The 41063-nt window shown below is 53.5% G+C and carries 36 protein-coding genes (1 of these 36 cut by a window edge); 13 read left to right on the top strand and 23 right to left on the bottom strand.

Annotated features, from left to right (window positions below; genetic code table 11):
* From AD948_RS16425 to trpS, 8 genes are all read left to right on the top strand, one after another.
* Positions 1 to 324 (top strand): transketolase C-terminal domain-containing protein (locus tag AD948_RS16425; RefSeq protein ID WP_276325363.1); only part of this gene is annotated, 324 nt, incomplete at its 5' end.
* 4 nt (positions 325 to 328) lie between these two features.
* Complete coding sequence (locus AD948_RS16420; protein WP_061472720.1) at positions 329 to 1066, top strand: TlyA family RNA methyltransferase; 738 nt, start codon at positions 329 to 331, stop codon at positions 1064 to 1066.
* A gap of 125 nt (positions 1067 to 1191) precedes the next feature.
* On the top strand, positions 1192 to 1791 hold the full coding sequence (locus tag AD948_RS16415; protein WP_061472719.1) for a hypothetical protein: 600 nt from the start codon (positions 1192 to 1194) through the stop codon (positions 1789 to 1791).
* A 136-nt stretch (positions 1792 to 1927) separates the two neighbouring features.
* Positions 1928 to 3142 (top strand): 23S rRNA (adenine(2503)-C(2))-methyltransferase RlmN, encoded by a 1215-nt coding sequence (gene rlmN, locus AD948_RS16410; RefSeq protein ID WP_061472718.1) that lies wholly within the window; start codon positions 1928 to 1930, stop codon positions 3140 to 3142.
* A gap of 113 nt (positions 3143 to 3255) precedes the next feature.
* Positions 3256 to 4497 (top strand): argininosuccinate synthase, encoded by a 1242-nt coding sequence (locus AD948_RS16405; RefSeq protein WP_061472717.1) that lies wholly within the window; start codon positions 3256 to 3258, stop codon positions 4495 to 4497.
* 44 nt (positions 4498 to 4541) lie between these two features.
* Complete coding sequence (locus AD948_RS16400) at positions 4542 to 5033, top strand: FKBP-type peptidyl-prolyl cis-trans isomerase (RefSeq protein ID WP_035378641.1); 492 nt, start codon at positions 4542 to 4544, stop codon at positions 5031 to 5033.
* A 60-nt stretch (positions 5034 to 5093) separates the two neighbouring features.
* Positions 5094 to 5564, top strand: coding sequence for a c-type cytochrome (locus AD948_RS16395; RefSeq protein ID WP_061472716.1), 471 nt, complete (start codon positions 5094 to 5096; stop codon positions 5562 to 5564).
* A gap of 34 nt (positions 5565 to 5598) precedes the next feature.
* Positions 5599 to 6594 carry a tryptophan--tRNA ligase gene (gene trpS / locus AD948_RS16390; RefSeq protein ID WP_058988748.1) on the top strand — a complete coding sequence of 332 codons (996 nt, stop codon included), beginning with the start codon at positions 5599 to 5601 and terminating at the stop codon, positions 6592 to 6594.
* A gap of 448 nt (positions 6595 to 7042) precedes the next feature.
* Here the strand turns inward: trpS and AD948_RS16385 are convergent, their stop codons facing one another.
* Together AD948_RS16385 and AD948_RS16380 are read right to left on the bottom strand one after the other, a co-directional pair.
* The gene (locus AD948_RS16385; RefSeq protein WP_061472715.1) at positions 7043 to 7795 is read right to left on the bottom strand and encodes a YoaK family protein; all 753 of its coding nucleotides are present in this window, start codon (positions 7793 to 7795) and stop codon (positions 7043 to 7045) included.
* Between the two features lie 38 nt (positions 7796 to 7833).
* Positions 7834 to 8229 (bottom strand): MliC family protein, encoded by a 396-nt coding sequence (locus AD948_RS16380; protein ID WP_082782496.1) that lies wholly within the window; start codon positions 8227 to 8229, stop codon positions 7834 to 7836.
* 290 nt (positions 8230 to 8519) lie between these two features.
* Here AD948_RS16380 and AD948_RS16375 point away from each other — a divergent pair, with 290 nt between their 5' ends.
* Positions 8520 to 9095 carry a DUF1826 domain-containing protein gene (locus AD948_RS16375; protein ID WP_061472713.1) on the top strand — a complete coding sequence of 192 codons (576 nt, stop codon included), beginning with the start codon at positions 8520 to 8522 and terminating at the stop codon, positions 9093 to 9095.
* 23 nt (positions 9096 to 9118) lie between these two features.
* On the opposite strand, the gene AD948_RS16370 is transcribed toward AD948_RS16375, so the two are convergent.
* From AD948_RS16370 to AD948_RS16355, 4 genes are all read right to left on the bottom strand, one after another.
* Positions 9119 to 11062, bottom strand: a complete 1944-nt coding sequence (locus tag AD948_RS16370; protein WP_082782491.1) for an FUSC family protein — start codon at positions 11060 to 11062, stop codon at positions 9119 to 9121.
* Between the two features lie 108 nt (positions 11063 to 11170).
* Positions 11171 to 12073, bottom strand: coding sequence for a LysR family transcriptional regulator (locus AD948_RS16365; RefSeq protein WP_061472712.1), 903 nt, complete (start codon positions 12071 to 12073; stop codon positions 11171 to 11173).
* 34 nt (positions 12074 to 12107) lie between these two features.
* On the bottom strand, positions 12108 to 13049 hold the full coding sequence (locus AD948_RS18255; RefSeq protein ID WP_061472711.1) for a DUF4232 domain-containing protein: 942 nt from the start codon (positions 13047 to 13049) through the stop codon (positions 12108 to 12110).
* A gap of 170 nt (positions 13050 to 13219) precedes the next feature.
* On the bottom strand, positions 13220 to 13552 hold the full coding sequence (locus AD948_RS16355; RefSeq protein WP_045543692.1) for an acyl-CoA thioesterase: 333 nt from the start codon (positions 13550 to 13552) through the stop codon (positions 13220 to 13222).
* Positions 13553 to 14312: 760 nt separating this feature from the next.
* Here AD948_RS16355 and AD948_RS16345 point away from each other — a divergent pair.
* From AD948_RS16345 to AD948_RS16330, 4 genes are read left to right on the top strand one after another with little or no spacing between them, the layout of a single operon-like run.
* On the top strand, positions 14313 to 15359 hold the full coding sequence (locus AD948_RS16345; protein WP_061472709.1) for an HlyD family secretion protein: 1047 nt from the start codon (positions 14313 to 14315) through the stop codon (positions 15357 to 15359).
* A complete protein-coding gene (rbbA, locus tag AD948_RS16340) occupies positions 15359 to 18124 on the top strand; it encodes a ribosome-associated ATPase/putative transporter RbbA (protein ID WP_061472708.1) in 2766 nt (921 codons plus the stop codon). Before AD948_RS16345 ends, rbbA begins: the two co-directional genes overlap by 1 nt.
* 3 nt (positions 18125 to 18127) lie before the next feature.
* Positions 18128 to 19255 (top strand): ABC transporter permease, encoded by a 1128-nt coding sequence (locus tag AD948_RS16335; RefSeq protein WP_061472707.1) that lies wholly within the window; start codon positions 18128 to 18130, stop codon positions 19253 to 19255.
* Positions 19255 to 20667 carry a TolC family protein gene (locus AD948_RS16330; RefSeq protein WP_156479074.1) on the top strand — a complete coding sequence of 471 codons (1413 nt, stop codon included), beginning with the start codon at positions 19255 to 19257 and terminating at the stop codon, positions 20665 to 20667. Before AD948_RS16335 ends, AD948_RS16330 begins: the two co-directional genes overlap by 1 nt.
* Positions 20668 to 20786: 119 nt before the next feature.
* On the opposite strand, the gene AD948_RS16325 is transcribed toward AD948_RS16330, so the two are convergent.
* The 17 genes from AD948_RS16325 to AD948_RS16245 all read right to left on the bottom strand — a co-directional run.
* Complete coding sequence (locus tag AD948_RS16325; protein WP_061472706.1) at positions 20787 to 21989, bottom strand: MFS transporter; 1203 nt, start codon at positions 21987 to 21989, stop codon at positions 20787 to 20789.
* Between the two features lie 136 nt (positions 21990 to 22125).
* The gene (locus AD948_RS16320) at positions 22126 to 23433 is read right to left on the bottom strand and encodes a c-type cytochrome (protein WP_058988734.1); all 1308 of its coding nucleotides are present in this window, start codon (positions 23431 to 23433) and stop codon (positions 22126 to 22128) included.
* Positions 23426 to 25063, bottom strand: a complete 1638-nt coding sequence (locus tag AD948_RS16315) for a GMC family oxidoreductase (RefSeq protein WP_006558483.1) — start codon at positions 25061 to 25063, stop codon at positions 23426 to 23428. The genes AD948_RS16320 and AD948_RS16315 overlap by 8 nt, the downstream gene beginning before the upstream one ends.
* Before the next feature lie 18 nt (positions 25064 to 25081).
* Positions 25082 to 25645: a sorbitol dehydrogenase family protein gene (locus tag AD948_RS16310; RefSeq protein WP_082782490.1), complete on the bottom strand. Its 564-nt coding sequence runs from the start codon at positions 25643 to 25645 to the stop codon at positions 25082 to 25084.
* Between the two features lie 287 nt (positions 25646 to 25932).
* On the bottom strand, positions 25933 to 26619 hold the full coding sequence (locus tag AD948_RS16305; RefSeq protein WP_211264499.1) for a TetR family transcriptional regulator: 687 nt from the start codon (positions 26617 to 26619) through the stop codon (positions 25933 to 25935).
* Between the two features lie 241 nt (positions 26620 to 26860).
* On the bottom strand, positions 26861 to 28450 hold the full coding sequence (locus AD948_RS16300; protein ID WP_006558486.1) for an acyl CoA:acetate/3-ketoacid CoA transferase: 1590 nt from the start codon (positions 28448 to 28450) through the stop codon (positions 26861 to 26863).
* A 124-nt stretch (positions 28451 to 28574) separates the two neighbouring features.
* Positions 28575 to 29501 carry an electron transfer flavoprotein subunit alpha/FixB family protein gene (locus AD948_RS16295; RefSeq protein ID WP_061472704.1) on the bottom strand — a complete coding sequence of 309 codons (927 nt, stop codon included), beginning with the start codon at positions 29499 to 29501 and terminating at the stop codon, positions 28575 to 28577.
* On the bottom strand, positions 29501 to 30262 hold the full coding sequence (locus tag AD948_RS16290) for an electron transfer flavoprotein subunit beta/FixA family protein (RefSeq protein ID WP_061472735.1): 762 nt from the start codon (positions 30260 to 30262) through the stop codon (positions 29501 to 29503). Before AD948_RS16290 ends, AD948_RS16295 begins: the two co-directional genes overlap by 1 nt.
* A 14-nt stretch (positions 30263 to 30276) precedes the next feature.
* Positions 30277 to 31134: a sugar phosphate isomerase/epimerase family protein gene (locus tag AD948_RS16285; RefSeq protein WP_061472703.1), complete on the bottom strand. Its 858-nt coding sequence runs from the start codon at positions 31132 to 31134 to the stop codon at positions 30277 to 30279.
* 1 nt (position 31135) lies between these two features.
* Positions 31136 to 32290, bottom strand: coding sequence for a dihydrodipicolinate synthase family protein (locus tag AD948_RS16280; RefSeq protein ID WP_006558490.1), 1155 nt, complete (start codon positions 32288 to 32290; stop codon positions 31136 to 31138).
* A gap of 2 nt (positions 32291 to 32292) precedes the next feature.
* Positions 32293 to 33060, bottom strand: coding sequence for a 3-ketoacyl-ACP reductase (locus AD948_RS16275; RefSeq protein ID WP_061472702.1), 768 nt, complete (start codon positions 33058 to 33060; stop codon positions 32293 to 32295).
* Positions 33057 to 34199 carry an acyl-CoA dehydrogenase family protein gene (locus AD948_RS16270; RefSeq protein ID WP_061472701.1) on the bottom strand — a complete coding sequence of 381 codons (1143 nt, stop codon included), beginning with the start codon at positions 34197 to 34199 and terminating at the stop codon, positions 33057 to 33059. The genes AD948_RS16275 and AD948_RS16270 overlap by 4 nt, the downstream gene beginning before the upstream one ends.
* A gap of 122 nt (positions 34200 to 34321) precedes the next feature.
* Positions 34322 to 35860: a carbohydrate porin gene (locus AD948_RS16265; protein WP_248846073.1), complete on the bottom strand. Its 1539-nt coding sequence runs from the start codon at positions 35858 to 35860 to the stop codon at positions 34322 to 34324.
* A gap of 37 nt (positions 35861 to 35897) precedes the next feature.
* Entirely contained in the window at positions 35898 to 37175 is a 1278-nt protein-coding gene (gluP, locus tag AD948_RS16260; protein WP_039904410.1) for a glucose/galactose MFS transporter, read from the bottom strand.
* Between the two features lie 91 nt (positions 37176 to 37266).
* A complete protein-coding gene (locus AD948_RS16255) occupies positions 37267 to 38862 on the bottom strand; it encodes a GMC family oxidoreductase (RefSeq protein WP_061472734.1) in 1596 nt (531 codons plus the stop codon).
* Positions 38862 to 40361, bottom strand: a complete 1500-nt coding sequence (locus AD948_RS16250; RefSeq protein ID WP_061472700.1) for an aldehyde dehydrogenase family protein — start codon at positions 40359 to 40361, stop codon at positions 38862 to 38864. The genes AD948_RS16255 and AD948_RS16250 overlap by 1 nt, the downstream gene beginning before the upstream one ends.
* A 443-nt stretch (positions 40362 to 40804) precedes the next feature.
* On the bottom strand, positions 40805 to 41063 hold the 3' portion of the coding sequence (locus AD948_RS16245; protein WP_061472699.1) for a glucose 1-dehydrogenase. 506 nt of this gene lie beyond the right edge of the window; only the last 259 of its 765 coding nucleotides appear in the window; its start codon lies off the right edge, out of view; the stop codon is at positions 40805 to 40807.

Below are 41063 nucleotides of genomic sequence, written 5' to 3'. Positions count from 1 at the left end.
CATGGCCTGCCGCCCACGGTGGCCGATGCGCGCTTTGCCAAACCGATTGATGTGGAACTGGTGGAAAACCTGGCCCGCAACCATGCCGTGCTGATCACGCTGGAAGAAGGTTCGATTGGCGGATTCGGCACGCAGGTCGGCCACCATCTGGCCCGCACCGGTCTGCTCGATAACGTCCGCTTCCGCCCCCTCACCCTGCCCGATATCTTCATCGACCATAATTCGCAGGACGCTCAATACGAGCAGGCTGGACTCACAGCGCCACACATCACAAAAACCGCTCTCAGCGCATTGGGCGTCTCTCTGACGGAGCAAACGGCCTAATCAGATGGCACGCCGTCGCGTTGACCAGATGCTTGTTGACCGAGGGCTGGTTGAAAGCAGAACAAAAGCTCAGGCCCTTATTATGGCCGGGCTTGTGTTCACAGGTGAGAAGCGGGTCGCCAAAGCCGGAGACCAGCTACAGGAAGAAGCTCCCCTTGAGGTCCGCGGGCAACAACACCCCTGGGTCTCACGCGGGGGCTGCAAGCTGGCGCATGCGTTGGACCATTTCGGGCTTTCTCCGCAAGATTGCGTCTGCCTTGATGTTGGCGCGTCAACCGGCGGGTTTACAGATGTTCTGCTGACCCACGGTGCAAAATCTGTTTACGCTGTGGATGTGGGACACGGGCAGATTGCGTGGAAACTCCGCTCAGATCCGCGCGTAACGGTGCTCGAAAAATGTAACGCACGGTATCTGGACAGCACCATTATTCCCATCGCGCCATCAGTTGTTGTGTGCGATGCCAGTTTTATCGGCCTCCGCACGGTGCTTCCCGCCGCGCTATCTCTTGCTGCAGAGGGTGCATGGGCCGTTGCGTTGATCAAACCGCAGTTTGAAGCGGGGCGAGACCAGATTGGTGCAAAAGGCGTCGTGCGCGACCCTGCTGTACATGAAAGCGTCTGTGCGACCATTCAGGAGTGGTGGAGCAATCTGCCCGGCTGGACAGTAATCGGGATAGAACCCAGTCCGATTACTGGCCCGGAAGGAAATAAAGAGTTTCTGATCGCTGCACGTAAATCTTAAATTTCATTTTACATAAAACCGATTTTATATCGCCTCATGCTCTTTCTGCATGGCTATTCTTCTCCTTTTTTGCCACAATTTTATGAGAGCTTGGCTTTCTCAGCAAAAAAGGATCTGTTTTATTTATGCGTAAATTCATCATGATGCTCGGTGTCACAACCAGCCTGTTCGGCATCACTGATGTTGTTCAGGCTGCGCCCGTTCCCTATCACGCAGCAGTTGCGCACAATGACAGCATTCTGGCCACAAGCAGCCCCCTTCTGCGCGATTACGAGCAGGATGGTTTAATCCTTCAAGATGAGCCTGAGGCAGAAACCCTCGTTATTACGGCGGACCCGGCTACCCTGCGCGCGCGGGCGCTCCCATCTGATGGCACCAACCGGTATCGGATCGCTATGCGAGATGTGCTTTCGGCAGCGGCCTCCTACGCTTATCTCTTCTTCGGCCAGCATCCAGACGCCGACAGACTGTCGGTGGTCGCCAACATTCAGTCAGACAGCCCTGCGCCTGCCAGTTCGGAAGGAGACGCACCGGAGCCTGCGCTGACTTTTGATATTCCGCGCCCGACTTTTCCAATTTCTCCTGATAGCAAGCCGGATGCGTACTCCGCGCAGACCATCAGCCTGATCATGGATGAAATTGATCCTGCCAAAACGCACGTAGCTTCGTGGCTGCGCGCTGATCTGCAGGACCAACCTCACGCAGCAAACAGCGCTCAGAACTGACTGACCTTTGCCATAGAGAAGCAGCAAGCCTTTGCTGTTTCCGTTAAAAACAGTCTATAATATAGAGAAGGTCCGGTGCCCGCCGGGCCTTTTTCTGTTATAAGCTCATCATCCCCCTCCCATTACGGCGTTATGTATGTCCCTCGTTTCTTCAGGTTCTCATCCCAAAACTCATGATGCCGAAGCCGCGGCTTCTCTGAATGCGGAGGAACGGGCACGCATTCTGGCCAAGGCTGCGTTATTCAGCCCTCCAGAAGCTAGACTGGCAGACGGACGCCGAGACCTCGTTGGCCTCTCACGCGACGAAATTACGGAAATTCTTCTGGAAATTGGGGAAAAGCCGTTCCGGACCAAGCAGCTCTGGCACTGGATCTATCATCAGGGAGTGACAGATTTTTCCCGCATGAGCAGCATCGCCAAGCCTTTGCAGCAAAAGCTGGCGGAGCAGTTCATTATTGGTCGGCCAGACGCGGCCATGGTCCAGACGTCCACCGATGAAACACGAAAATTCCTCTTCCGCTTTCGGGACGGGCAGGAAGCGGAAACCGTTTACATTCCTGACCGTAGGGAAGATCGTGGTGCTGTCTGCATCTCCTCACAGGTAGGGTGCACCCTCTCCTGCACGTTCTGCCATACCGGCACCCAGAAACTGGTGCGTAATCTGGGCGCTGCGGAAATTGTGGGGCAGTTCATGGCTGCGCGGGATTCCTACAATGAATGGCCCAGCCCCAAAGGCGAGACGCCGCGCCTGCTTTCCACCATTGTTCTTATGGGCATGGGAGAGCCGCTCTATAATTACGAGAACATCGCCAAAGCCATGAAAATCATCATGGATGGAGAGGGAATTGGCCTGTCGCGCCGCCGCATTACCCTTTCCACATCCGGCGTTGTGCCCCTGATGGATCGCTGCGGGGACGAACTGGGAATCAATCTGGCCGTCTCCCTGCATGCCGTCAGGAATGACCTGCGAGACCAGATTGTACCGCTCAACCGTAAATATCCGATTGAAGAAGTTCTCGCCGCCTGCCGCCGCTATCCGGCAGCCAGCAATGCGCGCCGCATCACATTTGAATACATCATGCTGCGTGGCGTGAATGACAGTGAAGCCGATGCACGTGAACTGGTACGGCTGATTTCAGGTATCCCCGCCAAAGTGAACCTGATCCCGTTCAATCCCTGGCCGGGCAGTGACTACCGCCCCTCCACGCGGGAGCAGCAGAACAAGTTTGCGGATATCGTCATGGATGCCGGATTTGCGTCTCCTATTCGTACGCCCCGGGGGCGCGATATTCTGGCGGCATGTGGGCAGTTGAAAACTGAAAGCGAACGCGTGCGCGCAGCGCAGGGCTGATTTTTCTGCTTCTTCTTACCCAGATACGAGCTTGGCCTCTGGTTCCCCTGCCCTGCTGATGCTAGGAAGCAGGGCGAAACATTCTTGTCTTACTTACTCAGGAGATCACTCCCATGGGCGCACCTGCCGCCAGAAAAGATGTCAAAAAAGTTGTGCTGGCCTATTCAGGCGGGCTGGACACATCTGTCATCCTGCGCTGGCTGCAGAAGACCTATGGTTGTGAAGTTGTCACCTTCACCGCTGATCTGGGTCAGGGAGAAGAACTGGAACCGGCGCGCAAAAAGGCCGAAATGTTCGGTGTGAAGGAAATCTTTGTCGAAGATCTGCGTGAGACCTTCGTGAAGGATTTCGTCTTCCCGATGTTCCGGGCCAACACCCTGTATGAAGGCCAGTATCTGCTGGGCACCTCCATTGCCCGCCCTCTGATCGCCCAGCGCCAGATTGAAATCGCCCGTCAGGTCGGTGCAGATGCCGTAGCGCACGGTGCCACAGGCAAAGGGAACGATCAGGTTCGTTTTGAATTGGCCTATTACGCCCTGCAGCCCGACATCACAGTGATCGCTCCGTGGCGTGAATGGGATCTGACCTCCCGCACCCGGCTGCTGTCTTTTGCCGAAGAAAACCAGATCCCCATCGCCAAGGACAAGCGTGGAGAAGCGCCGTTCTCGGTGGATGCCAATCTGCTGCACTCTTCTTCTGAAGGAAAACTGCTGGAAGATCCGGCAGTTGGACCAGAAGAAATTGTGTTCCAACGCACCATCTCTCCAGAAGCGGCACCCGACAAAGCTACGGAAATCACAATCGATTTCGTCAGCGGTGATCCGGTTGCCATCAATGGTGAAGTCATGTCTCCAGCCACGCTGCTGACAAAGCTGAACGAGCTGGGCAAAGCCAATGGCATTGGCCGTCTTGATCTGGTGGAAAACCGCTTTGTGGGTATGAAGTCCCGCGGGATTTATGAAACCCCCGGCGGCACCATCCTGCTGACGGCCCACCGCAGCATTGAATCCATCACTCTGGACCGCGAGGCCATGCACCTCAAGGACAGCCTGATGCCGCGTTATGCTGCCATTCTTTACAATGGGCTGTGGTTCTCCCCGGAACGCCGCATGCTGCAGGCTCTGATTGATGCCTCCCAGCATTCCGTATCGGGCCGTGTCCGCCTGAAACTGTATAAGGGCAATGTTATCTGCGTAGGGCGTGAAAGCCCGAACAGCCTGTATGATACCCGCGTTGTCACGTTTGAAGATGACGAAGGTGCCTACAACCAGGCAGACGCACAGGGCTTCATCAAACTGAACGCGCTGCGTCTGCGGTTGGGTGCTCAGATCGGACGTAAGGGCGGCGCGCTTTAAGGGTGCGACGTCACCGCCATTCTTTTCAGATTGTCGAGAGGGTCATGACCAGTCGTTTCAAACTTACTCCTTACCTGCTTGCGGCCGGCATGGCCGTCTCTCTTGCTGCGTGCGGTTCACATAAGGAAGCGGAACCTGAACTGACCCCAGCCCAGCAGATGGACAAGCTCCGCTCTCAGCCCGGTGTGACCGTGCTGAAGGACGGCCTGGCCTACAAGGTGTTGAAATCCGGCCCCAAGGACGGCGAACAGCCGCGCCCGGGAGACGTGATGATGCTGATCTATGAAGGCCGCCTGCCAGACGGATCCATTTTTGACAGTTCCGAACAGCATGGCGATGGCGCTTACATGCAGATGCCCTTGCAGGGGCTGGTGAAAGGCTGGATGGAAGCCCTTCCCATGATGCATGTGGGTGATACCTGGATGCTCTATGTACCGCCCGAACTCGGGTATGGCCACAAGGCCATGGGGATTATCCCGGCAGACAGCCCGCTTATTTTCCGTATCCAGTTGCTGGGCGTTGATCACGCTCATTAATCCGGAAACGGCCTGAACCGGTTCTGTCGTGCGCAGAACCGGTAGGACAGGTTTCAGACCATGATGTCTTTTCATAGCACACGGTCCGCCTTTCTGGCGGTTGGTGCTCTTTCCCTTCTTCTTGGCGGCTGTTCACCCAAAAGCCCGAAAAATCTTTACGGCAGCAACTGCGGTATTTGCCATCATAGCGGTGACGGCATGCCCGGATCCGTTCCGCCGCTGGTCGGACGCTTAGACCGCATTGCCAGCACGGCAGAAGGCCGTAAATATCTCGCTGATGTGCTCATGAATGGTGTTAGCGGACCAATCATGGCCAATGGCATGCCTTATGAAGCAGAAATGCCCCCCTTCCGTTACCTTAAAGATGACGAAGTCGCGCAGATCCTCTCCTGGCTTTCTGCCCGCGGCTCAACGCAACCTGCCCCCGTTATGACCAAAGAGGATATCGCGGCGGCGCGCGCGGTCCGAAAATCTGCGGGAATGGTGGCGGAAGAACGGGAAAATCTGAACAAGCTCTCTCCTATCCCCTAATTTCTCCTGGCTCACGATCACAGTGGTAAAGCATATGCAACGCATCTTTTCTGGCATTCAGCCGTCCGGCATTCCGCAGCTTGGTAACTATCTGGGCGCTATCCGGAACTGGGTTAACCTACAGGCCGACCATGAGTGCGTGTTCTGTCTGGTAGATATGCACGCTATTACTGTGTGGCAGGAACCGGAAAAACTGCGGCACCAAACCCTTACGCAGGCCGCCATTCTCCTAGCATCCGGCATTGATGCAGAAAAACACATCCTGTTCAATCAATCCGCTGTGTCGGCTCATGCACGGCTGGCGTGGATTTTCAACTGTGTCACCCGCCTGGGCTGGCTCAACCGCATGACACAGTTCAAGGATAAAGCAGGCAAGGACCGGGAAAACCATTCCGCCGGTCTATACGTTTATCCCAGTCTGATGGCTGCCGACATCCTGGCTTACAAGGCAACCCGCGTGCCTGTTGGAGAAGATCAGAAACAGCATCTGGAACTGACCAACGATATCGCTCAGAAATTCAACCATGATTACGGGGTCTCCTTCTTCCCGGAAGTAGAAGCCCTTATTCCTCCTGCCGCCGCACGCGTCATGAGCCTGCGGGATGGAACCAAGAAAATGTCCAAATCAGATCCTTCCGCCCAGAGCCGGATTGAGATGACGGACGACGCGGATACCATTGCGCTCAAGATCCGCCGCGCAAAAACCGATGCGGACGTTCTGCCTGAAGATCCCGCACAGCTTGAAAACCGGCCGGAAGCCAAAAATCTGGTCACAATCTATGCTGCCCTTTCGGACATCAGCATTACGGACGTTCTGGCAAAACATGCAGGCGAAGGTTTTGGCCCCTTCAAGCAGGCTTTGACTGAGGTTGTGGTTAACGCCATTGCCCCCATCGCACAGGAAACAACCCGATTGATGCAGAATGAAGATCATCTGCTCGCCGTTCTCCGCTCAGGTGCCACGCGCGCTCAGGCCATTGCCGAGCCGATTGTTGCCGAAGCTGAAAAAATTGTTGGCTTTGTAAAATAAGAAAAGACAGGCCAGAACGTCTCCTCCGGCGTTTTGGCCGCGTTTGAAAAACGAGCCACCCTATACGCCAGCCCGAAGACATCTTGCTTACTGCGCCTAAAGTCCTGCATCTGGTCTTTTTTGCACTCACTCAGAACTATCCCTGAGATTCCATATGCAATTTTTAAAACATGACGCAATGTAAATATTGTTTTGAAAATCGAAAAAATAATCTCTACAGTTTGGCAGATGAAAAGTTCTAAAAACCCTATTTTGATTTTTCTAATAGAAGCAATACCAACAGGTTACGATTTTTACACAGGCGGAAAAAGAGGGTTGTTAGCCCCCTCCTGGTGAGAAAAGCATAAAAACAACAGTTTCAAGATCCGCAAAATTACCCAATTATCTCAGCCACTGTTTAATATCTCTGCCATTATCCCTTTTTAAATGACGCGAAGAAAACAGACTTTTACTGGCTGCTGCTTTCTCCGTCGGCCTCTCTCCGCTTTTCAGAACCTGTATTCACCAGAATACCCGGTACAGCCAAACATCCCAATATACCTGCTATACCCAGCAGAAAACCTTTTTGCCAGTGCAGATATCCCCATGCACCAACAGCACTTCCTGCAATAAAACAAAGAATAATCTGGCTATGCAACCACAAACGCTGACGCATTTTGATATGCTGTTCGGCCTGGGTTCTCTTTCGCCCGGTTTCCAGCCAGTTTGCCACCTCTATCCCCAGATCGGTTAGCATACCGGTTACATGCGTTGTTCTTACAACGGCTCCAGAGACACGGGTCACGGTTGCATTCTGCATTCCCATCAGAAAGCTCAACACCAAGGGAAAGAAAACATTCTGGACGGATGGGAGCACGTAAAACATCTGGATAAGAGCCAAGGCTCCCAGAATTACGGCTTCAATCAGAATACTATAGGCATAAATGCCAGCTTCACCCCGCCTGCGCCCCACGTTCACCATAATGGCGGAAAGCATGGCTCCTACTAAAAAACATACTACTAGCCCCGCTGAAACAAGAGCCACCTTCATGTCTTCGTTTAGAAAATTTGTCGCCAAAGCAGACACGTTGCCTGTCATGTTGGCGCAATAATATCCTACACTCAGAAAACTAAACGCGTTTATGGCCCCTGCAATGGCAGACAAAGAGCTTCCAAGCTGACGGTCCTGCAAAAATGTGCGACCGCCTTTTTCAAGCAGCATCCCTGCGCCCCCTCATTTTTCGCTCGAGAAACCCCTGTTTACCGGGCCTGTTTTTCTGTTCCGGTGTGAGAAATTTTCACTTCTTCACAAACACTTGGTGATCCTGCATCTGCTCGGTCTTCAGAAAAGAAAACCTGCTGCCCTTTGGTCCACCATACAAATCGGTCTGCAACATATTTGGCTCCGGAAGCAGACATAACGTTGGTGAAAACCAAGGTCTGCCCGTCAACTGGGAACACAGCCAGACTGACCGCTCCCGCATTCAGATATGTCACCGGAAAATCCCCTGCCGGCAATTTTTGCAAAAGGGAGTGAGGCCCAGTGCAGTGATAAACCGGCGTTTCTTTCTGTACCGCTACAGCCGGTGCCAAAGGAATAATGAGGGTTGACTGAGGCTCCCTCGTTTCCTCCTGCGCTTTGGCATTTCCTACCATGAGCGTGGAACACAGAATGCTCCCCGCTATCACCGCATGCCACCAAGATAGGCCTTTTTGCATCAGGTTTTCCTTTCTTACCGGAACGTTCCTCTCTTTCTATCCCTTTTTCTGCCTACTCTCAAAAAAACGCCTTACACGTCCGATATGCAGCCCTCTTGTAATCATCCGCAGAGAACGTAATATTATAACGTTACGTTTTGAGGTTTTTCATGTTGTCTTCTCCTTGCCCCACCAGATTGTCTCTTTTCCAAAACGCACGGGCCGATATCCATTCAGGCAAGGAGCCCATGACCATTCTTGCGCGACCTCTTCCCGCAACACTTCAGGCTGCGATTGAAGCCATGATCAAGGAAGGGCCTCGCCTCATATTGGCCAAAGGCACGCCAGAAGATCTGCGTACTCTGTGTTCCCCCCATATGCCGCCTACGGCGTTCCCCTTGCTGGAGGACGCCTTGCACCTCGCCCAACTGTATCGGGAAGCAAGCGGGCTTGATGCTGTCCGTTTCAGATTGGAGCAGATCACCACGGATTCCTGCCGAAAATTCCATACGGACCATGTCGCACTGCGGTTGCTCTGCACGTATTACGGGCCAGGCACCGAATGGGTCTCCACAACGCAAGGGCAGACTGCCGCTTCATCATCGCCGGAAGACGACCCTGCCCTGATCCATCGTATTCCTGCCGGGCACATTGCTCTTCTTGAAGGAAACAAAGGCCCGCACGCAAATGGTCAAGGCGTGGTGCATCGCTCTCCCCCGCTCTCCCATCTCCCGATGTCAGAACGTTTACGCGTCCTTTTGACCATTGATGAACCAACGGCCTGCGGTATGGCGGATGAGCATAATCCTACCGTTCGCCCCTGAGGGCTTCCCGGAACAAGGTTTGTTCAGGTGTCAGCGCCTTCCACTGCGATTACCTTGAGCATGAGTTCGACTTTTTCCAATTCTTCCTGAACTGGGCGCTCGCCGGTGTTCCGGCGCTGCCGCGCCACCCAGCTTTGCATCTTCTGGGCCCAAATTGTGGCCTGTGATCCGCCTTCGGCCCATTTCCGCAGAAAAAGGTGTAAGGTCCGCCTGACATGCACTGGCAGGCCCTTGTCATGGGCAGCATCCCTAACCGTAATCAGGCACATGCCCATACTGGTCAGACGCAACTGGTCCTGCATGTAAGCCAGCCGTAGCGGGGCGGGAACATTCTGAGCATTTCTGAGAATACGAACGAGACTGTCTGAACTTTCCGCCAACCATTGCTGAATGGTTGTTCGGCTTCCCTGCACCGCCAACGCCCTGAGCCGCCTTCGCCGCCACCGTGCAGTGCGCCGCATATGAGAATCAACCCGAAACGGCAGAACAACCCGATATGTCCAGCCAACAAACAGAACCGCCAGCAGAAAACACAGCGCGCCGTTAAAAAAGGACTGCTCATCATAACGACCATCGTTAATTGGGCCGAGCAGCACCGGGAAAAACATGTTGAAAGAAAACGCATACCCCGCGGTCGAAGCATGCCGTGCTGCCAGCCCCCCAATTGTCATGGGCACCATAAGGGCCATCAGCAGAATTTCCGGCGTCGTTATTTTGGGCAGAACCCACAACGCATAAAGTCCCGCGGCGGCGGCACACCAACAGGCACCTTTAAAAAAGGAACCAGATGCCACTATCGGGTTTTCACGTGTTGCCAGCAGACCGTACACAAGCGCCACAAAGGACACGAACCCTGCCCCGGACGGCCAGGCCGTAACTTCCCAGACCAGCCAACTGCCCAGAATGCCCGCGCAGGCCCTTACGCCGTTCTCCACTGATTCCAGCGCGTGTCTGCGGGAGGCTATGTGAAAGCGGAAATGATCCCCCCTTACCGGATGCTCAGCGGCCTGAATATGCCTCTGTGCTGCCTCGTAATCCGCCATAAGCGCCACTGGCACAGACTTGCCTGCATCATCATAACGCGCGTCCCGGTCCATCCCCCCCAATAAAGAGAGCGCCCGCGCACGGGCAAGCATGACCATCATGCAGGACAATGCAGCGCGAGCGTGATCCGCAATATGCGTACGGCCGCCTATTTCCAGTGCATCAAACTCGATACGGCTGTTGGCGGAAACGAGCGTTGTCAGAACCTGAGCATGGGCTCTGGCATCCGCCTTCCCGGTGATCAGATCCTTCACCAGAGCCGTTACCGCCCTTAAAGCGCCTTCAAGCCGATTATCCAGATTCTTTCGGGCCTGCTCCCTCATATAAGGCGAGGACAGCATGGCCAGCACAGCCTCGCACACCACCCCGAGAACAATATATGTTCCGCGCGCAATGGCGACGTTAAACACATCATCCGGTTGAGCAATGGCCCCTGTGGCAACAATGGCGGATGTAAAGCCTGTCAGAACCAGACCATAAGCCCGATAGCTTTCCAGAAAGGTCGCCAACCCGCAGCAGCAGCCAATCCAGAGCGCCAGCGCACAAAAAAACAGAGCCGACGCCTGAGGAAAAGCAGAAATCAGAGCAATGGCTACCACACACCCCAGCACCGTGCCTGCAATACGCCACCGGGCTTTGGAAAGACTTTCTCCGCGGGAAGATTGTGCAACCACCCAGACAGTCAGAGGAGCCCATTGCGGACTATCCAGTTCCATCCACATGGCAATCAGCAAGGACAACCCTGCCGCCAATGCGGACCGAACAGCAAATGTAACATCAGCCAGAGAAGGCGCGAGCAGCCAGCGCAATTTCTGCCGCCAACGGTCTTCCAGTTCACCTGCAAACCGCAAACTTCGCGCGCCAAATGCAGAGGCAGAGAAAAATGCTCCGCCGTTGCTTTCCTGCTCTTTGGCGCTACGCATGGTATTTCCTCACGTAAAAGGTGGACCATGCAAAAGGCCCGGATAAACGTCCAAGCGTTTGTTGTAATCAGTTCATAAGCAGAAATTATGATGCGCTATTCTAAGCCCTTAGGGCATATAAATATCATCCAGCTTCAGTGCACGCACAACACTCCATACGCGCTCCAACAGCGCCGTACCGTTTGACTGATCCAACCGCACCAGCCCGACATCAGGGGAAGCAGAAGGACCAATCCGGCGCGTCTGCAAACCTTCCGGCCCAACCCGTTCCGGCAGTGCCACAACTGGCAAGATGCTGGCCAGACGCCCGGAAAGCAACTCGGCATGGAGTAACTCCAACGCATTGGTTTCCAGAAGGATTGTCGGCTTTACACCCGCATTCCTGAACCCGGCATCCACCAACTGGCGGCTCCGCATCTCCGTAGTGAACAGACACAGCGGCACGGCGGCTATGTCCTTCCATTCAATTATCTTGGCTGCGGGCAAAGGCATGGATTTTGCAGCCGCCAGGACAGGCACCTCAGCATACAACGCGGACGTTTCAAACGGGCTATCCGCTGGAACCTGATCCAGATACATCAGGCCAAGTTGCAGTGTATGTTCCCGCAGTAAATGAACCATATCTCTGCTGGAACAGATTTTCACTTCCACATGCAAGGCTGGCACCACGGCCCGAAAGCGCTCCAGCAGCAACGGCACAACCTGAATAGCCGCTGGAATGACCCCAATGGCAAGCGATCCCCCAGCAACATCCTGCGCAAGGGCGGCCTCCTGCCGCAAACCATCCAGCGCGGCCAAGGTTTGCCGTGCCCAGGCCAGAACCCGCTCTCCCTCCGCCGTCAGACCGTAAAACCGGCGGTTCCGCTGGATGATGGTAATGCCCAGCTCCGCTTCCAACTGCCGGATACCTGCCGAGAGCGCGGGCTGAGAAACACCACAGGCCTCCGCCGCGCGGGAAAAATGGTGGAAGCGATCAAGCGCCAGCAGATAGGTCAGTTGCCGAAGAAACACGATAAAACCTCACCAGAGAACTCTGTGCCCGCTTCTACGGCATAGCGGAATGGGCGCTCAATGGTGTTTGTTCAAATTGGGCACTCTGCTGGGCTGGTGCGCACACATGCGCCTGCATAGGAACACGCGCGCTCTGCCTACCGTCGTCCCATATCAACTGAAGAGCAGCAGCAGTCACGCAATTATGGCTGCCGTCATAGACATCGCCAGACACCCAGCGCAGCGCGGTATATAACGTTCCATCTGCCGGCAGGGTCACTGAAGCATTATCCTGATGGGAAAGGCTGTCCGTTTGGCCCGATGCCGTAGCGCTCTCTGTCTGACGGTGCGTAGACACATTCCTGCCAGCGCTGTCCTGCAACTCAACTGCCGGATACGCCGGAACCGAACAGGCATGGGCAGTTGTATTCTTCAGGATAACCATGGTTCCTGAATGAGACATCCCATTGAAGGCCCCGTTCTGAGCATCAAGCGTCAGATGCAGATCCTTTGCCTGACAGACCGGAGGCTTTCCCTCTGCCGTATCTGCTTCCCTTGTCTCAGCCACGTCAAACCGAATCACTTTGGCCGTTTTGGGATCAAGATGGCAGGCCCATGTGAATGGGACCCACTGCATGGCGTCCTTTTTCAGGCTGAACTGCCCGCGGCCAGTCAACAATTCCGGCCCCACAAAAACCTGACTCTCCGGCTTGTCATCCTGCAAGAAAAACCGCCGTCCTGCCCCTTTTTCTTCCAACACAGGACGCGCTGCATCCTGACACAGAAAGGTTGTCATCTTCCATACAGGGCTCTGGCTTTCAATGGCCGCGCGATCCTGAGCATTCTTCACAGCACCAATACGCTCCGCGATCACCCGTTTCTCAGCGGACGAGGGAGCAGCACTCCCCTCTGTCCTGGCAGATGCCGCACTTGTGCATTCCACGCCTAAAAAACTGACAAAACACGCCGTTAAGACAAGAGGGATGATTTTTTTCATCCGCTCATGCTGCCCCTCGCCTGAGCGTATTTCAAGGTAAAACGCTTTCCGTTCTGCCCTTACTTATAGCGCATATGAGTCCATAAACCGGCTTGAACGATATGGGCGTTCCCTCTTTATGAACCGAAGGAAGCCGCGATCGTCAGGAGAAACCTAAGGCGGCAGGTTCCCTATTTATCAACCGCGCACGGCTTTCCGTCATCATCCAGCGCCACAAAAATGAATTTTCCCTGCGTCACTTTCTGCCGGATGGCGGTACGCCGTATTCTGCGTATTGCTTCCACCTCAATCGTCATAGACGTGCGGCCAACCTTCAGGATACGGGTATAAACATTCAGTTCATCCCCAACCGCCATCGGGCGATGAAACACCAATCCATCTATGGCGACCGTAGCGCATTTGCGGCCAGCCCTGTCTTCAGCCGTTGTGCTGGCGGCCAGATCCATATGTGCGGCAACCCAGCCGCCAAAGACATCTCCCGCGGCGTTGGTATCCCGCCGCATCGCCACAACACGGACAGCAAGATTATCATCGTGCACCCAGTAACTCTGCTCGCCACCATCCACTGAAAACAATCCTTCTTTATCTGTTCGTCCTGAACACCGCCTATCCCTTTGTGCTACTGGGATAACGCAACTCTTGCGACAGCATTTTATAAAATTGTGGCGCTTTCACGCAGGAGTGACAGGCTCCGCCACATACCACGGTTCCCTCCCTGAACACCGACATGTTTTTTCTTTCAGTGGGGCGGTTTACCGGACGTTGAATAACGGCTCCCCTCCTCTTCCAACCTGACAACGGTCTGTTCATTCCGGCCCGTTCCGTCTTCGTCTCTCAGGCCCTAGAATAATCGTTTTAATCAATCGTTATAGGAAGGCAGTCCCGTTACATGAATTAAAACGCCACCATCAGAAAAACCATAAACGGTGGAGAAATGACCACATACCAATGATTTTTTTGCCTAATAGCTTTCTCGAAAAAGAAAATAATTTTCCACCCCAGAAAACACAATAAGTATTTGTTAATAATAGTTTTTATAGAATGAATTTTGTTATAACGCATCACCCTAAAAGCCGTCAATTCGACTTTGAAATGTGTTTTCCCCCGCTCATGGCTGTATTCTGGCTGACACATATCATTGCCAGCATCCTCCAGAAGCATTATGGCGTAAAAAGATACAAATGACCGATCGTTCATTTCGATGAAAATCAGATAAAAACACCGTTCTTGAACCCTACGCCCCAGACACAAAAGCAGCGGACCATGAGCACTCAGCCAACCACTCCCAACCAGCCCGCCCCTTCCCCTGCGGCATCTGCCCCCCGGCCACCCAGGCGGCTTGGCATGGTGTTTGGCTGCGCTGCTCTTGTCGGCGGACTATGCGGTGCGGGTGCATGGTATTACTTTGCGCACAAGAACGATCTGCCCCCCAATATTGCTGTCAGCAATGGCCGTCTGGAAATGACGCGTTTGGATATTGCCGTAAAATATCCGGGCAGGATCACAGACATCACCTTTCATGAAGGAGACCATGTTCAAGCCGGCCAACCTCTTGCCTATGAGGACAATGCGGAAATAACCGCCCAGCTGGCAGGTGCACGGGCAAACTTCTTACAGGCGCAGGAAACCGTAAGCCGTGCCAAGGCGGAACAGGAAGCCGCCCAAGCCGCGGCAACGTTAGCGAGCCAGGAATTACGCCACGCACGGCAAATGGCAGCCCAACATCTTGTATCAGATATGGAAGTACAGGAACGCCAGACCGCTTATACAACACGCACCCTTTCCGCACAGGCCGCAGAACATGCCGCAGCCTCGGCCCAGGCGGCCACAACTGCGGCGGCGTCACAGATTGATCGGCTTCAAACCGTTCTGAACGATATGACAGTCAAGGCACCTGTCAGCGGTCAGATTGAATACAAAGTTGCTGAACGGGGCGCGGTACTGGCTGGCGGAGGACGTGTGGCCTCTCTGCTCGACCCCTCTGATACTTATCTCACCGTCTTTTTCCCATCGGAAACAGCAGGCAAACTCCATGTGGGGGATGAGGCCCGCATCCAGTTGGATGCCCTTGGCGCGTCTCTGATCCCAGCCCGTATCTCCTTTGTTTCTCCGGAAGCGCAGTTCACGCCTAAATACGTGGAAACCGCCACAGAACGCGAAAAGCTGGTCTATCGTATCAAATTGCAGATCATGCCAGACACGGTCGCTAAACTGGGTGGCGCCCTCAAAGCAGGCATGACCGGAGAAGGCTACGTACGCACCAGCTCCTCCGCCCAGTGGCCAGCCCCCAAACAACAGGAACAGGACTGATGTCTCAGCCCGCCCTGCATCCGAAGGCAGATCAGGCTGATATACTGCTGCGCTCTCTCACGCATCGCTACGGTCATACAGTCGCGCTACGAGATGTTTCCCTCTCGCTCCCTGCGGGCACGACCATCGGGCTGGTTGGCCCTGATGGTGTTGGGAAATCTACCCTTCTGGGCCTGATTGCGGGCGTTCGCCGTATTCAAAGCGGCACGGTGATGACCCTCGGCGCAGATATGAGCAATACCCGACAGCGCGAGGCTATTCTCCCACGGGTTGCGTTCATGCCACAGGGGCTGGGGCACAATCTTTACCCAACGCTTTCCGTGCGTGAGAATATCGATTTCTTCGCCCGTCTGTTCGGGCTCGACGCAGCCTACCGCGAAACGCGGATCAAACAACTACTGGAAGCCACGGGGTTAGCTCCCTTTCCGGACCGTCCAGCGGGTAAACTATCTGGCGGCATGAAGCAGAAAGTCAGCCTGTGTTGCGCCCTGGTGCATGACCCTGATCTGCTGATTCTGGACGAACCCACCACCGGCGTTGATCCCCTGTCACGCCAGCAGTTCTGGACACTTGTGGATACACTCCGCGCTGCTCGTCCTTCCATGACTGTTCTTGTTTCCACCGCATACATGGAAGAAGCCGCCCGCTTTTCCTGGCTGGTGGCAATGGACGATGGGAAAGTTCTGGTCAGCGCCCCTACAGCCGATATTCTCAAGCAGACCGGACAGCCTACGGTTGAAAAGGCCTATATTTCCCTTCTGCCTGAAGAAAAACGCTCACGCGCCAGCGGGTTTTCCATTCCCCCGTATCAGGACCCCGGCGGAGAACCCGCGATTGAGGCTACCGGACTCACACGGCAGTTTGGGTCCTTTGTCGCGGTGGATCATGTCAGCTTCAGAATAGGCCGGGGAGAAATTTTCGGTTTTCTGGGCTCTAATGGCTGTGGCAAATCCACAACCATGAAAATGCTGACCGGCCTGCTGGATGCTACCAGCGGCACAGCCAAACTATTTGGCAAACCGGTCTCCGCCAATGATATCAATGCCCGCATGCGCATTGGCTATATGTCGCAGTCATTCTCTCTTTATGAAGAATTGACTGTCCGGCAAAATCTGGTTCTACAAGCCAGACTCTACCGTGTTCCCGCACCAGAGGCAGAAACACGGGTTGAACAGGCGTTGGATGACTTTGAACTCCGCCCCTTCGCCAGTGCCAGCCCTGCTGATCTCCCGCTTGGCATCCGCCAACGCCTGCAACTGGCCGCTGCGTGCATCAACACGCCTGATATCCTTATTCTGGATGAACCAACCTCAGGCGTGGACCCTGCCGCGCGGGACATGTTCTGGCGGCATCTGATTGACCTCTCCCGCAACAAGCACGTCACCATCTTCGTTTCTACACACTTCATGAACGAAGCCGCCTGTTGTGACCGTATTTCCCTTATGCATCGGGGCCGCGTTCTGGCCGTTGGCACGCCTGCAGATTTGACACGCAAACGCGGAGAAACATCTCTGGAAGCGGCCTTCATTGACTATCTACGCGATGAAGAAGCCCGCACAGACCCACAGCCGCCCACTGCGGCTTCCACTTCTCAGGCAGCAAGTGTGACACAGCATGCTGCATCGTCTCCAAAACTGGTGACATGGCTTGCGCGCACGTGGGCATTTGCGCGCCGTGAAACCATAGAACTCCTGCGCGACCGCCTGCGGCTGGCCTTCGCCATTATGGGGCCGGTCGTTCTGTTGCTGGTATCAGCTTACAGCATCTCCTTCGATGTCAACAAAATCAGTTACACCGTCCGCGATCATGACCACACCCATCACAGTCGGGAATTGATCGAGGTTTTCCAAGGTTCAAGTTATTTTACTGAAACCGCGCCCGCTGCCAGCGATGCCGACATGGCACAACGGCTCCAGAAGGGAACAGTGCAGATGACGCTGGATATCCCGCCTGATTTTGGGCGCGACCTTGATGCCGGGCGCCATCCCTCCGTTGGTATTGGCATCAGCGGCGCCATGCCCTTTTTGGGGGCCAATATACGGGCCTACGCAACGGGCGCCCTGCTTCAATATGCGTCTTCTGCCGGAAAATCCCTTCCTCGCGGAATGGTACCCGCATCCCCCATCAGCATAGAACCCCGATTTGTCTATAATCAGGAATTCCGCAGTATTTACGCCATGACACCGGGCACCATCATGCTGGCGCTCATTCTTATCCCCACCATGCTGACAGCCCTGGGCGTGGTGCGGGAGAAGGAAATCGGCTCCATTGTCAATCTATACGCTTCCCCTGCCTCGGTTGGAGAATATCTGATTGGCAAACAGACCCCTTACGTTGCCCTCGCCACGCTTTCCTATCTGGCGCTGGTTGTGCTCTCGGTTGTTGTCATGGGTGTGCCACTCAAAGGGTCTTTTCTGGCGCTGTCTCTCGGGGCCATCCTCTATATTTTCGCCTCAACCGGTTTCGGGCTGCTGATCTCGGTTTTTGTGCAGTCTCAGGTTGCGGCCATATTTGGCACAGCCATCCTTTGCCTGATCCCCGCCGTCAATTTCTCGGGGCTTCTTTACCCGGTTTCCACCCTTACCGGTATTTCTTACCAGGTAGGCAAGTTGTTCCCCGCCTCATGGTTTCAGCTTATCAGTCTGGGCAGCTTTACCAAGGGTGTGGGCTTTTCCGGGTTTCTCCCCATGTATGCGGCATTGGCGGCTTTTGCCGCGAGCTACATGGTTCTGGCCCGTCTGCTGCTCCGCAAACAGGAGCGCTGAGGCATGAAAAACTGGCTTACAAATATTGGCCTTCTCTGCGGCAAGGAAATACGCAGCCTGTTGCAAGACCGTGTGCTGATAGCCCTGATTGTGTTTGCATTCACCGCAGGTGTTCTGGCTGTGGCCAATGGGGTCAAGGTCGAAGTGTCAAATGCAACGGTTGCCTTCATTGATCATGACCATTCCACGCTTTCCCTTAAACTGCGTGATGCCGTCTTACCGCCCTACTTCAAACCACCGGTTCTCACCACGCCAGAGGCCGCAGAAACCGGTATGGACAAAGGGGACTTCATTTTTGTTGTTGATATCCCGCCATCCTTTGAACGGGACGTTCTGGCCGGTCGATCCCCTGCCCTGCAAATCCGGGTAGATGCCACAGCCATGACACAGGCCGGACTTGGCACATCCTACCTGACACAGATTTTCATGAACGAGGTGCAGGCCGCAACACATGCCCCCGCTTTGACCGACTTCATGCCCTTTCAGATCAAAAGCAGGGTTTATTACAACCCGAACAGTGAATCCTTCCCGTTTATGTCGGTCATGCAGATTGTCACCAACATCACCATTCTCTCCATCATTCTCGTTGGGGCCGCCATTATCCGTGAGCGAGAACATGGCACGATCGAACATCTGCTCGTCCTCCCTGTTACCGCCAGTGAAATTGCACTCGCCAAGATCATCACAAACGGGTTGGCCATTTTTATCGCGGCCATGCTGTCTCTCTGGTTGGTTGTACATGTCTGGTTAGGCGTGCATCTGGCCGGCTCCATTCCATTGTTTGCCTGCTGCACCCTGCTTTATCTGTTCTCCGCCACGGCGCTGGGGGTCATGCTGGCCACGGTCGCGCCCACCATGCCGCAGTTCGGGCTGCTGGCTGTTCCGGTTTATGCCGTGGCCTACCTGCTCTCCGGCGCGGCCACACCCGTTGAAAACATGCCGACCGTCATTCAGAACGTTGTCCGGTTTTTCCCGACAACCCAGTTTGTCACACTTTCTCAGGCCATTCTTTATCGCGGTGCCGGGCTCAATACGATCATGATCCCTCTGCTCGCCATTACAGCGGCAGGCATCGTCTTTCTTGCCCTCGCCCTCACGCGCTTCCGTTCCATGCTGACGAGCCAGTCCTGATGCCCATGCCCCTTCCTGCTCCCACCACACTCTCTCGCCACTCTTCCCTGCTGGCCACCTGCCTGCTTGCGGCGTGTTCTCCCTTTTCCACCCACGCTCCTCCCTCGGGCGTTGTGGTTCCGAGCCAGTTTTCCCAAGCACCTGCCGGAGAAGCATCTGATCTGTCAGCTTGGTGGCGTGCCTGGAACGATCCGGCCCTGACACTGGCCATTGAAAACGCCCTCAAAGCCAATCCGGATCTCCGCATCGCACGTGATCACATTCTGCAAGCCGAGGCCACTCAGGCCGTCGCTCGCTCCACATTAGGGCCAACTCTCGGAATTACGGGAAATATTGCCGGGGGCGGCATGGACTGGCGCAATCCCTACAATCTGCCCGCCCGCGATGCCGGAACAGACGGTCATCTTGCAGGACTTTCCGCCACCTGGGAACCTGACCTGTTTGGCGGCCGCCATGCCGAGACCAAGGCCGCCCATGCTCTTGTTCTGGCCGAACAGGCACGCCTGCACGGTGTCCAGATGGCCATAGCGGCGGATGTCGCTACCAACTATGTGCAGGTTCAGTCCCTTCGCAAACAACTTGCTCTTCTGGAAGACAGCCTCGTCACCCTCGGCCGCCTAAAAACATATGCTCAGGCCCGTTTTGACGCAGGACAAGCCGTTTTATCCGATATTCAGAGTGTGGACGAGAAGATCAACACCCTTCGGGCACGCCGCCCACTGCTTGAAGCCGCAGTGAATGCCTCCCTGCGTCGCATGGCTATTCTTGCCGGACAAGCGCCTGAAAACGCCACAGTCGCAGTCTCCGTCACCCCGCTCGCTACACCACCCGCACCCACAGGAGACATGCCCGATACCGTGTTGCGGCGTCGCCCCGATGTTGCCGCAGCGGAGGACCTCGTCTCAGCCCGTCTCTATCATCTGAAAAGCACCAAAACCGATTTGCTTCCCCGCTTTGGTCTGCAGTTTTTTGGAGGAGACGGACGGCTGCGCTTTGATGGTATTCCCGGTCTTTCCGGCACAGGCGGCCTTGTCGCACTGACCAGCTACCTGCCCATTTTCACATCCGGCCGTATTCACGCCCGCATTGCCGCAGCCGATGCGCAGCTTGATGAAGCTGTTGCCACGTATGACAAAACCCTGCTTTCTGCCTTGGCTGATGTGGAAAATGCCTATGAGGCACGCACCAGCGAAGATCTAAGAATTCAGGAGCTTTCAGCCGCGCTCAAGCAATCACAGGCTAATGGCGCGGCAGCTCGCGGTCTGTATGAAGGCGGCCAGCGTACCTTGCATGATATTCTGGAAGCCAGACTGGATACTCTTTCGGTAGAAAACACACTCACTCAGGCAGTCGCACAGCAGCAGATTGCGACAATTACGCTCTCTTATGCTCTTGGGGGTGGTTGGCACTGACTGCCGCCTCCATAAAAAAGGGGATGCATGCGGCATCCCCTTCCTTACAGATCGGTATCAGAGTGTGAGCGCACAGGGCGATGGTACCATACCCATCACCCATATGGCTTTTCATGTCGTCAGGTGTCAGACACCGTATCAAAGTGATCAAGCCGGCGCGGAAAAGCTCCCGGATTGAAGACAGCCAACAGAATTCCCGCCAGTGTAATTGCAACGGCTGCTGGGCATAGGACCGCAAAGCCAAGCGTGCTGAGCAGATGTCCCCCTACGGCAGACCCAAGCAAGATACCAAAATTGCTCGCACTGTTGATAGCAGCACCAGCCACATCAGCGCTGGTTGCACGGGCGCGAATGGCTCCGGACATCACAAACGGAATGACGGCAGCGTAACCGGCGCACCAAACCCCAACAGCCCCCACTGCTGCCCAAGCCGAAAGCAGGTGTCCATACACAAGGCCCATCCCCAACAGCATGGCAAGGCCACCACCAAACAGACCAGCCGCAGGCCAACGGTCCACCATCTGACCGGCACCCCATAGGCCAAAAATACTGACCCCACCCGTTACAAGCAACGCCACACTCAGCATGCTTTCCGGCAGACCATGTTGAAGCAGCAAGGGAGAGACATACGTATAAAGAAGATTATGCGCGAAGAAGAACACCACGTTCACAGCCACAACCACCAGAAAGATACGCATGGCCGAACGTGATCTTACTGTTGGAAGATGCGGGCTGCCTCCGGCAGGTGCCCTGACGCGCGGCAGGTAAAACGCAATAAAAACCGTCAGCAGCACAGAAAGGCCCGTCATGAGATAAAGAGCCGTACGCCAGCCAGAAAAATGCGCGATGGCAGCCGCCCCCGGAACCCCCAGAACAGACCCAAGGGACGTGCCGCCATAGACAAAGGAAATCGCCCGGCCTGTCATTCTCTCCGGCACCAGATAAGCTGCATAGGCTGAGACTATGGACATAAGCAGCGCATGAGATGCTCCGCCCAAGGCGCGGCCAAGGCACAGAATCAGAAATGATGGTGCCACGGCGGCAATAAGGTTGGAGACAGCATAGCCCACCAGACAGACAAGCATCAGAAGCTTGCGGTCCATCCGGGCTGTTGCAATGGTCAGCGGTACCGCACCGAAAGCCACCATAAGCGCATAAGCGCTCACGGCCAGCCCGGCATGCCCTTCAGTAATCTGAAACGCCTGCGACATATCAATCAGAAGCCCCACAGGCGCGACTTCTGTTGTTACGGCAATGAAGGTTGAGGCAAAAAGTGCGCACAACCCCGCAATGGCTTGCCCAGAAAGCGTTTTGAACAGCATGAATTTCCTGACAGAAACAATGGCCTGACCCGGCCAGATGAGCAGGGGCTTTTGGCATGTTTAAAAGCCGACGGGAAGCCAGAAAAAATCACGTTTCCGGTTCCCGTCAAAATCACGTCAGAAAGCTGTTACACTTTTATTTTTTATGGAATGTCTTGACCTGATCCGCCGTCACATGCGGATTGCCATTGCCATACTGCGCCATCACGTAATTGACCACATCGGCAACCTCGGCATCGCTCAGTCGCTGCACGTCCGAATGACCATCAAAGCCAGGCATGAAGGCATGGGTCTTTCCTGCTGTGCGATTGACGCCATACAGCACCGTCATGATCAGGTTATCTGGACGGGAAGCCCCGACCACGGAATTTGAAAACAGGGACGGCACATAACGGTTGCTGGCCCCTGCCCCATCATACCCATGACAAGCCGCACAGTTTGCATCGTAAACCGCACCGCCCTTAAGCTCCGTGACATCATCAATCCGCGTCAGATCACCACTCCGGATATCCGGCTGGGCCGTTGCCTGCCCGAAGCTATCCCGGGGCTTTTGCCCCGGCTCTTCCTCCTGCGGGGCGACCTGCAAAATATAGGCAGCCAACGCGTGCAAGTCTGCATCCGTCAGGTGGCTGGTGCTGTGCTCCACAGCTTCTCCCATGGGGCCAGCCGCCTGGCTACGGCCGGGAACAGCACCTGTCTGCAGATACTGAACCAGATCATCCTCGCTCCAGTCTCCAATCCCGCTTGTTTTGCTGGATGTGATGTTGGGAGCATACCAGCCGTCAAGCGGTCCACCCGCAAGATACTGATCCTGTTTTTCGCTCAGAATAAAGTTGCGCGGGGTATGGCAGGTGCCGCAATGCTCCAACGCATTTGCCAGATAACGCCCACGCCGCATTTTTTCAAATGTAGCGGAATCTCCTGTTTCTGGCGGATTATGGTTGGCCAGCATATTCCAGCCCGCCATGGCAGTTCTTACATTTGCGGGAAAGGAGAGAGAGGTCTCAGTCGGCGTTTCCGCCACAGGTTTCACCGCATGCATGAACCACGCATACAGCGCCTTCACATCTCCATCTGTCAGGCCGGAGTAAGACACATAAGGCATGGCGGGATAAAGATAGGAACCATCTTTACGCACACCGTGCCGCACGCTTTTTTCAAAGTCTTCTTCCGTATAGGCACCAATGCCATGGTCCGGATCTGGCGTGATATTGGTGGAAACAATATCCCCCATTGGGGTGGCAATTTTCAAACCACCAGCAAAAGGCTTACCTCCGGGCCTGGTATGACACGCCACGCAATCTCCCGCAGTAGCCAGATACTCTCCGCGCTGTATCAGTGCGGCATCAGGCTCATCTGCGGCTGCACAGTAATGAGACGTACCTGCCAAAATACTTCCCGCAACCAGAAGAGAGACAAAAGTTTTACGGACAGTTTCAGGCATGGTTCAGTTCTTTTTTAAGCGTATCCGCAACGCGGAGGGCGAGCGCTGCAACCGTCAAGGTAATATTGCCCGTGCCGACCGATGAAAAAACAGATGAGCTGGCAATAAACAGGTTCTCGTGATCATGCGTGCGGCAATGCCCGTCCACAACGGAATCCTTGGGGTCCACGCCCATTATGGTGCTGCCTGCGGGATGATCCTGCGGGAAATAACCCGGCGTCCATTGTTCATCCCGGCCATGCATCAGGCCGATCAGTTCCTTGAAAAGCCCACGAGTATGATCACAGCTTTTCACCGTATATTCCGGCAGTTTGTAATATACTTCCGGATGCGGAATACCCAGAATGTCCTTGTTGGTTTTGCTTAATGTCAGCCGATTGTCAGGATCGGCCAGCCCTTCATTATGGCTGAACAGCCTTACGGTATGAGATGCAAGATACCGGATCTGCTCTTCCAGTTCCTTGCCCACATACCCTTTGGAAATAGCCAGAGACGTTGCCAGATCAACCTGATTGTCATCCACCATGTGGACCAGATAGGCACCGCGTTCAGAACGCCAGTCTCCATCACGGAAATTGTCAATCACGTTGGTTTCCAGTGGCCCGCGTCCCGGCCACAGCGCCTTATCTCCACTGATAAAGGTCACCTGCACGCCTGTATGGTCCATCATGTTCCGGCCAACATGGCCTGAACTGTTCGCCACACCATCCGGGCTTTTGTCATCCGCAGAAACAAGAAGCAGCTTTGCTGTTTCAATACAATGTGCCGCAATCACGAAGTATTTGCCCGTGACACGATGCGATCCTTTATCGGGATCAAAGTAATGCACAGCCGTTACGCGCTTGTTAGCGTCATCACGCTCTATCTTGTACACAACGGCATTTGGCACAAACCGCGCACCTGCAGCCTCTGCATGATAAACGGAATAGCTACCGTTATACATGGCGCCGATAGGGCAGATGGGCATGCAGTTGTTATGGCCCTCGCATGTAGGCCGGTTATCATACGGGCGTGTATTCCGGGCCTGCGGTTCATGCACAACCCGCCAGGGTGTTTTCTCGGCAATCAGTTTACGGAACTGCTGGGCAGCGTAAGAAATCGGCAGCGCGTCCATCGGGTAAGGCTGCTTGCGTGGAGACCCCAGATCTTCCTTTGCAGGATCAGGACCGCACACGCCCATCATCACTTCAGCCTGATAATAGAATGGCTCCAGATCCTCATATTTCAGGGCCCAATCGCGCCCCTGCCCATAACGGGACCGAAGCTCAAAGTCTGATGGCAGATACCGCCAGGCGCACCCGGCCCAGTGCCAGGTGGTCCCCCCCATCATCCGCAGATACACCTGCTGATAGGCTTCCGCATCCGGGCCTGTCGTATGCAGATATTCATTCGGCGTCATCTGGTTGGGAGGATGTCTGGCCCACGGCACAGCCGGAAACGGCCCCTGGTAGGACGGCTTATTTTCCAGATTGCGAAAATTTTCCACAAAATGCTGGCGGTCAACCCGCGGACCTGCTTCCAGTACAATAACGGAGATACCCGCCCGCGCCAGTTCATTCGCTATGGAACTTCCTGCCACACCGGAGCCGACAATCACCACATCGGCGCTAAGAGGCTGTTCAGAAGACATATTTTCAGATTCCGCTTATCAGGTGGGTTCCACAACAAATTTGGACGGAGAAAGTCCGGGCGCACCTGTCGGGAGAGGCACTTCAGGTGGCTTTGATGTCCAGTAGAACGGACCACCTGTTGCGTAAGTCTTTGGATAGACAGCATCTTTTGTGATGTCGAACATCAGGGCAGAGCGATACACAACCACTTTCTGGTCTGCTACCCCCCGATACCAGCCTGTCATAATATCGTGGATGACGTCCTTGAAAGCCGGGTCCGCTTTCTCGGCAGCTATCGCCAGTTCCTGAGCACTCTCAAAATGGCTTTGCCGCATGAGAGTGTAGAGCTGACTGATCTGCGCCTTTCTTTCAGGCACTGCCTGCACAATGCGGGCGTATAACGCGCTGCCAATGGCCGGGGAAAGTGTTTCCCGATCAGTCAACCGCAGGGAAAGCGTAAGAAACTGCGCTGCTTCCGTCACGTCTGAAGAGACCGCCGGCTGCGGCTCTGCAGCCTGTGCCGTTACCGATGCGACAGCAGCCCCCATGCCCGCCAGCAGAACATCCCGCCGGGACATCCGCAGCATACGGTTTATCCGCATACTGTTGGGGGAACTGTGATGAACATCTACCGGAACACAATATCGCTCAGCCGCCACGTAGCACGCCCTCTCCAAGTGATGTGCCCACCCACAGCGTTTGTAACTGCCGGACACAATTCAAACCCCTCGTACCCCCGTTCAGGGACATGAGACAAGAAGGGTTTGGAGATTGTTGCTATACGGATAAGTCATATATACCTAAAAAACGCACTCTACTGCGCTATTTTAGGTATAAAAAAGAATCCTGAAGAATTACAAAATTGTTTCAACTATATGAATAAACAGATTCAAGCACTTACAATCCGAATAATACTGTCCACATTGAATTCAATTCGTTTTTTCAACATTTCCGGAGCCATAAGATCACACCGGAACACAATGGAACCTGTATATCTGTTTGTCAGATAATAATAACCAAGCGCTGCGATGGAAATATGAAGCTGCATGGCATCAATGCCGGACCGGAAAACACCACTCTTCTGCCCACGGACCAGTAAATTTTCCAGCATATGGAGCCGGTTTTTGCTCACACTTTTGAGCACATCAGAACTTTCAAGGTGCACGCCCTTGTGCAGGTTCTCACTATTTACAAGTGTAATAAAATCAGGGTTTTCAAGGTAATAATTCCACGTAAACCTGACAAATCGCTCCAAGGCTACTTTGGGTTCAAGGTGATCAAGCTTCAATTTACGCTCGGCTTCATACAGATCACCATAAGCTTCTTCCAGAACCTTGGTAAAAAGAGCTTCCTTGCTCCCAAAGTAGTGGTAGATCATCCGTTTATTGGCTTCCGCTTTTTCAGCGATCACATCAACCCGCGCGCCGCCCAGCCCACTCATGGCAAATTCATGCTTGGCTGAAGACAGAATACGTTTCTGAGTTGCTTCCGCGTCCCGCTTACGGGGAATACGCGTTGCCTCCGGGCTCGTGCCAGGCAGACTATCTGTGCCTTCCCTGCTTTCTGCCTGTGTCATCTCATTCCCTCATTAAATGCGTACTAACGGACCATCACTCAGATAAACATCCTGGAGCAACGTGTTATAATAACGTTATTTCCCATAAGTAACAAGATATTTACATATGAACCAAATTCTAACGCTTGAGGCAGATCCAACCTAACCGCGCGTTTCTACACTCCCAGAAACAGGTCACGGGGCAGCCACTCTCTGCCTGCCCCATGCCGTAATCCCAGTTGCTGTTATTCCGCGCGTCCTATCAGGCAGCTTCTTTATTCTGAGCAGGCACATCCGTCATTGAAGGCTGAAAGAGGGCAGCATCCATCTCCTTCAGGGTGGAAGAAACAAGCAGCGGCACTTCAGCCTGATCAAGCACCTGGGTTTTCAGATCTATACCGGGCGCAATTTCTGTCACCATCAGCCCCTGAGGCGTCAGTTTCATGACGCACCGCTCCGTAACGTAAAGAATTTCCTTTCCTTCCGCGATGGCCCTTGGTCCGGAAAAGGATGTCTGATCCAGTTTTTCAACTATCTTCGGCACCTTGCCTTCCCGATCAATCCGCACCTTTCCGTCAGCAACGCCCAGCTTGGCCCCTGCATTGAAATACCCGGAAAAGATGATGCGCTTTGCGTGAGAAGTAATGTCCACAAAGCCGCCCGCACCAGCCGTAACATGGGGGCGGGCCGCCAGATTGGAGACATTGACTGACCCCATACGATCAATCTGAAGGAAAGACATCAAGGAGACATCAAACCCGCCAGCCTGAAAATAGGTAAACAACTGAGGAGAAGCCACAAAACATTCCGCATTGGAAGAACAGCCGAATTTGAAATCAAGCAGAGGAATACCACCAACAGCCCCCTGCTCAATCACCCACGTCACCTCACCATGCCGCCCTTCTTCAAGCAGAATTCTGGGCACGTTGGCTGAAATACCAAACCCGATATTAACAGCCCATCCGGGCTTCAGTTCCTGTGCTACGCGGCGCGCCATCACTTTGGCGGCGTCAAACTCCGGCAGGCTGAAACTATCCAGCGGCCGGAACACCTCCCCTGAAATGGCAGGATCATAAGGGGTCGCAGTTGTCTGCAACTGTTCCGGCGCTTCGACCACATAGTCCACCAGAATACCCGGCACCCGCACATCATGCGGCCTCAATGTGCCAGACTGCGCAATACGCTTCACCTGCGCAATAACAATGCCCCCGCTATTCCGGCCTGCCAGCGCAATCTCCATCGCGCCAATATAGGCCCCTTCGTTCTCAAATGTCAGATTGCCACGCTCATCTGCCGTGCTGGCGCGAATAATGGCAACATCTGGCCGCAGAGCATTGAAATAAAGCCATTCCTGGCCCTTAAACGTGGTCCGCTCCACTATAGGCTTCTGCCGCGCCACATCATTCATGGCACAGCCTTCCTTCTGCGGGTCCACAAATGTATCCATGCCAACTTGTGTCAACACGCCGGGCCGAAGAGCAGCCCCTTCCCGCAACATGTCAAAAATAACGCCACTGGGCACGTTATAGGCTGCCACCTGATTGTCCCGGATCATCTGCCGAATAAGGGGCGGCTCCATTGACGATGGCCCCGAAGGGAACGAGCCGCCAATAATGGTGGCAAGAAGCCCAGGCTGCGCAACATGATCCACCCCTTTTGTGCCGAACATATCTCCCGCAGCAATGGGATGAATGGTGGTTATGCCTCTGGGGGCACCCTTCGCCCGAAATCTGGCACCAATTGCGGCCAGAATCTCATCGGGACAGCATAGACCACTGGAAGAATTGACGGCGATAACGGCTCCGTCCTTGATAAACTCAGCAACTTCTGCGGCGCTTTTGATCTTGGACATCTGTTTTCAGCTTTCCAGCTATTTTAACTATCTGGTTATTTATATTTTGGCGTATTTCGGGCCGCAAGGACAATCTGGCTCGGACTGGCCGTTAAAGCCCGCTTCCCGTCTTTGTGATGGACGCTTACAGCTTTTCAGTCAGTTCTGGGAGAACCGTAAAAAGATCTCCTACAATGGCGTAATCCGCAATTCTGAAGATTGGTGCCTCTTCGTCCTTGTTGATCGCAACAATCACCTTGGAATCTTTCATTCCCGCAAGATGCTGAATAGCGCCGGAAATGCCCGCGGCTATATAGAGGTCCGGCGCAACAACTTTCCCGGTCTGCCCTACCTGCCAGTCATTCGGTGCATATCCCAGATCCACCGCAGCCCGGCTTGCGCCAACGGCACCGCCCATCTTGTCCGCAAGGTTGATAACGCACTCAAAATTTTCTCTGGACCCCAGGCCCCGGCCACCAGACACGACCACACGGGCAGACGTCAATTCTGGCCGTTCAGAAACAACAGACTGATCTTCCACCCACAGGGAGAGAGAGGGTAGATCTGCCACATCCGCCGTCTCGATCTCGGCGGCACCATTTTGGCCCACGGCGGAAAAGACTGACGTTCGTATTGTAAAAACTTTTATTTTATCAGTTGATTTAACTGTCTGAATGGCATTCCCCGCAAATACCGGGCGCTCAAATGTGTCCGCATCCAGCACGGCTGTCACATCCGTCAGAACCATCACGTCCAACAATGCAGCAACTCGCGGCAGGATATTTTTGGAAAATGCCGTAGCGCCTGCTGCAATATGACTATACTGCCCAGCCAGCTTTACAACCAAGGCGGCCACAGGTTCCGCAAGCCCATGCTCAAGCACGGTGTCGCGCGCAACCAGAACCTTGCTCACACCATCCAGATGCGCAGCCGTGCTGGCTGCATTTTCTGTCACGTCTCCAGTCAACAGAAGATGCACTTCTCCCAGCGGCTTGAGGGCATCAAGCGCTCTGGCAACTGTATCTGTTGCAAGCTGGCCATTCACACTTTCACCCAGCAATAAAACAGTCATCAGATCACTCCTGCCTGATTTTTCAGTTTTTCGATAAGCTCATCAACGGAGTTAACTCTCACACCGGCGCTCCGCTGGGCCGGCTCAACCGTACGCACCACCTGCAGACGGGGTGTAATATCCACACCCATGTCTGATATCTTTTTTTCTTCCAAAGGTTTTTTCTTGGCTTTCATGATATTGGGCAAAGAAACATACCGTGGCTCATTCAAGCGCAGATCGGCCGTTACAACCGCAGGCAGCCCTACTCTCAGGGTCTGCAAGCCGCCATCTACTTCACGCGTAACAGTTACACTTCCATCTGCAATTTCCACCTGAGATGCAAAGGTTGCCTGCCCCCACCCCAGCAAGGCTGCAAGCATCTGGCCGGTTGCGTTCATATCATTATCAATGGCCTGCTTGCCCATGATCACCAGATCCGGCGTTTCTGTTTCCACCAGTTTGGCAAGAATTTTTGCAACAGCCAGGGGTTCAAGATCATCATTCACGTCCGTTGATGTCTCAACCAGTATCGCCCGATCCGCCCCCATCGCCAGCGCTGTGCGCAATGTATCACGCACCTGACCTACGCCCGCGGAAACAGCCACAACCTCGGTTGCAAGACCTTTTTCTTTAAGGCGAACCGCTTCTTCCAGAGCAATTTCATCAAACGGGTTCATGGACATTTTCACACCGGACAGATCAACACCGCTTCCGTCCGTCTTCACCCGAACCTTGACATTATAGTCAACAACCCTTTTTACGGGGACAAGTATTTTCATAACATCCTCGCGTTTCAGCAAACAGTCCGGAAGCGATCAATCATGATGTCCAGAACATCGTCCGGATTCCGCTTCCACCAGTTATTTACAGAGAAAATTTCAACTTCACAGAAACCGCTATAGCCCGCGGCCTCCACAGCGGCCCGAATAGGTTTCAGATCAGCCACGCCGTCCCCCATCATCCCGCGATCAAGAAGAATGTCAGTGGTCTGGGCCAGCCAGTCACACAAATGATAGCCCAGAATCCGATGCCCAGCGCGTTGAAGCTGATAGCGTAAATCCGTATCCCACCAGACGTGGTAAACATCTATGGCCACACCAAGGCCTGGCGCATTGACCAGATCACAGATATCCAGCGCGTCTCTGGTGGTTGTCAGGCAGGAGCGATCCCCCCCATAAGCCGGGTTCAATGGTTCCAGAGCCAATTTGACACCGCACGCATCAGCATATGGAACCACTTCTTCCAGATACCCTGCCACTAGCTTAAGACTTTCTTCCACGCCTTTCGTCTCAGGCTGCACGCCGCCGGTAACAATAGTCAAAATCGGCGCTCCCAACTCGGCAGCAAGATCCAGAGCAGACCGAAAATCGTCAATAACAGCCTGTCTTCCTACCGGGGCCATCGGTCCGACCAGAAAAGGAGACCGGCATAAACCGGCGACACTCACGCCTGCCTCCCGTGCCCGGCGCGCAATTTCAGCGCCTCGGCCTGTAACCTCCCGCCGCCAGAAAACAATCCCCCCAATGCCCCGCCGGGCGCATGCATCCAGTATCCGCTCAGGAGACCACCCGGCACCTGCCCCCGGCACATTATGGCCAAGTGTGGCGGTGTTCAGCGCCAATGCAGAGAGATCATGCGTGAAATCCCGCATTTCAGGCTCCGTAAACAGCCAGAAGAGACGTCATACGGTGTACCGCCTTTTCCGGATCACGGAGAAGACCGCACTGGTCCGCCTGCCTGAAAATTTCCGTAAAATATGGCAAAGGCCGGAGAGCCTGCGCGCCATTCACCATAATGAAGTGATCCTGAAAACCATTCAGCCACGCAAGGAACACGACGCCTGTTTTATAATACTGTGTGGGAGCCCGAAAAATGGTGCGGGCAAGGGGCACCGTCGGGTCCAGCGTGGACCGGAAAGCAGCAGTATCCCCTTCTCCCAGTTTTGATACAGCATACGCGGCAGCCGGTGCCAGAGGATCAAAAATACCAAGAAGAGCATGGCTGAATCCTTGGTCATCACCTTCAATCAGTTCCGGATAATTGAAGTCATCCCCAGTGTACATTTTCACACCAGAAGGCAGACGCCGCCGCAGAACGATTTCCTTCTGTTTATCCAGAAGAGATATTTTTATGCCGTCAACTTTGCTTTTATTAACTTCAATAATCTCAAGAACGGTCTCTACAGCGTCCTCAAACGAGGCACTCCCCCAATATCCGGCAAGTGCCGGGTCGAACATCTCTCCCAACCAGTGCAGAATAACCGGCTGGTCACAGGCGGAGAGAACGTCTGAATACACACGCAGGTAGTCCGCTGCGCTTCGGGCCACTTTTACCAAAGCGCGGCTTGCCATCAGGATCAACCGGCCGCCCACGGCCTGAATAGCCTCAACCTGCTCCAGATAAGCGCGAATAACATCATCTACCGATCGCGCATCCTGAGGCAGCAGATGATCCGTGCCACACCCGTTAGCAACCAATGCGTCCGGCAGTTCCTTGCGAGTATGGGTAATCAGTTCCAGCGCTTTGGGCCAGTCCAGCCCCATACCGCGCTGGGCTGTATCCATGGATTCCGCAATACCAATTCCTAAACCGGCAAGATAGCGGCGAAACTCAAGGGTTTTTTCCCAATCAATCGCAGGAGAACCAGATGGGTCATTATTCGTGAAAGGATCAGCAACCACGTGAGCCGCTGAATAGACAATACGTGCCGACTGGCCAGAAAGAACTGCCGAAGGCAACGGAACACCGGTCAGAGAATACTCAGTCTTCTGACCATTCAGGTCGGGAAGTGCTATTTTCATGGCCACTCTCAAAAACGCGGAACCAGCATTCCGGCATCTGCCGAAATTGCCTGTCCTGTCACATATGGAAGTTTTCCAGCGGCAAGACTTGTAATGATGGCACCAATTTCTGCGGGAGTGCCAACACGGGGAAACAAGGTCAAACCGTCTTCAGCGCGCTTTCTGTAACTTTCAATAACAGGCGCTGTCATTTCTGTGGCAATCAGCCCAGGCTGCACATCATAAACAGCTATGTTTTCAGCCCCGAGCCTGACAGCAAGGGTACGTGAAATCATGGCAGCAGCAGCTTTTGAGGCACAATATTCCGAACGCTGGACAGCAACAGCAACGGCGTTTGAAGATGTCACATTCACAATGGCGTAAAACTGCTCATCATCCCGTTTGCGTGAAAGCAAACGCCGCGCAAAAGCCTGCGAGAGAAAGAAAACAGCCTTGGCATTCACGTTTACACACCGGTCCCAACTGGCTTCCGTCACATCCAGCAGATCCCCGCGTTGCAGAACCCCTACCCCGGCATTATTCACCAACGTTGTTAACGGGCCCAATGTGTCTTCAATGCGGGAGAGTTGCGGTTCATAAGCAGCACTATCCGTTACATCAAATGGAGCGGCCATCACAGGCACTCCATAGTCCGAAACTTTTTTAACTGCCGCGTGAAGTTCTGCATCGTCTGCAGGGCCGTTGAGCGCAATGGCAAAACCGGCCTGAGCCAAAGCCTCGGCAGTAGCCAGCCCGATACCGCGAGAAGACCCAGTAACCAGAGCTACCTGCATCATGAACGTGCGCCTTTGCGCAGCAATTCACGCGCAATAATCATCCGCTGAATCTGGTTTGTTCCTTCGTAAATCTGGGTAATTTTGGCATCGCGATAAAGGCGCTCAACCTCAAAACCACGGATATAGCCTGAACCACCAAAAACCTGTACCGCGTCTGCTGTGCGGGCTACTGCCATGTCCCCTGCAAAACATTTGGCCATGGAGCAGGACCGTGTTGCATCCAGCCCTCGGTCAATTTTGGTCGCAGCGGAGTAAACAAGAAGCCGTGCGGCCTCAATATCCTTTGCCATGTCAGCAAGGAGCCACTGGACGCCCTGAAATTCTGAAATATGTTTTCCAAACTGCTTCCGGGTGCCTGCGTAATCCACTGCGGCTTCCAATCCCGCCTGCGCAATGCCCACGGCCAGAGAGGCAATGCCCACCCGCCCTTTATCCAGAACGCTCATCATCATATGAAAGCCGCGTCCTTCTTCACCCAGAAGCGCGTCTGGCCCCAATCTTACATCCTGAAAATCAAGCCCGCCGACCTGGCTGGCGCGCTGCCCCATCTTATGTTCCTTCGGGCCGCGCTCTACCCCCTTGGCATGCAGATCCACAATAAAGATGGACATGCCACGATTACCGGCTTCCTTGTTGGTTCGTGCCAGCACAAAACCCGTATCTGCCACGGGAGCATTATGAATCCAGATCTTGCCCCCGTTCAGCACCCAGCCATCGCCATCTCGCTCAGCCGTGGTGCGAATACCAGAGACATCCGTCCCGGCCTCCGGCTCGGTAATGCAGTAAGCCACCTTGCGCCGCATGGAGAGAACTTCTGGCAGCATCTTGCGCTGATGTTCCGTGCCATGCCTTACCAGCAGGGTGGAAATCAATTCCACCAATCCACATTGGTCTGCGATGCTGGCGTAACCACGGGAGAGTTCTTCCATGACCACAGCATACGTCAGTGTATCAAATCCCGGCCCACCCAGCTCTTCCGGCACCCCAATACCAAACAGGCCTAACTCGGCCATCTGATCATAAATTTCGGTAGGAAAGCGTTCTTCCCGATCCAGCGCTTCTGCTGCCGGGCGGATCACCTCATCTACAAAAGACCGGGTTGTTTCCAGAACCTGTTCCTGCACTTCGTTAAGAAACATCTTTAAAATCCTACTTAATGAACTATCTGGTTACATACATTGTATTGCGTTGGAAGATCAAGGAAAGAGAACAGAACCCTGCTCAAAAAACGCTGAACATTTCGTGTAGTGTGTCTATCTACCTAGAAGATGATAGCGGTCTCAAAATCGAGTACCGTCGCATTGGGGTAACGCCGCGTTCCGCCGGGTCTCCAGACATACTGCAACCCGGGCCGCACCAGCAGCCACGGTGCAGGTCGCCAGCCATAATTGACCTCAAAGCTATGCTCAAAGGTCGGCGTGGAAACATCTTGCCCGGTTGATTTAAGATATCGGGCATAGCGGGCAATTTTTGAATTAACCACCATCAGCTTTCCGCCAATACTGATCGTATCATCTGGCCTGCTGGCAAACGTGCCTTTGCGAATAAAGCCCCAGGTGGCAAAATATGGAAACGGAGAAGTCTGGGTGTCCCCCCAGACAAAACTGCCAAACGCAACCACACCCCGTTTAGGGTTGTTCCGATCGCGCTCGATCATCTGATCTCCTTCAAACCACGCGCCATACCGCCCTTTTATGCTGTCATTGGGCCAGTTTTGATAAACTGTACCCGCAGGTGCAAACATCGTGATTTTCTGGGTAACCGTTTTAACGCGGGTTGTTTCCCAATACCCACCTATTCTGATATTACCCGGATACGCTCCTTTTATATCCGTGCCCCCATGCTTCCAGCCCAGTTGCACAGGAAAATACGTACCCACAGTATTATGAAGCCACATTTTCCAGCCATTATGACTGTTGGCAATTGTATTATCCACGTTATAGACACCAAACGAGGCAAGGAAATCATCTTTGCCGGTAGGGTATAGCTTTACATAAGCACCCGGGTGCGCACTGGGATAATAGCCGTAGCCAGAATTGAATGCGAGCGACTGTGGCATGCCACAAATGGCATTGCTTTGAAACTGACAGTAAATAGACATACCCCAGTGCGTTGTAGACTGGGCAAAATCATTTTCCGTATTAACCCATCCCAGTTCCGTGTTCACATAATTTGTAAATTTGTGTTCAAGAGAAAGCCGGGTCAAACGCACGGTCTGCCCTGTTCCATAAATTTCCTGCACGGAACTGAGCGCAGGCATCACCATATGCAGCCCCAGCCCTGAACGTTGTGTAACCAGAAAATGAAGAATCCCGATATCGTAACCAAGCCATTTGTTGAAATCGATATCCAGTCCTCCGGCAAATTCATGCGCATAACGCACGGCCTGCGCTTTCCCACCGGCAGGGTTTCCGGCTGTATCCTGCACATAATGCCCCTGAAACAGGATGCCGCGCTGTGCCAACCGCGTGCGCAGTCCGCCCCAATCTCCCGTCATCACATCCTGATGTAACCAGTTGGACGATAACGGGCGAGGTGCCGAACGCCACACCCGGGACACACGGCTTGGCCGCCTGCTGATGTTATGATGATCATCGTAAAAGAAGAAATTATCCTGATTGTTTGACAACTCTTCTTCCACCAGATTAGGATTATTCACACAGAGCACATCCGGGTCCCACGGTGTCATCGCAACACCAAAACATTCTGACAGTTCAGGCCGGCGCGCACGCGCTTCACTGGCCGCCGGTATCAATGCAAGACACGCAACAGCCCCTACAGTACGAGACATTTCCCACATGACAGCTTCCTTTTTATTTTTATACTGCCGTTTATGATCAGGAAAACACTTTATGGCGGGAAGAACGTGAGTAAAACCCAAATAAAATAACAACAAGATAGCAAAGAGCCGGTATAATGAAGGCTATATTCAGGTTGGTAATATCCGCAAACCGTCCTGTTATAACCGGAACAAACGCCCCACCCACAATCGCCATGCAAATCAGGCCAGACCCTTCAGAGGCACGATGCCCAAGGTCCATCGAAGTCAGTGAAAAAATAAGCGGAAACATGACTGAGTTACACAACCCAACGGCTAACATTGCCCAACCAGCCATTCCTCCTGTGGAAACAATGGAAAGAATAACCAGCAGAAAGGCGCAGGTTCCATACACAGTCAGAAGAACAGAAGGCGCTATAGCGCGCAGCAAAACAATGCCCAGCAGACGCCCACATAAAAGCCCACCCCAGTAAAATGCAAGGTGTTTCCCGGCTTCTTCCGCAGTCAAATGCAAGGTATCTGGCAAAATAAGATAATTAACCAGAAGGCTTCCAATCGTAACTTCTGCGCCGATATAGAAAAACATCGCGGCAACGCCAAAACTGAAATGCCTGTCCTTAAACAACTCAACGGCCTTCAGCACACTTCCTTCATGAAAATATTCGCCCTTGAGTTTGCTACGATTTATCCAGGTCATCACTGACCAACAAAAAATAATGACAGAAACAATCAGATAACAGACACTAATATCTATTGCCCCTTCAGACATTCCCTGATCAGAAAAATACGCTGCTATTTTTCCAAGCAGACTTTCTTCGGAATGGTGACGCAAAATAATCATGGCACCCAGATAGGGAGCAACCACTGTACCAAGAGAATTACAGGCGTGGGCAAATGTCAGGCGTGACGATACATTCTGTTTATTACTTAAAGAGATAACAAGTGGATTGGCTGTTACCTGAATAATCGTAATACCGGCAGCCACCACAAACAGGGCCAGCAGAAAAACCAGAAAACGGGCAGACCACGTTGCTGGAATAAAACACAGGCACCCTAACGCTATCAGATTAAGGCCAATAACAAGTGTTCTCATATAGCCATTTTTCTTGATCATATGAGAAGCTGGAATAGAAATAAGAAAATAACTTGCAAAAAAGCAGAACTGAACTGTTGTCATCTGAGTGTAATTCAGATCAAACACTTCTTTGAGTTTTGGCATTACTACGTCATTCAGACTGGTAATGCCTCCGAAAAGGAAAAACATCGAGAAAGAAAGAAAATCGAGAATACCTGCTTTCTCGTGCGTCTTATCCTTTACCGCAACAGAACACTCCATAGCAGCACTCCTTTGGCGGACGTACATTGCCCAATGGTAGTGCAGAAATGACCTGTGAGTATCATTTCTGCTTTAATATTTAAGGATGGTTTTAGTAAGAAGAAGAAATGATATCACTTGCTTTTTCTGATATCATAACAGTAACAGCATTTGTATTGGAGCCAATAAGACTAGGGAGCACCGAGGAATCACAAATCCTCAAGCCCTCAACACCATGCACTTTCAATGTCGGGTCAACCACGGCCATCTCATCACGACCCATTTTACAGGTACCGTTGGGATGATATGACGTCCGCCCATATTGACGTGCGTACCGCACCAGAGCCTCTCGGGTTTTTACGCTCTCATCTGGAAAGTGCGCGCGTTTAACATGCTTTTGCATATTCGGCTGGTTCATGATCTCGCGGCTGATATGCAGACCTTCCACAGAACTTTGTACGTCTTCCGGTTCTGCAAGAAAATTCGGATCAACCAGAACTCCAGTTGCAGGGTCGGCGCTCTTAAGCCTCACTGTCCCGCGGCTTTTAGGACGCAGAACATAGGAATTCAACGTGCAACCAGACCCTGAGGGAATATTCGGCACGCCTGCTTCCACACCAGCACCTGCCAGAAAATGGAATTGCAGATCAGGCACACTCTCCCGATCATTGGAAGACCAGAACGCCCCGCCTTCCACTACATTGGATGTCACAGGCCCTGACTTGAACAGAAGATATTGCAGGCCAGCCCACATCATCATGTGCGCTTTATTGTAGCGATCAAGACTGATCGGTTTTTTCAACTCGTAAACAATATCTATACCGTAATGGTCACTCAGATTACTGCCAACACCTGGCAGATCTGCAACAACGGGTATGCCATGATCTTTCAGATGCTCCGCTGGTCCAATACCAGAAAGCATCATGATCTTTGGTGATCCAATAGCGCCCGCTGTCACAATCACTTCAGCATCTGCGTGGGCCACGCACTTCTTACCTTTGTGAATGTATTCAACACCCGTCGCCCGATTATTTGAAAAAAGAATACGCGTCGTGAGGCAATTGATTTCAACTGTCAGATTGGGACGCTTCATGACCGGCCGCAAATAGCCAACGGCCGTTGAACACCGCCGCCCATTCCGGGTAGTGATCTGGTAAACACCAGCCCCCACTTGCGACGCCCCATTAAAATCAGGATTATAGGGAATGCCATATTGCTGACAGGCCTGAACAAACGCACGCGTTACGGGCATAGGGCTCGTGATGCTGGAAACACCTAACGGACCATCCGTGCCGTGGTATTTCGTGGCAAACAATTCATTGCCTTCAGACCGAAGAAAATAAGGTTGCACATCCTTGGCAGACCAGCCCGTACACCCTTCTTCATCAGCCCAGCGATCATAATCCTGCGCAACACCCCGCGTAAAAACCTCAGCGTTGATTGAGCTTCCACCTCCCAGAACGCGGGCCTGAACATACGGTATGCGACGGTTCTGCGCATGCACCTGCGGCACGGTATGAAAACCCCATGTGTGAGGTCCTCCTGTCATTTTTGCAAACCCTATGGGCATGTGAATGAAAGGATGGTTATCCGCTTTTCCTGCTTCCAGCAGCAAAACACGTGCGCTTGGGTTCTGACTCAGGCGGTTGGCAAGCACGCACCCCGCTGTGCCGCCCCCTACGATAATGAAATCATAGCTGCCAGACATCACGACACCCAAGGGGTACGAGGGCCAAAAGCAATGTGCGTTGCCTTGATTTCGGTGTATTCTTCTACCCCGTAAATGCCAGTCTCACGCCCAATGCCGGACTGCTTGAATCCGCCTGCAGGGAGTTCCGGTCCACCCGCAATGGTGGTGTTGACCCAAACGCGCCCCGCACGAATACCGCGCACTGCGTCCATGGCGTGCGAGAGATTCTGCGTCCAGATTGTGGCGGAAAGGCCGTAAATAGTGTTGTTTGCTATGGTAATGGCATCATCCGTTGTCTCAAACGGAAGTATACTCAGAACCGGCCCAAAAATTTCGTCCGTTGCAATATCCATGTCAGATGTAACGTCCGAAAAGATTGTTGGTTGAACAAACAATCCCCCATCTGTGCCATTGATTTTACCTTGCGAGAGCAAACGGGCTCCCTGCTTTGTTCCTCGTTCAATGTAGTCACAAATGGTTTCATGCTGCTTTTCACTTACAATTGCGCCAATCTGCGTGTCCGGGTCCAACGGATCTCCCACACGCAAACGGGCCAATTTTTCAGTCAAAAGGCGCTCAAATTCGGGCTGAATGGATTTTTCAACAAGCAACCGGCTTCCGCCCACGCAGCATTGGCCCGCGTTAAAGCAGAAACCAAAAATAACCCCATCAACAGCGTCTTCAAGCCGTGCGTCAGCAAAGACCACATGAGGATTCTTACCCCCCAGTTCCAGACTCAGCTTTTTGAAGTTCCCGGCAGATGCCGCCAGCACCCGCTTGCCAACAGCGGTTGACCCCGTGAAGGACAGCATATCAATGTCGGGATGGTGAGACAGCACCTCTCCCACCACACTTCCTGGGCCCGTGACAACATTGAATACGCCATCTGGCAGGCCCGCCTGCGTCAGGATCTCAGCCATAATCAGCGTGGTGGCAGATGTCAGATCACTCGGCTTTGCAACCACTGTGCAGCCAGAAGCCAAAATGAAGGGCAGACGCTCAGACAGAATGAAAAAAGGAAAATTCCACGGTGTAATCAGCCCCACAACACCGATTGGCTCACGGGTCACAAACCCGAACATGCTATCGCCGAGGTTATTGAAGCTATCCCCATGCAGCATTCTGGCTGCACCCGCCGCATATTCATAAATACCGGCGCTGGCCTGAATTTCTCCACGAGATTGCGTAATAGGCTTGCCTGTTTCAAAGGTTTCAAGCTGCGCCAGTTCCTCGGCCCGCTCCCGAATAAGGGTTGCCGCTTTCAGAAGCACATCCGCACGCTGCTGACCAGAAAGCCCTGACCATCTCCTGTCTTCAAACGCCTTTCTGGCTACTGCAACAGCCTCGTTGACGTCCGCTTCCGTGCCCGCTGTGGTTCTGGTTACCAGAACACCGTGTGCCGGGCTGCGGCGTTCCATGATCTTACGGTCGCCAGAATCCACCCACAACCCATTGATATATAATCCGAATAAACGTGGGTTTTGGGGTAAGGAAAGCTTTTGTGTGCTCGTTGTCATTGCACCGCCCTGTTTTTGATTTTGTGTTATTGTCGCTGGAAATCGGTGTTACTAACTGGTTAGTGTATTACAGAATAAGTGTCAATCAACACCCTTCCCCTTCACAACCTCTGAACCGCCGTTCAACTTAACTTGATGGTTTTGCGAGGAGCTTTGACTTCAACATGCTGCACAGAACTCAACGCCGATTAGCACCCTTTTCTTGATCGGCATGGACCGCCTGACGCGCTCCCGTAAAGCGTCAGGACACTGTCACCATACATTTTCGATGCAGCGATAATAATAACGTCGGCGGAAGCTAAAGAAGCAAGGCGTGACGCCTCATGTCAGCAAGCTGGATTGCCAAAACAAAAGTGGGGGGCAAACTCTGGCTATCACAGATGTGGTACAAGTCTCTTCGTTATCACACGGTCAGCACGCACAATACTCACGCAGTATCGCAACTATTGCGCCGTATAACCGCCATCTATCACAAGCTCGCTGCCTGTAACGAATTTTGATTCGTCAGATGCAAGATAGAGGATGCCATAGGCAATATCTTCTGGCGCCCCTAAATGCCCGATAGGGTGAAGATCAACCAGCCGCTGACGTGCTGCCTCGTCTTCCTGTGTCAGCCCTTCTACCATGGGTGTCCAGATATAGCCCGGATGAACGGAGTTGACCCGGATGTTATATCCCGCCTTTGCACAATGTAATGCCGAC

Source organism: Acetobacter senegalensis (genome assembly GCF_001580995.1).
Taxonomy (GTDB): Bacteria; Pseudomonadota; Alphaproteobacteria; order Acetobacterales; family Acetobacteraceae; genus Acetobacter; species Acetobacter senegalensis.
This window is presented reverse-complemented; position numbering and strand designations above follow the sequence as displayed.

Excerpts from the sequence above, each read along its gene's own strand:
- AD948_RS16355 (WP_045543692.1), bottom strand. The coding sequence starts at position 13,552 with ATGCGGCGGGATACCAACGCCGCGGGAGATGTCTTTGGCGGCTGGGTT.
- AD948_RS18255 (WP_061472711.1), bottom strand. The coding sequence starts at position 13,049 with ATGAAAAAAATCATCCCTCTTGTCTTAACGGCGTGTTTTGTCAGTTTT.
- AD948_RS16295 (WP_061472704.1), bottom strand. The coding sequence starts at position 29,501 with ATGACTGTTTTATTGCTGGGTGAAAGTGTGAATGGCCAGCTTGCAACA.
- AD948_RS16380 (WP_082782496.1), bottom strand. The coding sequence starts at position 8,229 with ATGGTAGGAAATGCCAAAGCGCAGGAGGAAACGAGGGAGCCTCAGTCA.
- rbbA (WP_061472708.1), top strand. The coding sequence starts at position 15,359 with ATGTCTCAGCCCGCCCTGCATCCGAAGGCAGATCAGGCTGATATACTG.
- AD948_RS16400 (WP_035378641.1), top strand. The coding sequence starts at position 4,542 with ATGACCAGTCGTTTCAAACTTACTCCTTACCTGCTTGCGGCCGGCATG.
- AD948_RS16305 (WP_211264499.1), bottom strand. The coding sequence starts at position 26,619 with ATGACACAGGCAGAAAGCAGGGAAGGCACAGATAGTCTGCCTGGCACG.
- AD948_RS16275 (WP_061472702.1), bottom strand. The coding sequence starts at position 33,060 with ATGATGCAGGTAGCTCTGGTTACTGGGTCTTCTCGCGGTATCGGGCTG.
- AD948_RS16255 (WP_061472734.1), bottom strand. The coding sequence starts at position 38,862 with ATGTCTGGCAGCTATGATTTCATTATCGTAGGGGGCGGCACAGCGGGG.
- AD948_RS16315 (WP_006558483.1), bottom strand. The coding sequence starts at position 25,063 with ATGTCTTCTGAACAGCCTCTTAGCGCCGATGTGGTGATTGTCGGCTCC.
- AD948_RS16300 (WP_006558486.1), bottom strand. The coding sequence starts at position 28,450 with ATGTCCAAGATCAAAAGCGCCGCAGAAGTTGCTGAGTTTATCAAGGAC.
- AD948_RS16330 (WP_156479074.1), top strand. The coding sequence starts at position 19,255 with ATGCCCATGCCCCTTCCTGCTCCCACCACACTCTCTCGCCACTCTTCC.
- AD948_RS16405 (WP_061472717.1), top strand. The coding sequence starts at position 3,256 with ATGGGCGCACCTGCCGCCAGAAAAGATGTCAAAAAAGTTGTGCTGGCC.
- AD948_RS16395 (WP_061472716.1), top strand. The coding sequence starts at position 5,094 with ATGATGTCTTTTCATAGCACACGGTCCGCCTTTCTGGCGGTTGGTGCT.
- gluP (WP_039904410.1), bottom strand. The coding sequence starts at position 37,175 with ATGGAGTGTTCTGTTGCGGTAAAGGATAAGACGCACGAGAAAGCAGGT.
- trpS (WP_058988748.1), top strand. The coding sequence starts at position 5,599 with ATGCAACGCATCTTTTCTGGCATTCAGCCGTCCGGCATTCCGCAGCTT.
- AD948_RS16270 (WP_061472701.1), bottom strand. The coding sequence starts at position 34,199 with ATGTTTCTTAACGAAGTGCAGGAACAGGTTCTGGAAACAACCCGGTCT.
- AD948_RS16375 (WP_061472713.1), top strand. The coding sequence starts at position 8,520 with ATGACCATTCTTGCGCGACCTCTTCCCGCAACACTTCAGGCTGCGATT.
- AD948_RS16420 (WP_061472720.1), top strand. The coding sequence starts at position 329 with ATGGCACGCCGTCGCGTTGACCAGATGCTTGTTGACCGAGGGCTGGTT.
- AD948_RS16250 (WP_061472700.1), bottom strand. The coding sequence starts at position 40,361 with ATGACAACGAGCACACAAAAGCTTTCCTTACCCCAAAACCCACGTTTA.
- AD948_RS16320 (WP_058988734.1), bottom strand. The coding sequence starts at position 23,433 with ATGCCTGAAACTGTCCGTAAAACTTTTGTCTCTCTTCTGGTTGCGGGA.
- AD948_RS16310 (WP_082782490.1), bottom strand. The coding sequence starts at position 25,645 with ATGCGGATAAACCGTATGCTGCGGATGTCCCGGCGGGATGTTCTGCTG.
- AD948_RS16285 (WP_061472703.1), bottom strand. The coding sequence starts at position 31,134 with ATGCGGGATTTCACGCATGATCTCTCTGCATTGGCGCTGAACACCGCC.
- rlmN (WP_061472718.1), top strand. The coding sequence starts at position 1,928 with ATGTCCCTCGTTTCTTCAGGTTCTCATCCCAAAACTCATGATGCCGAA.
- AD948_RS16415 (WP_061472719.1), top strand. The coding sequence starts at position 1,192 with ATGCGTAAATTCATCATGATGCTCGGTGTCACAACCAGCCTGTTCGGC.
- AD948_RS16290 (WP_061472735.1), bottom strand. The coding sequence starts at position 30,262 with ATGAAAATACTTGTCCCCGTAAAAAGGGTTGTTGACTATAATGTCAAG.
- AD948_RS16370 (WP_082782491.1), bottom strand. The coding sequence starts at position 11,062 with ATGCGTAGCGCCAAAGAGCAGGAAAGCAACGGCGGAGCATTTTTCTCT.
- AD948_RS16325 (WP_061472706.1), bottom strand. The coding sequence starts at position 21,989 with ATGCTGTTCAAAACGCTTTCTGGGCAAGCCATTGCGGGGTTGTGCGCA.
- AD948_RS16265 (WP_248846073.1), bottom strand. The coding sequence starts at position 35,860 with ATGTGGGAAATGTCTCGTACTGTAGGGGCTGTTGCGTGTCTTGCATTG.
- AD948_RS16385 (WP_061472715.1), bottom strand. The coding sequence starts at position 7,795 with ATGCTGCTTGAAAAAGGCGGTCGCACATTTTTGCAGGACCGTCAGCTT.
- AD948_RS16335 (WP_061472707.1), top strand. The coding sequence starts at position 18,128 with ATGAAAAACTGGCTTACAAATATTGGCCTTCTCTGCGGCAAGGAAATA.
- AD948_RS16345 (WP_061472709.1), top strand. The coding sequence starts at position 14,313 with ATGAGCACTCAGCCAACCACTCCCAACCAGCCCGCCCCTTCCCCTGCG.